This is a genomic window from Arsukibacterium sp., from assembly GCF_018402695.1.
GTDB lineage: Bacteria > Pseudomonadota > Gammaproteobacteria > Enterobacterales > Alteromonadaceae > Alishewanella.
This window is the reverse complement of record NZ_JAGYIM010000019.1, coordinates 576715-622990: the sequence shown is the minus strand read 5'-3', so window position 1 is coordinate 622990 and position 46276 is coordinate 576715. Positions and strand designations below refer to the sequence as shown.

40 protein-coding genes and 3 tRNA genes (1 of these 43 cut by a window edge) are annotated in these 46276 nt (G+C 51.6%); 38 read left to right on the top strand and 5 right to left on the bottom strand.

The annotated features are described in order from the left end of the window. Nucleotides 1–79 precede the first annotated feature (79 nt). The 21 genes from KG631_RS14420 (at nucleotide 80) to KG631_RS14325 (ending at nucleotide 22129) form a co-directional block, all read left to right on the top strand. Entirely contained in the window at nucleotides 80–580 is a 501-nt protein-coding gene (locus KG631_RS14420) for a nicotinamide-nucleotide amidohydrolase family protein (protein ID WP_214000372.1), read from the top strand. Between the two features lie 53 nt (nucleotides 581–633). Then, entirely contained in the window at nucleotides 634–1677 is a 1044-nt protein-coding gene (gene recA / locus KG631_RS14415) for a recombinase RecA (protein WP_214000371.1), read from the top strand. Nucleotides 1678–2005: 328 nt separating this feature from the next. After that, entirely contained in the window at nucleotides 2006–2950 is a 945-nt protein-coding gene (locus KG631_RS18970) for a hypothetical protein (RefSeq protein ID WP_301003826.1), read from the top strand. Then, a complete protein-coding gene (locus KG631_RS14410) occupies nucleotides 2865–4610 on the top strand; it encodes a hypothetical protein (protein ID WP_301003825.1) in 1746 nt (581 codons plus the stop codon). Before KG631_RS18970 ends, KG631_RS14410 begins: the two co-directional genes overlap by 86 nt. Beyond that, nucleotides 4611–5345, top strand: coding sequence for an SH3 domain-containing protein (locus tag KG631_RS14405; protein WP_214000370.1), 735 nt, complete (start codon nucleotides 4611–4613; stop codon nucleotides 5343–5345). Then, nucleotides 5315–5971: an outer membrane beta-barrel domain-containing protein gene (locus KG631_RS14400; RefSeq protein ID WP_214000369.1), complete on the top strand. Its 657-nt coding sequence runs from the start codon at nucleotides 5315–5317 to the stop codon at nucleotides 5969–5971. The genes KG631_RS14405 and KG631_RS14400 overlap by 31 nt, the downstream gene beginning before the upstream one ends. Nucleotides 5972–5987: 16 nt before the next feature. After that, entirely contained in the window at nucleotides 5988–6497 is a 510-nt protein-coding gene (locus KG631_RS14395; RefSeq protein ID WP_214000368.1) for a TlpA disulfide reductase family protein, read from the top strand. Then, nucleotides 6463–6711 carry a DUF4266 domain-containing protein gene (locus tag KG631_RS14390; protein ID WP_214000367.1) on the top strand — a complete coding sequence of 83 codons (249 nt, stop codon included), beginning with the start codon at nucleotides 6463–6465 and terminating at the stop codon, nucleotides 6709–6711. Before KG631_RS14395 ends, KG631_RS14390 begins: the two co-directional genes overlap by 35 nt. Continuing rightward, nucleotides 6698–7837, top strand: a complete 1140-nt coding sequence (locus KG631_RS14385) for a DUF3570 domain-containing protein (protein WP_214000366.1) — start codon at nucleotides 6698–6700, stop codon at nucleotides 7835–7837. The genes KG631_RS14390 and KG631_RS14385 overlap by 14 nt, the downstream gene beginning before the upstream one ends. 12 nt (nucleotides 7838–7849) lie before the next feature. Next, nucleotides 7850–8386, top strand: a complete 537-nt coding sequence (locus KG631_RS14380; protein WP_214000365.1) for an AraC family transcriptional regulator — start codon at nucleotides 7850–7852, stop codon at nucleotides 8384–8386. Next, nucleotides 8368–10239, top strand: a complete 1872-nt coding sequence (locus KG631_RS14375) for a hypothetical protein (protein WP_214000364.1) — start codon at nucleotides 8368–8370, stop codon at nucleotides 10237–10239. Before KG631_RS14380 ends, KG631_RS14375 begins: the two co-directional genes overlap by 19 nt. Next, on the top strand, nucleotides 10239–13115 hold the full coding sequence (locus tag KG631_RS14370; RefSeq protein ID WP_214000363.1) for a tetratricopeptide repeat protein: 2877 nt from the start codon (nucleotides 10239–10241) through the stop codon (nucleotides 13113–13115). Before KG631_RS14375 ends, KG631_RS14370 begins: the two co-directional genes overlap by 1 nt. Next, nucleotides 13102–13845, top strand: a complete 744-nt coding sequence (locus KG631_RS14365) for a tetratricopeptide repeat protein (protein ID WP_214000362.1) — start codon at nucleotides 13102–13104, stop codon at nucleotides 13843–13845. Before KG631_RS14370 ends, KG631_RS14365 begins: the two co-directional genes overlap by 14 nt. A 3-nt stretch (nucleotides 13846–13848) precedes the next feature. Further along, nucleotides 13849–14232, top strand: a complete 384-nt coding sequence (locus KG631_RS14360) for a hypothetical protein (RefSeq protein ID WP_214000361.1) — start codon at nucleotides 13849–13851, stop codon at nucleotides 14230–14232. A 12-nt stretch (nucleotides 14233–14244) separates the two neighbouring features. Then, nucleotides 14245–14904, top strand: a complete 660-nt coding sequence (locus KG631_RS14355) for a MotA/TolQ/ExbB proton channel family protein (protein ID WP_214000360.1) — start codon at nucleotides 14245–14247, stop codon at nucleotides 14902–14904. Further along, nucleotides 14888–15412 carry a biopolymer transporter ExbD gene (locus tag KG631_RS14350; RefSeq protein WP_214000359.1) on the top strand — a complete coding sequence of 175 codons (525 nt, stop codon included), beginning with the start codon at nucleotides 14888–14890 and terminating at the stop codon, nucleotides 15410–15412. Before KG631_RS14355 ends, KG631_RS14350 begins: the two co-directional genes overlap by 17 nt. Next, nucleotides 15409–15933, top strand: a complete 525-nt coding sequence (locus tag KG631_RS14345) for a biopolymer transporter ExbD (protein ID WP_214000358.1) — start codon at nucleotides 15409–15411, stop codon at nucleotides 15931–15933. The genes KG631_RS14350 and KG631_RS14345 overlap by 4 nt, the downstream gene beginning before the upstream one ends. Then, nucleotides 15930–16865: an AgmX/PglI C-terminal domain-containing protein gene (locus KG631_RS14340; protein WP_214000357.1), complete on the top strand. Its 936-nt coding sequence runs from the start codon at nucleotides 15930–15932 to the stop codon at nucleotides 16863–16865. The genes KG631_RS14345 and KG631_RS14340 overlap by 4 nt, the downstream gene beginning before the upstream one ends. 17 nt (nucleotides 16866–16882) lie before the next feature. Then, a complete protein-coding gene (locus tag KG631_RS14335; RefSeq protein ID WP_214000356.1) occupies nucleotides 16883–18091 on the top strand; it encodes a hypothetical protein in 1209 nt (402 codons plus the stop codon). 2 nt (nucleotides 18092–18093) lie between these two features. Continuing rightward, nucleotides 18094–20514, top strand: a complete 2421-nt coding sequence (locus tag KG631_RS14330; protein WP_214000355.1) for a LamG domain-containing protein — start codon at nucleotides 18094–18096, stop codon at nucleotides 20512–20514. Nucleotides 20515–20551: 37 nt separating this feature from the next. After that, a complete protein-coding gene (locus tag KG631_RS14325; RefSeq protein ID WP_214000354.1) occupies nucleotides 20552–22129 on the top strand; it encodes a general secretion pathway protein GspF in 1578 nt (525 codons plus the stop codon). 11 nt (nucleotides 22130–22140) lie between these two features. On the opposite strand, the gene KG631_RS14320 is transcribed toward KG631_RS14325, so the two are convergent. Further along, the gene (locus KG631_RS14320) at nucleotides 22141–22953 is read right to left on the bottom strand and encodes a transporter substrate-binding domain-containing protein (protein WP_214000353.1); all 813 of its coding nucleotides are present in this window, start codon (nucleotides 22951–22953) and stop codon (nucleotides 22141–22143) included. Nucleotides 22954–23091: 138 nt separating this feature from the next. Then, nucleotides 23092–24075: an FAD:protein FMN transferase gene (locus KG631_RS14315; protein WP_365869118.1), complete on the bottom strand. Its 984-nt coding sequence runs from the start codon at nucleotides 24073–24075 to the stop codon at nucleotides 23092–23094. Nucleotides 24076–24264: 189 nt separating this feature from the next. Here KG631_RS14315 and metA point away from each other — a divergent pair, with 189 nt between their 5' ends. The 3 genes from metA to metH are packed head-to-tail and all read left to right on the top strand — an operon-like array spanning nucleotide 24265 to nucleotide 28914. Beyond that, on the top strand, nucleotides 24265–25191 hold the full coding sequence (gene metA / locus KG631_RS14310; RefSeq protein ID WP_214000352.1) for a homoserine O-succinyltransferase: 927 nt from the start codon (nucleotides 24265–24267) through the stop codon (nucleotides 25189–25191). A 37-nt stretch (nucleotides 25192–25228) separates the two neighbouring features. Then, nucleotides 25229–26293, top strand: coding sequence for a homocysteine S-methyltransferase family protein (locus KG631_RS14305; RefSeq protein ID WP_214000351.1), 1065 nt, complete (start codon nucleotides 25229–25231; stop codon nucleotides 26291–26293). After that, nucleotides 26293–28914: a methionine synthase gene (gene metH, locus KG631_RS14300; RefSeq protein ID WP_214000350.1), complete on the top strand. Its 2622-nt coding sequence runs from the start codon at nucleotides 26293–26295 to the stop codon at nucleotides 28912–28914. Before KG631_RS14305 ends, metH begins: the two co-directional genes overlap by 1 nt. On the opposite strand, the gene KG631_RS14295 is transcribed toward metH, so the two are convergent. Further along, on the bottom strand, nucleotides 28911–32444 hold the full coding sequence (locus tag KG631_RS14295) for a hybrid sensor histidine kinase/response regulator (RefSeq protein WP_301003824.1): 3534 nt from the start codon (nucleotides 32442–32444) through the stop codon (nucleotides 28911–28913). The genes metH and KG631_RS14295 overlap by 4 nt on opposite strands. Nucleotides 32445–32722: 278 nt before the next feature. On the opposite strand from KG631_RS14295, the gene KG631_RS14290 reads away from it, so the two are divergent. Then, complete coding sequence (locus KG631_RS14290; protein WP_214000348.1) at nucleotides 32723–33484, top strand: transporter substrate-binding domain-containing protein; 762 nt, start codon at nucleotides 32723–32725, stop codon at nucleotides 33482–33484. Here KG631_RS14290 and KG631_RS14285 read toward each other — a convergent pair. Further along, nucleotides 33481–33987, bottom strand: a complete 507-nt coding sequence (locus tag KG631_RS14285; protein ID WP_214000347.1) for a TIGR00645 family protein — start codon at nucleotides 33985–33987, stop codon at nucleotides 33481–33483. The genes KG631_RS14290 and KG631_RS14285 overlap by 4 nt on opposite strands. Before the next feature lie 193 nt (nucleotides 33988–34180). Between KG631_RS14285 and KG631_RS14280 the strand changes: the two genes are divergently transcribed. The 13 genes from KG631_RS14280 to KG631_RS14220 all read left to right on the top strand — a co-directional run bounded on the left by KG631_RS14280 (nucleotide 34181) and on the right by KG631_RS14220 (nucleotide 46123). Continuing rightward, nucleotides 34181–34927 (top strand): hypothetical protein, encoded by a 747-nt coding sequence (locus tag KG631_RS14280; protein WP_301003823.1) that lies wholly within the window; start codon nucleotides 34181–34183, stop codon nucleotides 34925–34927. Between the two features lie 2 nt (nucleotides 34928–34929). Beyond that, entirely contained in the window at nucleotides 34930–35397 is a 468-nt protein-coding gene (locus KG631_RS14275; RefSeq protein WP_214000345.1) for a regulatory protein RecX, read from the top strand. Nucleotides 35398–35401: 4 nt separating this feature from the next. Then, on the top strand, nucleotides 35402–38029 hold the full coding sequence (gene alaS / locus KG631_RS14270) for an alanine--tRNA ligase (RefSeq protein ID WP_214000344.1): 2628 nt from the start codon (nucleotides 35402–35404) through the stop codon (nucleotides 38027–38029). Nucleotides 38030–38273: 244 nt separating this feature from the next. After that, the gene (csrA, locus tag KG631_RS14265; RefSeq protein WP_097111610.1) at nucleotides 38274–38474 is read left to right on the top strand and encodes a carbon storage regulator CsrA; all 201 of its coding nucleotides are present in this window, start codon (nucleotides 38274–38276) and stop codon (nucleotides 38472–38474) included. A 160-nt stretch (nucleotides 38475–38634) separates the two neighbouring features. Further along, nucleotides 38635–38724, top strand: a tRNA-Ser gene (locus tag KG631_RS14260). A 13-nt stretch (nucleotides 38725–38737) separates the two neighbouring features. Next, nucleotides 38738–38814, top strand: a tRNA-Arg gene (locus KG631_RS14255). A 41-nt stretch (nucleotides 38815–38855) separates the two neighbouring features. Beyond that, a tRNA-Arg gene (locus tag KG631_RS14250) sits at nucleotides 38856–38932 on the top strand. A 200-nt stretch (nucleotides 38933–39132) separates the two neighbouring features. Continuing rightward, the gene (locus KG631_RS14245) at nucleotides 39133–40464 is read left to right on the top strand and encodes a PqiA/YebS family transporter subunit (RefSeq protein WP_214000343.1); all 1332 of its coding nucleotides are present in this window, start codon (nucleotides 39133–39135) and stop codon (nucleotides 40462–40464) included. Beyond that, nucleotides 40461–42134 (top strand): intermembrane transport protein PqiB, encoded by a 1674-nt coding sequence (gene pqiB / locus KG631_RS14240; RefSeq protein WP_214000342.1) that lies wholly within the window; start codon nucleotides 40461–40463, stop codon nucleotides 42132–42134. Before KG631_RS14245 ends, pqiB begins: the two co-directional genes overlap by 4 nt. Next, a complete protein-coding gene (locus tag KG631_RS14235; RefSeq protein ID WP_214000341.1) occupies nucleotides 42131–42697 on the top strand; it encodes an ABC-type transport auxiliary lipoprotein family protein in 567 nt (188 codons plus the stop codon). The genes pqiB and KG631_RS14235 overlap by 4 nt, the downstream gene beginning before the upstream one ends. Nucleotides 42698–42932: 235 nt before the next feature. Then, nucleotides 42933–43175, top strand: coding sequence for an OadG family transporter subunit (locus KG631_RS14230; protein ID WP_214000340.1), 243 nt, complete (start codon nucleotides 42933–42935; stop codon nucleotides 43173–43175). 12 nt (nucleotides 43176–43187) lie between these two features. Further along, complete coding sequence (gene oadA / locus KG631_RS14225) at nucleotides 43188–44969, top strand: sodium-extruding oxaloacetate decarboxylase subunit alpha (RefSeq protein ID WP_214000339.1); 1782 nt, start codon at nucleotides 43188–43190, stop codon at nucleotides 44967–44969. A gap of 23 nt (nucleotides 44970–44992) precedes the next feature. Further along, nucleotides 44993–46123: a sodium ion-translocating decarboxylase subunit beta gene (locus KG631_RS14220; protein WP_214000338.1), complete on the top strand. Its 1131-nt coding sequence runs from the start codon at nucleotides 44993–44995 to the stop codon at nucleotides 46121–46123. Nucleotides 46124–46149: 26 nt separating this feature from the next. Here KG631_RS14220 and KG631_RS14215 read toward each other — a convergent pair whose 3' ends face one another. After that, nucleotides 46150–46276 carry the 3' portion of an anhydro-N-acetylmuramic acid kinase gene (locus tag KG631_RS14215; protein ID WP_214000337.1) on the bottom strand. It continues 962 nt past the right edge of the window, so the window shows 127 of its 1089 coding nt (coding positions 963–1089); its start codon lies beyond the right edge, outside the window; its stop codon occupies nucleotides 46150–46152.

Below are 46276 nucleotides of genomic sequence, written 5' to 3'. Positions count from 1 at the left end.
GGGGTGTGACTGCTTAGGGCTTGCTCCGGTTTCTGGTCTGACGGCATAATGACACTCTGAATTCCCTGTTGGATTGGCTATGGTACCTGCAACCGATACTCAGCAACTGGCTGCAGAGCTGGGTGCGTTATTATCACGGAAAAATTGGTTCGTCACCACTGCTGAATCCTGCACCGGTGGCGGCATTGCTTACTATTTAACCGCTATTGCCGGCAGCTCTGCTTATGTTGATCGTAGTTTTGTTACCTACAGCAACAAAGCCAAGCAGCAGCTACTGGGCGTGCGTAGCGCCACTTTATTACAATTTGGCGCGGTAAGCGATGAAACGGTTAAAGAAATGGCTGCCGGGGCAGCGTTAGCGGCAAATGCTCAGCTGGCGATAGCGGTTTCAGGTATCGCCGGGCCCGGCGGTGGCTCGGCAGCGAAGCCAGTGGGCACTGTCTGGTTTAGTTTCTGGCTGAATGGCCAGCTTAGCAGCCAGCAGCAGTTTTTTGCCGGCGACCGCGAGCAGGTGCGTCAGCAGGCAATTGATTATGCGCTGGAGCACAGCATCTTATTATTGACAGCCTTGCCAAACTAGACTACTGTACGAGCATACAGTGTTTATGCAAGCCGAATTTTCTGGAGTGAACAATGGACGACAATAAGCAAAAAGCCCTGGGCGCTGCCCTTACTCAAATTGAACGTCAGTTTGGTAAAGGCTCTATTATGCGCCTTGGTGACAGCACGGCATTGGATATTGCCTCAGTATCCACCGGCTCGCTGGGCCTGGATATTGCACTTGGTATAGGCGGCTTGCCGTACGGCCGGATTGTGGAAATTTACGGCCCTGAATCATCAGGTAAAACGACCTTAACCCTGCAGGTGATTGCCGAAGCACAAAAAGCCGGGAAAACCTGTGCCTTTATTGATGCAGAGCACGCGCTGGATCCGGTTTATGCCAAAAAGCTGGGCGTAAAAGTAGAAGACTTACTGGTGTCGCAACCCGATACCGGTGAGCAGGCGCTGGAAATTTGTGACATGCTGGTGCGTTCTGCTGCAGTAGATGTCGTGGTAGTCGACTCAGTAGCGGCATTGACGCCAAAAGCCGAAATTGAAGGTGACATGGGCGACAGCCATATGGGTTTACAAGCCCGTTTAATGTCACAGGCACTGCGTAAACTTACCGGTAATATTAAGCGCTCTAATACCTTATGTATTTTTATTAACCAGATCCGGATGAAAATCGGTGTGATGTTTGGTAACCCCGAAACCACCACCGGAGGTAATGCCCTTAAATTCTATGCCTCAGTGCGGCTGGATATCCGCCGGATTGGCTCGGTAAAAGAAGGTGATGAAATTACCGGTAACGAAACCCGGGTAAAAGTGGTGAAAAATAAAGTGGCACCGCCGTTTAAACAGGCCGAATTTATTATTCAGTATGGTGCGGGTATCAACAAAAATGGTGAGCTGATCGACCTTGGGGTTGCCCAGGGCCTGGTAGATAAATCGGGTGCCTGGTATGCCTATCAGGGTAATAAAATTGGCCAGGGTAAAGCCAATGCTATGAAGTTTCTGACTGAGAACCCGGCGATAGCCGATGAAATTGAAAAGGAACTGCGTAGCCGCTTGTTACTGAAACCCGGTGAAAAAGTGATTGAAGAAGCTATTCCGGCAGAATTCGAAGCTGATTTGTAATACTTTTATACTAGAAAAAAGCCGGCGTTTTTGCCGGCTTTTTTGCTTTTTTATAACCAGAAAAACCGCTGGATTTTGCTGGCCAGGATAGCGGAACCCTGATTTAAATCGTTGAGGCAGCAGGTAAACTTGAAATCGGCCAGCCAGTTGCTGTTTGTATAATCGCTAAGCGCCAAGCAGCATGATGATTAACCGGCAAATTTTGTCTTGCCCTGCCGGATGGCCAGCGTTAATCTGGTAGCTCTGTTTTTTACTAAAAAACCTATTTTGTTAACATTCACTTTATCAATAATGTTGTCATCGCCGTAGGTGGCCGGTACTGTTAATAATGATTAAACATACGTTACTGTTGCTGGCCTGCTTACACTGTTTAATTGGTTGTAATGCCGATATCAGTGTCCAAGATGAACCAAACGACCCGGTTGCACAGGAATATCCACTGGCATTCGTCGCCAGGCCGTTACTGAACGAAGACGGTGATCCCTACAAGCCTGAGCTGGCAGCACCTGAGCAGTTTAATCCGGGCGCGCAGCTTTTCCTCAAACAAAATGCGTTTGCTGAGTCGGCAGAACGTGAATTGCTGGCCGAAGTCTTTGCTGATGAGCCATACGACGTAAAAGATTTGGTGGTATCACCCGACGGCGATACCTTGTTGTTTGCGTTGCGGCCACCAGAATTGGCCGATGTGGCTGATGAATTACAACCCCGTTGGAGTATCTGGCGTTACAGTCGCAGCAGCGATACCGTTGCGCCCGTAATAGCAGATCCCTTGCTGGCTGAGCAGGGCCATGATATAAGCCCAGGCTTTTTAGCCGATGGGCGTATCGTGTTCAGCTCCAGCCGCCAGCATAAAGCCAGGCAAATCTTACTGGATGAATTTAAACCACAATACAGTGGCTTGCATGAAGATTTACAAGGTCCGGCGTTTAACCTGCACGTAATGAATGCCGATGGCACCGACATTGAGCAAATAAGCTTTAACCTGAGCCATGATCTTTATCCTGTGCTGCTGGCCGATGGCCATATCCTGTACAGTCGCTGGGATAACCAGAGCGATCGCAACATGTTTAACTGGTATCAAATGCGGCCGGACGGCTCGGCCAACCAGTTGCTGTACGGCTGGCATTCACATCAAACCGGACCAGATAACAGCCCTGTCGAGTTTGCTAAGCCCCTGGTATTGGCTGATGGCGGTTGCCGCATTATTGCGCAACCGCCAGCAAGATGGCTTAAATACCCTGCCGGTGCAAATAGCGCTGGCGCTGGCCAGTGACAATGAACAACCGTTGTATCAGGAAGTGTTGAATTTACCCGCTCAGACCCCTCTGCTGCCGTGGGCTTTTGATAATTCAGCCCGGCCAGAGCCCGCTGGTCTGGTGCAGAGCGCGTTTGCGTTGCAGGATGGCTCGGAACGTTTTCTGGTCAGCTGGTCACCGTGCCAGGTTTTGGTCGATGAGCAGGTAACCAGCTGTGAACTGGTTGCAGAGCCTGCTGACTACCCTGCGGCGGGTCCCCGTTTTGGTTTATGGTTGTTTGACTTGGTCAAGCAAACTCAGGTACCGGTTAAGCTGGGAACAGCACAACAGTTATTAACCGAACCTGTGGTAATGCAACCGTACACCCGACCGGTATTTTTGCCGGCTAATCCTGATGCGGACCCTGCACTGGCACAAAATGGTGAAGCCATTTTAGATATTCGCAGTGTTTACGACATTGGTGGCGAGGCGGTATTGCCGCTGGAGCAGTTAGCCGATCCGATGCAAACCAGCGCAGCGCAGCGGCCAGTGCGTTATTTAAGTCTGGTGCGCGGCGTGCCTATTCCACCGGAAGAGGTGCGCGATGTACCCAATTTTGCTTTTGGGGTAAACCGCCGCCAGTTAATGCGGGAGTTAGTAGGCATTACACCGGTCCAACCTGACGGTTCGGTGCGGGTTAAAGTGCCAGCCAACGTACCGCTGGCGCTGAGCTTACTGAATAGTGAAGGTCAGGCAGTATCGCCCCAGCATCAGCAGTGGATAACCCTGGCCGCCGGCGAAACCCTTAGTTGCAACGGCTGTCATGCCGCGAACAATACCCGTCCCCATGGCCGGCAAAGTGGCGAATGGCCAACAATTAACCCCGGGCCAGCTACTTCATCGGCCTCTTTTAACAATGCAAACCCGTTGCTGCCACCAAACGCAGGTGAAACCATGGCGCAAACCATGGCCCGCTTACTGGGCGAACAAACCTTGAGTGCGGCACTGGATTTTGAGGATTTGTGGACAGATCCGGCGTTAAGAGAGCCTGATCCAACAGAGTTACAACAGTTTACCGACCTGGCGACACCGTTACCCGTTGGCCTGGACTGTTTTGCCAGTTGGCAGGCGGCTTGTCGGTTACGGATTGACTATCCAAGCCACATTCAGCCGCTGTGGCAATTGGACCGCCGCCAGTTTGACCCTGTGACCAATGAGCTATTGCGTGACAACAGTTGTGTCAGTTGTCATAGCCGCACTGATGCAGCCGGCAATGCCATTGTGCCTGCAGCCCAGCTGGAACTGACGGAGCAGGCGTCAGACTTGCAGGCAGAACAGATGGCCAGCTATCGGGAATTGCTCAGTAATGACAATGAACAAGAATTAGTTGGCGGGGTGCTGGTCGACCGGTTAGTGCAGGCCGTGGACGGCGATGGCAATCCGGTATTTCTGACCGATGCTGATGGCGAGTTAATTCTGGATGAAAATGGTGACCCGATCCCGGTGATGGTGACGGTAACCATTGGTGCCAGCATGCGCGCCGGCAGCGCCCTGGCCAGCGAGCGGTTTTTTCAGCAGTTCAGTCAGGGTGGCAGCCATCAGGGCTATTTATCTGCGGCAGAATTACGGCTGATCAGTCATTGGCTGGATATGGGCGGCCAATACTACAACTCACCTTTTGCAGTGGAGCCTGACTAGATGCGTTGCTGCTGGCTGCTGTTATTGGCCCTGTTAGTTGCACCCGCTTTGGCGCAGCAGATCACAGACGACGAAAGGCGGGTTATCGTCCAAAAAGAGTATATCGATTTACGCACCGGGCCGGGGCGGGGCTATCCGGTAGTGCAGGTTGCGCTGAACAATGACCGTTTACAATTACTAAAACAACGTACCGGCTGGGTTAAGGTGCAGTACCGCCAGCAGCAATTATGGTTGGCAGCCTCAGAGCTGGATTATTTATATCCGGTTGGCGCTGAGCAAAGCGTCGCCGCACTCTGGCAGGCAGCGCAAAGCCAGCGTCACTGGCAACTGGGTCTGGCAGCGGGTGATTTTGCCGGTACCAGTTATTACCAGTTAAGTGGCAGCTATCTGTTTTCAGAAGTAGTGGCTCTGGAGCTGAGTGCGGGCCAGGGCAGTGGCCAGCAAGCCAGTAGTCAGCAATATTTGTTGCAACTGAGCATCAGCCCGTGGCCGCATTGGCAACTGTCTCCTTATATTGCTCTGGGCGGTGGCGTGCTGCTAACCCGGCCCAGAACCGTGCTGGTGCAAACCCCTGAGCGTCGCAGCCCGCTGGCAACAATGGAACTGGGCGTAAATTACCCACTGACTGAGCGGTTGCAAGCTAACCTGCGCTATCGCAGAACGCTGGTCAGTACCGATCGTGATATTAATGAAGAGACAAATACATGGTTAATTGGCTTACGCCTGGCATTTTAGCCAGTGCTTTACTATTGCTTAGCCCACTGGTACTCAGCCCGCTGGCGGTTGCTCAGCAAGGCAATGACAGTGATGCCCGGATAGCGCCAGAGATTGAACAGTCTGACGTGATCCCCGCCAGGCTCGATACTGAAAACTTTGTGGTGGCGTTACGCGGTGGCGCTTTGGCAATAGAAGATTTCGGCACCAGCGGCCTGGCTGCATTGCAGCTTAGTTATCATATTAACGAAGATTTTTATGTCAGTGCGGAGTACGCGCTGGGCAAAGCGGGCCTGACCTCTTATGAGCGGTTAAGTGGCGCCGCGCCGTTGTTAACCGACGATGAGCGGCAGTGGCATTACTATGGCGCGGAGCTTGGCTATGTGCTGTTACCGGGTCAGGTATATCTGGGTAGCGATTATGCACTGAACACCGGCTGGTCGCTATTTGCCGGCGCAGGCAATGTTGATTTTGCCGGTGACAAAGTTTTTGCGTTTAAATTCGGCAGCCAGTTCCGGTTATATCTGACCGATTGGTTGGCAGTCGATCTTGTCGTCGCTGACTATGTGTTTGAAACCACGATTTTAGCTGAAAGTAAAACGACCCATAACCTGAGTATGGCACTGGGTTTCGCTGTATATTTTTAAAAAATGGGAAAGTTGTATGAAAACACTGTTATGTAGTTTGTTGTTAACTGTGCTGCCATTAAGTGCCCAAAGTGCCAGCGTCATTAACAATGGTAGTGCTGGACAGCGTGCTTTAGCGCCTGATTTTACTCTTAAAGCATTAAGCGGCGTTAATCTGCGGCTGGCTGAGCAAAGAGGAGACATTATTGTGCTGAATTTCTGGGCCAGCTGGTGCGGCCCCTGTATTCAGGAAATGCCGGCGCTGGATAAACTGGCCAGTAAGTATCAACCGTTAGGGGTTCAGGTGTGGGGAGTGAATGTCGAAGCAGACAGCAGTGCTGCTCAGAAATATCTGAGTAAGACCCAGGTTGAATTTCCTATTTTGTTTGATACCGAAAACAGTGTGTCAGAAAGTTATCAGGTGCAGGCGATGCCGACTACAGTAATTATCAATCAGGATGGCGACGTGCACAGTGTGCATCGGGGATATAAACCGGGCTATGAGCAAAAATATGAAAACGATATTAAGACCCTGCTGCGCAACTAAGCTGCTGACAGCCATGCTGGTATTATTCGGTCTGGCCGGCTGCGCCAGTATTGAGCCATGGGTTAAGCCGTATCAGCGGGCGGAGCTTGCTGACCCGATTATGGCCTTTGGCCGCCATCCGGTGGCGTTGCAGCATAGTGCCCATGTGCGGGACTCGCGGGAAGCCGCAAAAGGTGCTGACGGCAGCGGTGGAGGCGGTTGTGGCTGCAACTAAGTGCCAGCTACTGCTGCTGGCGGCGTTGCTGTGCAGCACGTCGCTTGTAGCAGCGGTACTGCCAGATAACCGGATTGATCTGATGCAGCACAGTTATCAGGGTGGCGGGGTATCAATTGATGGCCCGGCGCTGATGCTACGCAGTAAAATTGGCGAGCAGGTATCGGTATCAGGTTTTTATTATGTCGATACGGTATCCGGCGCCTCAATTGACGTTATCGCCACCGCTTCGGCCTACAGTGAAACCCGGATAGAAAGCCGGGTTGGCCTGGATTACCTGACCGGTAACAGTATTTTGTCGCTGAATTACGCACAGAGTGACGAGGATGACTATAACGCCAGGTCAGTGTCCTTTGGTGTTGCCCATGATACGTTTGGCGGCATGACCACGTTAAGTTTGAACGCGGCAGTGGGTGATGACGAAATTGGCCGCAACGGTGATGAAAGTTTCAGTGAAGAATTACGGCGCTACAGTTATAGCCTGGGCATTACCCAGGTGCTGACCACGCGCTGGATCAGTGCGCTGAATGCCGAAGTGGATATGGAGCAAGGGTTTTTGAATAACCCTTATCGCAGTGTGCGTTACCGTGATCCGCTGGCAGAGCTGGGGTATGGTTATCAGTTTGAAATATACCCCAATACCCGCAACAGCTTTGCGCTGGGGCTGGTTAACAAGTTTTATTTACCCTACCGGGCGGCATTGACGGCCTCGCTGCGTCATTATCAGGACAGTTGGGATATTCAGGCGTTTGATGCGGAGCTGGAGTATGTGCATCCGCTGGGTGAGCGCTGGGTGCTGGATAGCCACGTGCGCTGGTACCAGCAGGGACAGGCATCGTTTTACGCCGACCTGTTTGAATTCGCTGACCAACAAAACTTTATGGCCAGAGACAAAGAGCTGAGCGATTTCAACAATCTGAGTATTGGAGTGGGGGCAAGCTACCGGTTTGCCAGCTGGTCGTGGTGGCCGGCCGCCAAACCAGAGTTAAATCTGGAGTGGGACCATATCCGGTTTAACTACAACAACTTTCGTAACGTCACTGTCGCCGGCACAGAGGCCGGTGCCGAGCCTTTGTACCGGTTAACTGCCAATGTTTACCGGGCCTTTTTCAGTGTTTATTTTTAGTGGGGTTGCAGCATGAAATGTCAGTTTGTTATATCCGTATTGCTTAGCGTGCTGTTGCTGGCAGTGCCGTCGCAATCAACTGCAGCCACAACAGAGCAGTCCGCCCAGCAGCAACTGGAGCAGTTAAAGCAGCAGGCTATTGCCCTGAACCGGGAGCTGTTTATTCTGGAAGAGGAATTATTGTTCCCGCCACAAACGCAACTGGCGGTATTTGTCTCGGTGGATGCCGGACGTTTTTTCCAGCTGGACAGCATTCAACTGAAGCTAAACGATCAAGCTATCGGCGCTCACCTGTACACCCAGAGTGAGCTGGCCGGCCTGGCACGCGGCGCTGTACAGCCATTGTACAAAGGTAACATCCGCGCGGGCGAGCATACGCTAACTGCTGTATTTGTTGGTAAAGGCCCGGAAGACAAAGATTACCGGCGGGCAATCAGCCACCGTTTTACCAAAGCGGACGATGCCATGCTGCTGGAGCTGAAAATTACCGACAGCAGCGCCAATTACCAACCTGATTTTAGTGTAGAAGTATGGTCAGGCAACGAATAAGGCCGCTACTGGCAAGCACACTCAGCGCGCTGTTACTGGCGTCAGGTGTGCTGCTTCCGGTCGCAGCAGCGCCGTTTGCACAAAGCGAAAAACAATATCGGCTGGCGGCCTGGCATTTTTATCAGGAAGATTACTATCAGGCGCTGTTGCAGTTATCCCTGGCACCGGAAGAACCGGCCAAAGCCAGCCTGTTTCAGGCCGGGTTGCTGTTACAACTGGATATGCCAGCGGCGACCGCCAGTTTGTTAAAACGTTTGTTAGATGATCAGACCCTCAGCGGCAAGCTGCCCCGGGAGCTTAGGAATATTGCGCTGTTGCAGTTCAGCCGGTATCAGTATGAACAACAGTACACTGAGCAGGCCCGGTACTATCTTCAGCAGCTGACCCCACCGCTGGCAGAACTTGCCGGCCAGGCAGAGCTGTTACAACAACTGCTTAACTGGCCCGATACAATGGCTGGCGACCCTCAGGTCTTCAGCCGGCTGGCGGGGCAGAATGAGCTGCCCTACGTGGTGATTAATCAAATTCTGGCGCTGCGCCAACAACAGCAACCTGCGCAGGCGCTGGCGTTACTGGGCCAACTGAGCGAGCAGTTGGGCGCCGAGCCGCAGCCGGGTTTCTGGCAGCGGCTGTTCAGCTGGCGGGCAGCAGAACCCTTGCTCAGCGATGCCACCGAGCGTGAGGCGCTGGCTGATTACTTACAGTTGCTAAAAGCCGGGCTGCTGGTTGACCAATTGCAATGGGCTGATGCGCAGCAGGTACTGAGCGAGTTTGCCAGTAGCAGTGTGTTGACACTGTCAGCAATGACCTTATACCGCGATGTGCTGACGGAAAACCGGCAAATACCGACGCTGTTGTCGTTACTGCAGCAGCTGATTGAACGCTTTCCCTATGCTCCGGCCAGCTGGCTGGCAGCGCATCAGTTAGGTAACCAGTTTGAACGGGCCCTGGCCCAGCAAGATGCGCTGGCCGCGTATCGCTGGGCCGATCAGTATTATCAGCAACAACTGGCGGCGAATAGCGACCATGCCAGCCCGGTGCAGCTTGAGCAATTAGCAGACCCTGCCGGGCTAAGTGGCTGGCAGCGTTATCAGTTGCGCCAGCAAGCGCCACTATTTCGGCTAAATAGCCAGCTTGCTGCGTTGCAACAGCTACAGCAACTGCAACAGCAGCGGTTAAGCCAGATCGAACGCTTGAGTGACGTGGTACAGATTAAGCTGGGGCAGCAGCAACAATTACTTAGCAGCACCTTGCCGGGGTTAATCGAGAAGCAGCAACAATTGCAACAGAAAGCAGCGCAACTGACCTCGGTTATTGTTGCGGCAACACAACAGCCAATGGCCGGGCAGTTGTGGCTGGATGACACAGAGCAACACTTTGCTCAGTTGCAGCGCATGCTTGGCAGGGCAGAAGAGCGGGTTGCGGCACTGACTGCCGCTGGTCGTGATGTTAGCCAGGCAGCAGCACGTCTGAGCCGGTTACGCGGCATTTTGCAATGGCATTATCAATATAACAGTGCCGAGCGGCGCTGGCAGCTGACTAAACAGCAGCAGCAACTGACGGCAGAGCTTACCCGGATTAACGACGCTTTGGCCCGGTTAACCCGGCTTGACGGCAAAACTGAGCGTTTACTGAGCCAACAGCAGCAACTGGCAACACTGTCAGACCAGGAAAGCCAGTTTGCAACTGCGTTAGCGGCCCGGCAACAACAGTTGTTGGCGCAGCTGAATACTGAGCTGCAGCAACTGCGCCAGGCTGAGCGTGCCCAATTACAGGAAATGCGCCGGGTAAATACGCAGGCGATTGCCCGGGTAATGGAGCAGCTATTACTGACCACTCAGGAGGGGCAGTAATGCGCAGTCACATTCCTTACGCAGTTATGTCATTGCTGACGCTCAGCCTGCTGAGCGCCTGTAGCTCTGCGCCGGATAAAACAGTGCGCCGGGCTACTCTGGCAGAATTGGCGCCGTTTGATCAGGCGGCATTACCTGAGCCAGAATTAGTGACGCCAGCCCACTTGCAACAGGTATATCAGGATTTGCTGGCACTTGCCCCGGCCTTAGCGGTGCGGCAAAAAGTACTGTATCGCTTGTCGCAACTTAACACCCGGCAACTGGAGTTGAGCGAGCTTGGGCCGGAGGCGGAACAACAGGCCTTAGCGCAGTTGATTGCACAATACCGGGCTTTGTTACAGCAGTTTCCGGACGATCCTAACAACGAGCTGATTTATTACCAACTGGCCCGGGCACTCGATTTGACTGGCGACAGCCAGGCAGCGCAACGCCAGATGCAGCAGTTGCTACAACGCTATCCAGAAAGCGATTTTGCGGCCGAACTCTGGTTCAGAGTGGGTGATATTTATTATAGCCAGGCCAGTTATCCTGAGGCGCTGAGCGCTTTTGAACAGGTGTTAAGCCTGGCAGGACCAGAGCTCAGTCAGCATGCGTTATATATGACGGGCTGGAGTCACTTTCAGCTGCAGCAATATGCATTCGCTGATGATGCCTTTTTACAGGCACTGGATTTAACCTATCATCAGCGGCTGAATGAAGATGAGCAACAAAGCCTGCGGCAGGAGTTGCAGCGGATCTTAAGCATTTCACTGAGCTACCAGCAGCAGGCAGCAAGTTTATTGGCGCTGCTGAAACGGGCTGATTATCGTGACGGCCCGCCAGAGCAGCGGCCGCTGCCGTATCAGGCGGCATTATTTCAGGCTCTGGCAGATTTTTTATTTGAAAAAGAGCTAAATCAGGCGGCGCTGGACAGTTACCGGCTGTTTATTGCCGATCAGCCGCTGGCCATAGAGGCCGCCCGTATGCAATTGCAGTTGGTGCAATATCATCTGGATTATGCCGAAGCTGACAACGCCGAGCTGGCCCAGCAGGCTTTTATCCGGCGGTTTGGCCCGGCTTCGGCCTTCTGGCAACAAGCCAGGCCAACAGAGCAGGCTGAACTGGCGCCGCAATTAGCCCAATATCTCGATTATTTTGGCCGCAAGGGGCATCAGCAGGCGCAGCAAGCCAGCGAGCAAGACCAGCCAGCGCAGTTTGCCAACCTGGTGCAATACTGGCAGCAACTGCTGCTGGTGCAACCGTTATTAGCGCCAGAGCAGAACGACGACAGCTTGCTGTTGGCAGATGATGTACGTTATCTGCTGGCAGAGGCACTGGCAGGCAGTGGCGATCAAAAGGCCGCACTGGAGGCGTATCAGCAACTGGGTTATCCCACTACAAAACTGAACGCCCGCAGCTTTACTGCGGAGCAAGCCGCCTACCGGGCGCTGCTGCTAAGTGAAGAGTTAGCCACTGCAACCGGTGCCAGTGCGGCAGCAGCGGCTATCTGGTGGCAGCAACAACAGCAGTTTGTCCGCTGGCACAGTCGCCACCCGGCAGCACAACAGGTGGCATTAAATCAGCTGACCGAGCTTTATCAGCAACAGACTTATTCAGAAATTGTAAGCTATGCCAACCGGGTAACCGACTGGCCGCATCCTGAGGATAGTAAGCCTCAGCTGGTGAACGAAGCTTTATTCATTGTCAGCCAGACTGAACTGGCTGTTGGCGAGTATGCGCAGGCTGAGCAAAGCATCCAGCATCTGCTGCGTATTTATCAGGCCGATGACAGCACTGTTGCGACAGAAAGACGGCAGCTGCTTAGTCAGCAACTGGCTTCTGCGGTGTATCAGCAGGCGCAGCAAACGGGCTTAACTGTTAGTGCGCAGCTGGCTCATTTACAACGTTTACTTGAGCTGCCGGAATCGGAATACCATCAAAGTGCGGCTTATCAGCAAATTAGTCTGCTGCTTGAACAGCAGGACCTGCCCGAAGCAATCAGCCTGATGCAAGCCTACCAGCAGCGCTATCCGGATAGCGCTGAACAGCCGGCAATTACCACGGCGATGTTAAATAGCTACGAGCAGTTAGAGGACTGGCAACGTGCAGCCGATTTAATCAGCCAGCAAGTGGCACAGTTACCCACAGGCGCTGAGCAGCAAGCATTATTGTATAAAGCAGCAGGATATTACTGGCAAGCCGGCAATAGTGAAGCAGCCCGGCTGGCTTATCGCAGCTATGCCAATCAATATACTGAGCCCCATTTGCCGGCACAGGAAGCCCGGGCCCGGTTGGTCCAACTGTATCAGGCGCAGAACGATGTCAGCCGGCGTAACTTCTGGTATCAACGCATTGTCACTACTGAACAGCAACTTACTGAGCAACAAATTGCAGACCAGCAAAATAGTGGCAGTGAACGTAGCCGCTATCTGGCCGCTGAAGCCGCATTACAACTGGGGCTGCATAACAGCGATCTGTTCAATGGCGTTTCACTGCGCCAGCCCCTGCGCGATAATTTAAAGAAAAAGCAAACTCATATGACTGCCGCTATTACGCTGTTGCAAACCAGTATGAGCTGGCAGGTTGCTGATTTTTATAGTCAGGCGCAATATCAGGTTGCCAGTTTATATCAGCAGATGGCCAGTGCGCTGCTGAATTCGGAGCGGCCCAAAGGCCTGGATCCATTGGCACTGGAGCAATATGAGTTGCTGCTGGAAGAGCAGGCGTACCCGTTTGAAGAGCTGGCAATACAGATATATCAGCAAAATGCTGCGCTGGTTACGCAGCCATTATATGACAAATGGGTTGCAGCAAGTTTTAACAAATTAGCGGAGTTATTTCCGGCCCGCTACAGCAAACCTGAAGTTTACCTGGAGCTCGCTGATGAAGCTTACTAACGGTCCCAGCCAGAGTTTACGCGGCTTGCCAGCCAGCAAAGCAGGGCGGGTTACGATGGCATTACTGCTGGTATTGTCGTTAAGCCATTGTGCCCAGTTTTCCGGCCAGAACAGTGGACAAGGGGCAGACCAGCCATCGGTCAGCGAGCAACAACCGCCAGAAAAAAGTCAGGCGCCAGCCGAACGTCAGGCTGAGCAATCTGCAGACGACGGACAGGCTGCTGGTACGGACAGTACCCCGGCGCCAGTGTTGCCTAAACCGCTGTTGCAGCCAGCACAGCAGACCCAGTTTCAGCAGGCGACAGAGCTGATGCGTAATCAGGATTACCAGCAGGCGCTAACGCTGCTGCAGCCGTTAGCGCAGCACCTGCCCCAAGCCGCAGGTATTCATTACAATCTGGCGATGTGTTACTGGCAGTTACAGCAGCCAGAGCAGGCCCGCCAGCTGTTGACGGCGCTGGTTGAGCAACAGCCGGATTACCTTGAAGCAAGCAATTTACTGGGTGTTATGGCCCGCCAGGCCGGTAACTTTAATCAGGCCCGGCGCTACTGGCTGGACGCGCTTGAACGTAACAACGATTTTGCCAGTGCCCATAAAAATCTGGGTTTTCTATACGAGTTATACCTGGCGCAGCCCGAGCAGGCCCGGTATCACTATCAGCAATATCAGCAGCTGACAGCCGATCCGATGGCCGAAGCCTGGTTAAGTTTACTTGAGCAGCAGGAGTAACAGATGGATCAGTTCGCTATTAAAGGGTTGAGCCTGAGCCTGTTGTTGCTGGCCGGGGTTTGTCTGACGCAGCAGGCTCAGGCCCAGCAAGCTCAGGCCCAGCAAGCTGAGCCGGCAGAGCCCAAAAATGCGGCGGCTGCGCGCCAACCCGCTGCCACGGTGCAGGTTGATATCAGTACCACGATCAGTGGTAATCAGGAGCAACCACGAACCTTATATGTTTTGCCTTGGCAGGACAGTATTGCCCAAATTCGTATTCCGGCGCCGGAAATTAATCCGGCGCCGGAGCCATTAAAGCCGCTGGACCGCCAGCAATTTTTACGTTTTATTGAGGCACAGTCGCTAAACCAGCAACCTGCCGCTACAGCATCATCAGAAAATAATTAAGAGGTTTACAGTATGGATTTCGTCAACAGCATAGTGCGGTTTTTGCAGGAAGGTGGCTACTTTATATTTCCTATCGCTTTTATTCTGATCCTGGGTATTGCCATTACCATAGAGCGCTGGTGGTTTTTGCGCTCGGTTTACGCCAGCAATCAGCGTGCTTATCGTCAGCTACAGCCAGCAATAGCCGCGGCTGATACCAAAGCGATTTTGCAACAGGCTGACAGTAATCAGACGCCGCTCAGTTTAATGCTGGCCAGTGGGGTCAATCGTTTAGCCTCGTCGCACCGGCGTGAAGATATGGAATACGCGATGGAAGAGGTGGTACTGGAATACAGCCTGCGTCTGCAAAAACGAACGCCATTTTTAGCAACACTGGCGAATGTGGCTACCTTGCTGGGCTTACTCGGCACCATCGTTGGTTTAATCGCAGCCTTCTCTGCCGTAGCCAATGCTGACCCGTCAGAAAAGGCCAGTCTGTTGTCATCCAGTATTTCCGTGGCGATGAACACCACAGCTTTTGGTTTAATGACCGCAATACCGCTGGTGTTTGTGCATGCGCTGTTACAAAGCAAGACGGCCAGTATTGTCGATACCATGGAAATGGCCGGCATTAAGTTAATGAACAGTATCGGACAACGTTTGGCGGGTGGCCGGGATGATCAGAAAGCATAAAATCAGTCAGAACGAGGCTGAGCTCGACATCACCTCCTTTATGAATCTGATGATTGTATTGGTACCGGTTTTGTTACTCAGTCTGGTGTTTACCCAGATAAGGGTGCTGAATATTCAGCTGCCGGCTAAAACCGAGCAGTTAATGCAGCAGGAGCAGGATAACCCGCAAATTCTCGAGTTAGAGCTACGGGCTGACCGGCTGCGCCTGAATTACCCGGCTGGCCAGTTACTGCGTGAGTTCAGCCATAACGAACAGGGCCAACCTGACTTTGCCGCGCTATCCGCATTTTTGCAGGATTTAAAATTGACCTGGCAACAGCAAAACACTGAGAAACGGGATATCAGTATTCTGGCACCGGAAAGCCTGGATTATCAGACGCTGGTTAGCGCGATGGATACCGTGCGGTCTTTTAAAACAGTGGTGGCTGCATCGGTAGTGGACGCCGAATTGTTTCCGTTAATTTCACTGGGCCAGTTACCAGCAGACGACAGTGAGGGCCCTGAATGAAGCAGTCATTCCGAGCGAAACGCATGTTGAAGCAGAATCAGCGGCTGGCCCAAAGCTCTAAGTTAAATCTGGTGGCGCTGATGGATATTTTTACCATTCTGGTTTTTTTCCTGATGGTGAATCAATCTGATGTGGTGGTGTTACCCAGTAATAAAGACATGAGTCTGCCGCAATCCGTTTCAGAACAATTACCGCGGGAGCAGGTGCTGCTTACTGTGACGGCCAACGGCGTGTTGGTGCAGGGCAAACCGGTCTGGCGGGGCGATTGGCAGCAAGCGCCGGAACTCTGGCAGGACGCGCTGGCTGCGGCAGTACAGCAGGAATTGCAGTATCTGGCCAGTCGGGCAGCGCCTCTGCCAACAGAGCAGCAGGCTGTGGGCCGGCCGCTGACTATTCTGGCTGATGCTGCGACCTCTTATGCGGTATTGCGGCGGTTAATGGCAATCTGTGCAGCTACGGAATACCGGGATGTATCGCTGGCAGTAGAGCAGCGCAGCAGTGCTCTGGAGGCGACGCCATGACCACGCTTAGCTGGCATGCCGGCGCAGGTTGGCAAAATGAAGATCAGTTTTTCAGCAAGGTCGTTATTGGCGGTTTGTTGCTGTTATTGTTGTTGTCGGTTGCGGTACCGCTTTACCAGGTACCAGAGCGCAGCCGGGCGCAACTTGAACAATTACCGCCGCAACTGGCGCGGGTAAGGTTGGAAGAGCGGGAAATTACCCCGCCAGAACCAATAGAACTGCCTGAGCCAGAGCCAATACCGGAGCCTGAACCCGAGCCAGAGCCAGAGCAACAGGTGGTGGAGGCCAGCCCGGTAACCACCGAGCAGGCCCGTGCCCAGGCGCAGGAGGCCGGGTTGCTGGCCATGCAGGATGAGCTTGCGGCGCTACGCCAGACCTTTACTGTTAATCAACAAGCCCCGCAATTGCAACGGGACGGCCAGCAAAGCGCCGCTGCGCCTGAGCCGGACGTCATTGCTAACCCTGAGCTGGCAAAAACGGCGGCGAAAGCGGCTGCTGCCGTCAGCGCTGACGTTGCCAGAGCCGATTTAAACCGGGCTGAAAGTACCACTCTGGCAGATGCCAGCCTGCGTGGGCTGGCGTCTTCGGCACCTGTTTCAGCTAACGCCGGTGGCGGCTCAGACAATGACCCGGCTAGCCAGGGCGGGCGCTCAGAAGCCAGTATCCGGCAAACACTGGAAGCCAATAAAAGCAGTTTATATACCCTGTACAACCGGGCTTTACGTGCCAACCCGTTGCTAAAAGGCAAGGTTGTGTTTGAGCTGATCATTAACCCGGATGGCAGTTTGCAGCAGGTTAATATTGTGGAAAGTGAATTAAATGACGAGCGGCTGGAGCGGCAGTTACAACTGCGCTTACAGGCCGTGAATTTCGGGGCGGCAGATGTGTTGCCAACCCGTTCGAAGTGGACCATCGCGTTTTTACCCGGCTAGCCGGGCAGGAGAGAAATATGCATAGCTATATAAAGCCGCTGATACCAGGCCTGCTGGTTGCTGCCTTTGCCGTACTGTATAGCGGCGCCCTGTCTGCCGGGCCAGTGGAACAGGCTACACGGCTGCATGATCGCCTGGCTGGAGTGCCAGCCGATGCGGCGACCTTGCAACAGATGGCCGACCTGATAGCGCAGGGGGATGAGCAGGGGGCAGCAGAGCTCGCTATGCAACATCCGGATTTTTACCGCACGACATTAAAATTATTTGCGGCACCGGCAACTAACCGTGATTTGGATATTTTTGAGCCGCTAAATGATTACAGCGCGACCATTATTGGCCTAGTAAGGGACGATGCCGATTTTCGGCAGATTTTGCAAACCGATGTGCTGTATGTCGGCGCTGATAGTTTAGGCTTGCCACCCTACGCCGCGAACAACAATGCGCACTATTTAGCATTAGATCAGCAAGGTATTGATTTGCAGCAGCATCTGGAGCCCCGGGCCCAAAGTAGCCTGCTCGGGATCCCGGCAGAGGCCAGTGCCGGTGTGATGACCAGCCGGGCCGGCGCCAAAGCATTTTTTTACCTTGGAACCAACCGGGCAATGTTGCGTTTCACCCTGATGAGCCAGTTGTGCACCGATTTAGAACCGTTAAAAGATACCAGTACCACGGCAGATCGGATCCGCCAGGATGTCAGCCGCAGCCCCGGTGGGGATAGCCGGATTTTTCATAACCGCTGTATCGGTTGTCATGCCGGTATGGACCCGTTAGCCCAGGCTTTTGCCTATTACGATTATCAGTTCACTGACGAGAATGGTGACAACGGCCAGCTGTTTTATCAGGAAACGGGCAGTACCAACAGCCAGACCGGCAGCCGGGTGCAGCCAAAATACCATATCAATGCCGGTAATTTTCCGTTCGGCTATAAAACAGAAGATGATCACTGGCAAAACTATTGGCGTGAAGGCCGCAATCAGGCACTGGGCTGGGACAACAGCTTACCGGGCGAGGGCCACGGCGCCAAAAGCCTGGGCCAGGAATTAGCACACTCGGTCGCATTTGCCCAGTGTCAGGTGAAAAAGGCATTTGAAACAACCTGTTTACGCCCGGCGGAGTCGCTGGCCGATGTCAATCTTATTCAGCAAACCACCGAACGGTTCAGCCAGAGTGGTTACAACTTAAAACAGGTGTTCGCCGACACCGCCACTTATTGTATGGGAGAGTAACCATGAGATCTTTGCTACTGCTAGTGCTTAGTATCTTGCTGATAGGTTGCGGTGGTGCTGAGGTGGAGCAGAACCCGCCACCACCGACCCAGGATAATTCGACTAATTATAATGGTCCTGCACCACAAACTGATGATATACAACAATTTAAGTTAAACCTGTGGGACAATCTGGTCGCTGATAACCGGTGCGGCAGTTGTCACCAGCAAGGGAATACTGCGCCGTATTTTGTCAGACGCGATGATATTAATCTGGCATATGCTGCAGTATTACCGCTGGTTAATTTAGCTGATCCGGCGCAATCGGTCATGGTGCAGAAAGTCGCGGGTGGCCATAACTGCTGGCTCAGTAGTAATACGGCCTGTGCCGACACGATAACCCAGTGGTTACGCAACTGGGGCAATACCACTGATGCTGAGCAGGCCGCAGTTGCCCTGGTCGCGCCGGTGATCCGCGACCCCGGTGCCAGTAAAGCGTTGCCGGAAAGTCCGGCCTTATTTGCCGCAGAAGTTTATCCACTGCTGCAGCAACATTGTGCTAATTGTCATGCTCCGGATGCTGCCGTGGCCCAGTCCCCGTTTTTCGCTGCCAGCGATGTCGATGTAGCGTATCAGGCCAGTCGTAATTTAATGAATCTGGACCGGCCGGAGTTATCCCGGCTGGTTGCCCGTCTCGGGGGCGAGTTTCACAACTGCTGGTCAGATTGCAGTAACGATGCGGCCGTAATGCTGGCAGCCGTAATAGCAATAAGTGATGCGGTCGCGGCAACTGAGCTGGACCCGCAGTTAGTGCCGTCCAAAGCGTTACGCTTGGAAGATGGTGTGGTCGCATCCAGTGGCGGCCGTTTTGAGAGTAACCAGATTGCTTTTTACCAGTTTAAAGAGGGCCAGGGTACGCAGGCATTTGATACCTCGGGGGTTGAGCCTGCAGCTAACTTAACCCTGCAGGGCGATTTTGCCTGGTTAACCGGTTGGGGCCTGCAGATTAACAGTGGCCGGGCGCAGGCCAGCACCCAGAGCAGCGCCAAGCTTGCCTCGCTGATTGGTGCCACCGGGGAGATGACCATTGAAGCCTGGGTCATTCCGGCAAATGTGGTACAGGAAGGGCCGGCAGCGATAGTCAGTTATGCCGGTAGTGCCATCAGCCGTAACTTTACCCTGGGCCAGAGCCAGTATAATTACGACTTTTTACTGCGCAGCGCCAACAGTGATTTTGGTGGGATGCCAGCGCTGAGTACGGCCGATGCCGACGAATTACTGCAAGCCAGTTTACAGCATGTGGTGCTGACCCAGGACCCGGTAAATGGCCAGCGTATTTATGTGAATGGTGAAGACAGTGGCGTGCAAAGTGACCCTGCAGCGATTAGCAGCTGGGATGACAGTTTCGCACTGATGCTGGGCAACGAAGCAGATGGTAGCCGGCAATGGCAGGGGAGTATCCGGTTACTGGCTATCCACAACCGGGCGCTGACCCCGGCACAAATTGCCCAGAATTTCAGTATCGGGGTTGGCCAGAAGTTTTATCTGCCCTTTGCCATTGGTCATTTAATTGACTTACCAGAGAGTTACATCGTATTTGAAGTGGCCCAGTTCGACAATTATTCGTACCTGTTTAGTCAGCCTTACCTGATTAATCTGGATGGCGCTGCATTGCCGGCTAACCTTGAGATCAGTGATGTGGCGTTGGCAATTAATGGCCGGGAAGTGACTTCAGGTCAGGCCTGGATCCGCCAGGATTTCAACTTTGCCAGTGGTACCAATCTCAGTGAAGCCGTACCTATGTCCGAACTGGGTACCATTATTGCTGCGGAGGCAGGTGCCGCCAGCGATGAATTCTTTTTGTCTTTTGGCCAGATAGGGCAGTACAGCAATGTGCGAAGCCAGCCGGCTTTTCCGGTGCAGCAGGTTAGCCAGGCTAACAGCAATAGCAGTGACATTGGTATCCGGCCTTTTGCGGCTATCCACGCCAGTATGAGCGAATTAACCGGAGTATCTCAGGCCACGCCAGCAATCGCCGCTACGTATCAGACGATCACCCGGCAGCTGCCGGCCTTGAGTGATATAGAAACCTTTATTTCAGCGCAACAAATGGCCATTACCCAGCTGGGGATTGCCTATTGTAATGCGGCAATTAATGACCCGATGTTGCGCAGCCAATGGTTTCCGACCGTTAATTTTGATACCGGCCCGGCAGAGGCATTAAGCCCGGCTAACCGGGATGGGTTGATTAGTCCGTTGCTGCAGCGCTTTGCGCCGTTACAACCGCAAACCGCGCTACCCGAAGCGGATGCCAGGGCAGAGCTGAACAATCTGATAGACCGGCTTAGCCAGTGCGATGGTGCCTGCGATAGCCAACGTACTCAAACCATTGCCAAAGCAGCCTGCACTGCCGTATTGGCCAGCGCCCAGATGCTGGTGTACTAATGCTGGCGTACTCTTGCGAGTATAAAGGAGCCAACTTATGAAACTGAAAAAAGCACTACATCCGGATGCGCCCTTATTACACGCCTGCCATAGCCGGCCGGTAAGCCGGCGCGACTTTATTGCCTGTGGTCTGAGTGTCGGCGCTGGTATTCTGACAACCGGCTCGGTATTCAGCTTGTTTGCCAATCCGACCAAAGCCTTCGCTGATTTATCGCCAGATCTGGAGTTATTAAAGAGCCAGTGCGGCATCAATGTCGAAGGCGCCGGGAAAATTCCGTTTATCTGCTTTGATTTAGCCGGTGGTGCCAATATTGCCGGTTCAAACATTCTGGTTGGTGGTGCCGGTGGCCAGCTCGATTTTCTGTCAACCCAGGGTTATAGCAAACTGGGGCTGCCAGCCGATATGGTGCCAACCGCGGTAAATGCGGCGGACCCGGCGGCAGGCTTTGTTAACGATCAGCTGGGGCTGGCGTTTCACAGCGACTCGCAGATGCTGGCCGGTATTCTTGAACGCACCAGCATGGCAACCCAGGCTATGGTTAATGGTGCTGTTATACCGTCACGCTCAGAAAACGATACCGGTAATAACCCGCATAACCCGATGTTTGCCATTGCCAAGGCCGGCGCCAATGGTTCGCTTATGCCATTAATTGGCTCACGAAACTCTGACTCCGGTGCTAATTCAATGGCGCCAGCCGAGTTTTATAACCCGGAATGGCGGCCGACTAAAATTGACCGGCCCAGTGATGTGACCGGTTTAGTCGATGTGGGTGATTTGTTCGGACTGCTTGACCAAAATGATGCTGTGGCAGTAATGGAGTCGATTCAACGCTTAAGTGACGGTAAGCTGGCCAGCGTAAACACGGGTGTCACCCGCGATGCTGTGATTAAAGATCTGGTGCGCTGTGGTTACGTGAAAAGCGCCGATTTAGCCGATCGCTTTGGTAACCCGGCTACGCTGGACCCGGCCGCTGATACCGATATTGTTGGTGAGGGCGGTATTTTCAGCAGTGCCGAATTTAATGGCGATGCTGAGTTCCGTAAAACCGCTTCGGTCATGAAACTGGTGGTAAACGGTTTTGCCGGTGCTGGCACCGTGACAATTGGTGGTTACGATTATCATACCGGCGAGCGGGGTACCGGCGAGCTGCGTGACTTACGCGCTGGCCGCTGCATTGGTGCCTGTCTGGAATATGCTGCCAGACGTAACCAGCCGCTGATGATTTATTTATATTCGGATGGCTCGGTAGCCAGCAATGGCCGGATTGACGACAGTGAAAATGGCCGCGGAAAAGGGGAGTGGACTGGCGATAACTCGTCAACGGCCGCATCAGCTATTCTGGTCTATAACCCGAATGGCCGGCCGTCGCTGCTCGGTGGCAGTGCAACGGAACAGGCCCGCCACCAGCAAATTGGTTTTATGCGCCCGGATGCCTCAGTAGAAACCGGCTCATCAATGGCGGCCAATAACGTTAACCTGCTGGTGCAAACCGTTATGCTGAATTATCTGGCATTACACGGTGAACAGGGCCGGCTGGCCGAGGTAGCACCGTTCCATGGCCTGGGCAACGCTGCCAGTCAGGACAGGTTAACCGCCTTTGCGCCTATTGTCTAACGCGCAATGGTTTACAAATGCGGTTGGGGTGGCGGTATCTCAAGTTCATTATCAACATGCTGATAATGGGCAACAATGGCTGCCAACTCGCCGCTTACGTGAAGTTTTTGCCAGGCACTATCAAGTTGCTTTAGCTGTGCAGCCGACAGAGTTTTTTTATTAAACCCAAAATACACCGGGCCTTTATGGATCGGTAGCAGCGGCTGGTAGCGCATTGAGGTGTTGCTATCGTCGGTTTGCCAGTAGCGCAGTACCGATAAATCTTCCAGCACGGCATTAACCCTGCCGGCATTCAGCAGCGCCATTTTATCCAGGTTATTGTTGATATACACCAGTTGCCTGCGCAGCCCGGGCAACGCCTGTAACCTGGCAAATTCCTCGCCATAGTAAGCACCATCCAGCATGGCAATAGCGGTAAGATCAATCTCATTGGCCAGTTGCTCGACAGAGGTTAACGCTGGAATGGCGGCAGGATCGGCCACCAGATAAATTTGTTCCAGATGGTGCGGCCCAATAAAGGCAAAGCGTTGTTGGCGCTCCGGACTAAACGTCAGATGACTGACAATATCCAGCTCGCCTTTATCAATTTGGCGCATAGCCCGCAGCCAGGGGCTTTCAACCAGAGTAATGTCGCAGCTTACTTCTCTGGCCAGGCGCTTTGCCAGTTCAACACTAAGGCCACTCCAGCCCTTTTCAGTCTGAATAATATGGGGTGGAAAATGCGTTTCCACGCCCAGTCGCAGGGTGCAAGCCATTGCCTGTGGCAGCAGGATGGCTGACAGCACACCGAGTATAACAATGGTGCTTAACACAGTTCTGAGCATCGGGTTCCCATTTTAATTATTATCCCAATAAGGCTGCTGGTGCATTAGTTGTTCAAATTTTCAGCAGTAGCGCCAGTATAGAGCGCTTTTTGCCGTCAGGATACTGCTAATTCAGGCAGCGCTATGTTGTGCTAAAGCTTATTGCGCTAAACCGGATGAAAAATAAAGCTGATGTTCGCTGCTGATAAAAATCGCTTCAAACTCAGCTTGTTGCTCAATAAAGGCCATACCCCGCTCCAGCCCCATCACAAATAACGTAGTCGACAGCGCATCAGTGCGGGTCGCGTCCGGTCCCAGTACCGTAACGCTCATCAAGCCCGACGGGCTCTGGCCGCTTTTGGGGTCCAGAATGTGATGATAGCGAACGCCATCTTCAATGAAAAAACGTTCATAATCACCTGAGGTGCTGATAGCACTATTGGTTAATGGCAACTGCGCGACGATATCGTCGCTTTTGCGTGGGTGTTTAATGGCAACCTGCCAGGGCCGGCCGCGTTTATCGCCGAGTAAGCGGGTATCCCCGCCGGCGGTTACCAGCGCATGTTTAATGCCTTGATCAGCCAGCAAGCCAATGGCTTGCTCCACTGCGTAGCCTTTGGCAATGCCGCCTAAATCAATTTTTACCCCGGGCCGGGCAAATTTAACCTGATTATCTGCCAGCAACTGAATATGCCGGTAATTGATAAGTGAGCGCTGGGTATTCAGTTGCTCCGCACTGGGTTTAATATTTTGCCGGTAATCATAATTAAAACCTACCGATGCAAAGCTTATATCAAAAGCACCGTCACTCAGCTTCGCCAACTGCTCAGCTTGCTGTAACAGCTGGTAAAGTTCTGCGCTGATAGTAACCGGGCCATTTGCCGCTTCAAGGTTTAGCAGGCTCAGCTCACTGCTGTCGATATAGGGGCTCATCAGTTGGTTAATCCGCTCAAATTCGTTCTGCACGGCAAGCAGCAAGTCTTTACCCAGATTGTTATCTTCAGTCCAAAGCTCAACATAGGCCTGAGTGCCCATGGTCTGAAACGGCAGGCGCTGCCACTGGGCCTTAACCGGCGAGATCAGGGCTAGGGACAGCAGCAAACTAATCAGGCCAGTACGTAAGGCAGAAATATTGAAAATCACGATGGTACCATTTCATGTGTAGGTGAGAACATTGTTGCAGAGGCGGCTGCTTTACTCAATCTGGTTTACGCTACGTTTGTTGATTGAGCTTGGTATTATCGCCTTATTTGGCCATCTAAACGTATGGAAGTTGACTTTGATGCCGGTTTTGCGCACCATAGCCGTTATGTCAGTTAACCGGGTGTGGCTATGCCTATTAAAGTGATCGATCAGTTGCCGGCGGTAGAAGCTTTGTCGGCAGAAAATGTGTTTGTAATGACCGAGAGCCGGGCGCAGTCGCAGGATATCCGGCCGCTGAAAATTGCCATTTTAAACCTGATGCCGAATAAAATTGCTACTGAGGTGCAGTTGCTGCGCTTACTGGCTAACAGCCCGCTACAGGTAGATGTTGATTTGCTGCGAATTGATGATCATGTCAGTAAAAACACGCCGCCGAGCCATTTAAACTGCTTTTACCGTTATTTCTCTGAGGTACAGCAGCAAAAGTACGATGGCTTAATTATTACCGGCGCGCCGCTGGGACTGGTCGATTATGAGGATGTGACGTACTGGAATCAGTTTGGTGACATTTTGCGCTGGGCCGACAATAACGTGACCTCGACCTTATTTTTATGCTGGGCGGCCCATGCCGCCTTGTATCAGTACTATGGCTTGCAGCGGGAAATTCGCGGTGAAAAACTCTCTGGTGTGTACTGGCAGCAGGTGACTCAGCCGCTGTGCCCGTTGGTGCGTGGTTTTGATGATGAATTTTTAGTCCCCCATTCGCGTTATGCCCAGGTACCGAAACAAAAATACCAGCAACATGACGACTTACATATACTGGCCGAAGCTGATGTCACCGGCGCTTATTTATTGCAAAACAGCAGCGGCAGCCGGGTGTTTGTCACTGGCCACCCGGAATATGACTTAACCACGCTGGATGAAGAGTATCAGCGTGATGTTGCTGCCGGCGCTGCAGCTAAGCTGCCGGAAAACTACTACCGGAATAACGATCCCTTACAGGGGCCGCAAAAATTGTGGCAAAGCCATGCGTTTTTGCTGTTCAGCAACTGGCTGAATTATTATGTGTATCAGGCCACGCCATTTGAACTGAATCAGATTGGCCAGACCGTATAAGCAGCCGCCCCAAAATAAAGAGTAATAAGAGTATTTTATGACAGCAAGACTGACGCCTGAGCATTTTCGACAATTACTGGCAGAGCGCATTTTTATTCTGGATGGCGCCATGGGCACCATGATCCAGCAGCATCAGCTGGAAGAGGCCGATTATCGTGGCAACGAATTTGCGGACTGGCCGTGTGATGTCAAAGGTAATAACGATTTACTGGTGCTGAGCCAACCACAGTTAATTGCCAATATTCATCGCCAGTACCTGCTGGCTGGTGCCGATATTGTTGAAACCAATAGCTTTAACGCCACCACTATCGCCATGGCGGATTACCAGATGGAGGGTTTGTCGGCCCGGATTAACTTTGAGGCGGCGGCAGTAGCGCGTAAAGTCTGTGATGAAGTCACCGCGCTGGAGCCGCATAAACCGCGCTTTGTGGCCGGGGTACTGGGACCAACTAACCGCACCGCCTCGATATCGCCCGATGTGAATGACCCGGGTTTTCGCAATGTCAGCTTTGATGAGCTGGTGAACGCTTACACCGAGTCTACTCACGCCTTAATTGCGGGCGGCGCCGATATTATTATGCTGGAAACCATTTTCGATACGCTAAATGCCAAGGCAGCGGCCTTTGCCGTGCTGCAGGTGTTTGACGAAGTGGGCTTTAAACTGCCGGTAATGATTTCCGGCACCATCACCGATGCGTCCGGCCGTACCTTATCCGGCCAGACCACCGAAGCCTTTTACCATAGCCTGGCCCATATAGAGCCGGTATGTTTTGGCCTGAACTGCGCCCTGGGTCCGGATTTACTGCGGCCCTATGTCGAAACCCTGTCCGGCGTGTCAGAGGCCTATGTGTCGGTACACCCGAATGCCGGCCTGCCCAATGAATTTGGCGAATATGATTTAGGCGCCGAAGAGATGGCAGCAGAAATTGCCGATTGGGCAGCGCAGGGCTTTCTCAATATTGTTGGCGGCTGCTGCGGCACCACGCCAGAGCATATTAAAGCCATTGCCGATGCGGTAAAAGCTGCGCCGCCGCGCCAGCCCAAAGCAGCCAGCCATAGTTTTCATTTAGCTGGCCTTGAAGCCTTTTCTGTGGAGTGGTAATGCAACAACAGGCCCGATTTATCAATGTAGGCGAGCGGACTAACGTCACCGGCTCAGCCAGGTTTAAAAAACTGATTTTAAACGGCGACTATGAAGCCGCGCTTGATGTCGCGCGCCAGCAGGTCGAGAATGGCGCGCAAATTATCGATATCAACATGGATGAGGCCATGCTCGATAGCAAGGCCGCCATGGTGCGTTATTTAAGTTTGCTGGCATCAGAGCCGGACATTTCGCGGGTGCCGATCATGGTCGACTCCTCGAAATGGGAAGTGATTGAAGCGGCGCTGAAATGTATTCAGGGTAAGGCGGTGGTGAACTCTATTTCGCTAAAAGAAGGCGAAGCGCCGTTTTTACACCAGGCACAGTTACTACGCCGTTATGGTGCCGCCGTAGTGGTAATGGCCTTTGACGAGCAGGGCCAAGCTGATACCAAAACCCGCAAGGTCGAAATTTGCCAGCGTGCTTATAAAATCCTTACTGAACAAATTGGCTTTCCGCCGCAAGACATTATTTTTGACCCGAACATTTTTGCGGTCGCCACCGGCATTGAAGAGCACAACAACTATGCGGTCGACTTTATTGAAGCCACCCGCGAGATCAAACGCTTGTGCCCGCATGCCAAAATCTCCGGCGGTGTATCAAATGTGTCGTTCTCGTTTCGCGGTAATGATGCGGTGCGCGAGGCTATCCACTCGGTATTTTTGTACCATGCAATAGCTGCTGGTATGGATATGGGCATTGTTAATGCCGGCCAGCTAACGGTATATGACGATATTCCGCCGCTGTTAAAAGAACGGGTCGAAGACGTTATTCTGAACCGGCGGGACGATGCGACCGAGCGTTTACTGGAAATTGCCGCCCAGTTTAAAGGCGATGGCAGTGTAGCGGAAAAAATCGATGATGCCTGGCGCAGCCTGCCAGTGAATAAGCGCTTAGAACATGCCTTAGTAAAGGGCATTACCGACTTTATTGATATCGACACCGAAGAAGCACGCCAACAAGCGGAGAAACCACTACACGTGATTGAAGGGCCGCTGATGGATGGCATGAATGTAGTAGGGGATTTATTCGGCGAAGGAAAAATGTTTTTGCCGCAGGTGGTGAAGTCTGCCCGGGTAATGAAAAAAGCTGTCGCTTATTTACAGCCCTATATTGAGCTAGAAAAAGAGGGGGGCCGGGCCCAGGGTAAGGTGTTGCTAGCCACGGTAAAAGGTGATGTGCACGATATTGGCAAAAACATCGTTGGCGTCGTGCTGCAGTGTAATAACTTTGAAGTAATTGATTTGGGCGTGATGGTGCCGTGCGCTGAGTTGTTGCGTGTAGCGAAAGAGCGCGATGTCGATGTCATCGGCTTATCTGGCCTTATCACCCCGTCGCTGGATGAAATGGTCCATGTCGCCAAAGAGATGACCCGCTTAGGCTTTACCCAGCCGCTGTTAATTGGTGGTGCCACTACCTCTAAGGCACACACCGCAGTAAAAATTGAGCCCAACTACGCCAATGGTGTGGTGTATGTCCCCAATGCCTCGCGCAGTGTCTCGGTGGTGCAATCCCTTATTACCCCGGACAGTAAAGCCGGTTATTTGGCCCGGGTTAAAGGCGAGTATGAAGTCGCGCGTGAACAACATGCCCGTAGCCGGCCAGGGGAAAAGTTACTGAGTTTAAATGAGGCGAAAGCTAACAAGTTTAAACTTGATTTAACCAAGGTTGCGCCAGCGCCGAAACAACCCGGCGTGCACTTATGGCAGGATGTCGACCTGAATATTCTGCGTGAGTATATTGACTGGACACCGTTCTTTTTAACCTGGCAGTTATCCGGCAAATACCCGGCCATTTTAAACCATGCCGAAGTGGGCATGGAAGCACGTAAGCTGTTTAAGGACGCCAATGCCATGCTCGATAGCATGATTAACGACGGCCATGTTAAAGGTAAAGCGGTGTTTGGGTTATTTCCGGCCAATAGCGACGGTGACGATATCGTGGTGTACACCGATGAGACACGGCAGGTCGAACAAGCCCGTTTATATAACCTGCGCCAGCAACTGCAACTGCGCAACAATGCGCCCAATTGCAGCCTGGCTGACTTTATTGCCCCGAGAAGCAGCGGTGTCAAAGATTATATCGGCGGCTTTGCTGTCAGCACCGGCTTTGGTGCCGATGAGTTCGCTGCTAAATTTGCTGCCGAGCATGATGACTACAACAGCATTATGGTTAAAGCGCTGGCCGACCGTTTAGCTGAAGCCTTAGCCGAATACCTGCATTTAAAAGTACGGCGCGAATACTGGGGCTATGCCGCCGATGAGGCGCTTACTAACGAGCAGCTTATTCGCGAGTTGTACCAGGGCATAAGGCCAGCCCCGGGTTATCCGGCCTGCCCGGAGCACACCGAAAAAGGCACCCTGTGGCAGCTGCTGGATGTCGACGCACAAACCGGTATCACCCTTACCGAAAGTTACGCCATGTGGCCGGGCGCCGCGGTAAGTGGCTGGTACTTTGGCCACCCCGACAGCAAATACTTTGCGGTCAGTAAAATAGGGGAAGATCAACTAACAGACTATGCCAGCAAAAAAGGCTGGAGCCGCGCTGAGGCTGAAAGCTGGCTGGCTCCCAATATTCGTTAATGGCCTAATACCTGTTGCAGTTTGGCGGCCAGCCCCGCCAGCTCAACGGGTTTGGTCAGGATGTCGGTAAAGCCGCTGTGTCGGATCCGGCTTAGCAGCTCAGCAGAGTGATGGGCGGTCAGGGCGACAACCGGTATCCCGTTCAACCTGGGCTGCTGACGCACTGCCTGCAGGGTGGCAAAGCCGTCCATCTCAGGCATTTCAATATCCAGCAAAATAAGTGCTGGCTGATGTTGTTGCAGCCAGTCCAGCGCTAGCTGGCCACTGCTAACCACATGTGCCTGATAATCCAGTTTTTCCAGCATCAGTTTCAGCAGGTTCTGATTAAAATAATTATCATCAATCACCAGGATCTGAGCATGTTCGGTGGCAGGTTCTGCGGGCGCTTCGCTAACTGGCTCAGGCGCTTCCGATGGCTGTGCTGGCCGGGCTGACTGGCTACTGTTGGCGACTGGCAGGGTCACGCTAAAACTAAAGGTACTGCCCTCGCCAGGCTGGCTGGTTAGCTTAAGTTCAGAGTCCATTAGTTGTAACAGTCGCTGACAAATCGTCAGGCCCAGGCCGGTACCGCCATATTTGCGACTAACCGAATTATCTGCTTGCTGAAATGGCTGAAATAACTGGGCTTGTGCGGCCGCACTGATGCCAATACCGGTATCGGTTATCGCGAAATGTAATTGTCCGTCATTGGGCGCTGTGATTTGTAAGCGGATGCTGCCTTGGTCTGTAAACTTAATCGCATTGCTTAGCAGGTTCATTAATACCTGACTTAAACGCAGTGGATCGCCACAGCGCCAGTCAGCAATGTCGCTCGGCAGCAGCCGTTGATAACTCAGGCCCTTCGCGGTAATCTGGTTGCTGAATAAGTCCTCGACCTGGCTTAGCGTCTCGCGCAGTGAAAAATCTGTTTGTTCCAGTTGCAGTTTGCCAGCCTCAATTTTTGAGAAGTCCAGAATATCATTGATAATACTCAGCAGAATTTTCCCGGCAGCGCGGATTTTCTGCAGATAGTGCTGTTTCTGGGTTATTGCAGGTGTGGCTTCAGCCAGTTCAGCGAAGCCGAGCACGGCATTAAGGGGGGTGCGTAATTCATGGCTCATATTCGCCAGAAATTGCGCTTTGGCCATATTAGCGTCTTCTGCTGTTTGCCGGGCCTGTTGGAGTTGTTGCATTGCTTGTTCGAGATGTTCGGTACGTATATTGACTTGCTCAGTCAGGCGCTGTTGTTCAACAATGGCACTGTGCATCCGCCAGCGGTGTAACAGAAAAAGCAATGCCATCGCCAGCACCAGATAACTTAACAGCATGCTCCAATGCCAGTACCAGGGGCTGGCTATCTGAAAATGCAGACTATCTGCAACGCTTACCTGGCCCGTGACACTTTTCGCTCTGAGCTGAAATTGATAGCGGCCACTTTTTAAATTGGTGTAGTCCCGATAATGTTCGTGCCGCCAGCTGGACCAGTCATCGTCGTGGCCCAGCAGGCGTACTTGCAACTGGTCGGGCTGCAGTGGATTGTAATTAGGGCTACTGAACTGAAAGCGCAGGTTTCGTTGCTCGCTGTTAAGTTGAATTAATTCGGGTAATTCACCACCAGCATAAATTGGCTGCTGGTCGTTCAGCATTTTACGCAGTAATGGGGGTTTCGGCTGATGTTGCTGGTACTGATCATCGGCGAAACGGAAGATGCCCTCAGCACCACCAAACCAGACCAGGGGGAGCTCAACCAGGATAGTGTCGAGCGGAATGTCCGCCAACGGCTGCAAGGCACTGCCTTGCCAGTGATACTGGCCGTTAGCATCGGGTTTGGCTACGCCCGCTGAGCGTTTACCATTAACGTTATCCCACAACAGCATCCAGACCCGGCCTTGCGGGTCGATGGTTGGGTTACGCACCCAGGGTTGCTCGCCACTGAACAGGGCGTTAAAAGCACTGGCCTGATCAAATTGCTGTAAAGCAGCGTTATAGCTGAGGATACCGCTCACCGAGGCGATAATCAGTTTTTCATTAAACAGATGGACGGTGTTTCTGTTAAGGCTGGGCAGTCCCTGCTCTTTGGTAAACCGTTTTATCGCCAGCGGCACCGATGCGCCACCCTGCCAGGAAGCCGGGAGTTGCAGCCGGTAGACCCCATGGGCCAGGGTACCAAGCCAGAGCTGGCCATCAGCCAGTTCGACAATACTGTTTAAGTTACCTTCAACCCCCGGCACCCGGCCTTCGTCCTGCCACTGGCCATCAATATAGCGCATCGTTGCCAGGCCATCCTGCAAGCCAACATAAACCCGGCTCGGATCGAGGCTTGATACCTGCAAAATCTTGCTGGCCAGGTTTGAGGGGCGAACAAGTTCGACCTTTTCATCTGCCAGCTGGTACACCCCTTCATTATTGGCAATCAATAAATGCTGGTCGAACTCGGCAAAGCCCCAGGTTTGTTTTTGCAGGGGGGCTACCCGGATAAAATGACCAGTACCGTCTTCCCGGGAGACTAACCTGAATAACCCCAGGCTGGTACCAGCGTAGAGTTGCTGTTGATAGCGGGTCAGTGCAAGTACGTTGCCGGCCAGACCACTGGCACCATGATGGGCGGTGATAGCCGAATTCAAAGCGATCCGGGACAGGCCATGATCCAGCCCCAGCCAGAGACCGCCTTGATGATCCTGATATAAGGCGCGGACATTCTGGTCGAGCAAGCCGGAATTGCGGTTGTAGTGACCTACCAGTTTGCCCTGCTTGTTCAGAATAAACACGCCGTTTTGTACGGTACCCAGCGCGATATCGCCATTATTCAGGGTCAGGCCGCTATAAAGCACAGCCTCGTTGATTTGCTGATCATATGCCGTAAGAAAACGCGTCACGCCGTTGGGGCTAATCAGGTACAAACCCGTTTCCCGGCTGCCTGCCAGTAAGGTGCTGTCGTCGAACGGCTCAAGTACAAACAGACTTTCATTGGCAAAATGCTCGCCGCCGGGGACTAATTGAAAATTATCCTGCTGCAGTACCAGTAAGCCTGTACCTTCCTCCCGGATGTAAAGCTGCTGATTAACCCAAAATGCTTTTAAAAAGCTACTGTTACTGCGCCAGACATCTATTTTTTCATCGCGCAGCCGAAATACATAATCACGGCTGGTAAAATAAACGCTGTCGTCACTGACAAAGGTTTGTCTGACATCGCGAAAGTCCCGAAAACTTTCAGGGACCAGATGCAGCAGCGATTGAAAGCGGGATTGGCCATCGCTGTGGTCAATATAGCCAATATCCCCTTTGGCACCGACATATACCCGGCCATCAGCGGCTAAAGCCAGGGAGCGGGCAACTGATTTATTACTGGTTTGCAGCGTTCGCCAGCTTTGCCCATCGTATTCCAGTACACCAACATTATTGCCGACATACAGCACACCACGTTGGTCCTGCAGCAATGCCCAGTTTTGAGTGCCGGCATGATAATCTTTTGGTTTCAGGTTATGCAGCAAGGGCATGCCATGTTCAAAAGTTGCTGCCAAGGCAGGCAGTTGCAACGCAATAACAGTCATAATAAGCAGCGTAATGCGCAGCAACCCATGTCTGTGGCAGCGAGACAGATTAACGTCGGACACAATGAACTCCATTTCTTTGCCGTCGCCGGCAGACTGACGAACAGACTATCTTACCCGCTGCAGCCAGCGACGCCAAGTATTCAGATTGCCCTGCTCAAGGTAATAGCCTTAAGCGGGTGAAACTTGGGACTTTAGCCTGAAAATGTTAATAAATTTTCTGTCAGTTTGTCGAAAAACCGTTATGCTGAATAAAATAAGGGGTGAGGATGAGACCTATGTGGCAAAGTTGGCTAGCCAGTTTGTTGTTGCTGATAACCAGTGCTGTGGTAACGGCAGCACCATTGACCGTGTTGGTAGGCCAGCACAAGCCACCTTATATAAATACCGCTAATATTTCGGGCTATGAAGTGGAACTGCTGGCAGAAGTGGTTAACCGGATGGGTTATGAGCCGGTCTTCATATTTGTGCCAAATGCCCGGATTAAGCCTTTGCTGCTGCAAGGTGAGGGCGACATTGCCAGCTTACAGCCAGTCAGCAGTGATGAAACAGGCCTGTTTTATTCCAACCCTTATATCCGTTATCAGAATATTGCCGTTAGCCGAGCTGATGACGAACTGGTTATTAGCCATAGCAGTGATTTGGGCCGGTATTCAGTGTTGGCGTTTCAAAATGCCCGAACCGTGCTGGGGCCGGACTATACCGATATGGCCAGAATTTCTACCGATTACCGGGAAACCGTTGACCAGCAGGCACAGCTGAAAATGTTGCTGTCGCGCCGGGTGCAGGTGGTGGTTATGGACCGCAATATTTTTAACCACTACCGGTTACAGCAAGACAGTGTTGAAGATCTGGTGACTCACCCGCTATTCAATAGCACGCTTTATCGGGCGGCATTTCGTGATGCAGCTATGCAACGCGCCTTTGACCGGGCGCTACTTAGTGTCATGCTGGACAGCTGGTATCAACGCTTACAACGCAAATATTTCGGTGAGGAAAACCAGACATTGCGGCATAACTTGTTATGTCACGAACCTTAGAGTGATTTAACTTTATCGTCACGCAACAGCTTATCCAGGTAGCCCATAGCGAATGCAGATAGCACAAAGGTAATGTGAATAAGCAGGTACCATTTTATTTTGTCGTTGGCGATAACTTCGGTATTCATAAACACTTTCAGCAGATGGATAGAAGAGATTGCCACGATAGAGGCCGCAACTTTGTTTTTAAGAGAGCCTGAATCCAGCTTACCCAACCAGCTTAATTTATCTTCATTTCCTTCCAGATCGAGTCGTGAGACAAAGTTCTCGTAGCCGGAAAACATCACCATCACCAGCAGACCACCCACCAGCGCAATATCGATTAACGACAACACCACCAAAATCAGCTCAACTTCTTTCATGCTGAATATAATAGGAATGATATGAATGATTTCCTGAAAAAACTTAATTGCCAACGCGATTAACGCCAGACTGAGCCCAAGATAAATAGGCGCCATAATCCAACGGGCAGAATAAATAAGATTTTCAACAAACTTTTCCATATGACAGCCTCACTTTTATGATGTTGCTATTATGCGGTCCCACTGCCGCAAAGCAAGCCTGAAACCCGCCATTCGGACTTTTTTTGCGCTGACAACTGAAGTTTTACCTGCGCTCTCTTAATTTAATTGATTTTGCAGTATGATAGCGGGCTTTAACGGCAGCAACAGCTGCAGGTGCAGGCAAGAGGTAACTGTGGAAAAGCCGTTTCAACTGAAACTGATTATCAGGCGGGTCAGGCCGACGGCCTCACTGCAGTGGCTGACAGTTGCCTGGCAACTGTTTAAACAGGCGCCACTGGTGTTTATCGCGATGTTTTTGCTAACTGCAGGTATTAGTTTCCTGTTGCAGCTTAATCAACTGACGGCCGTTGTCTGGATTTTTCTGAACCCGTTTTTAACCGCTGGCTTTTATAAAGCGGTAGTGGGTGCGCAGCAACAGCAGAAAATTGCCATTGACTGGTTGTTTCAGCCATTAGCGGAGCCACCCTGTCGCAGGATACTGCTAACGATTGGTGCCCTGAAATTTTTATTGCTAACGCCACTGGTCAGTTTTCATCAACAGTTATTTCAGACCATGTCTGTGGCAGTAGCAGCCGAAAGCGGTGTTGAAACGACTGTTATATTACAAATATTGTTAATGGTAGCACTGTTTGCGCTGGTGTTTATGTTGTTTGCTTATGCAGTCGCCATTGCTTACTTTTTAAAAGAGCAGCGTTTTCTGGTGGTACTGCAAACCAGTTTTATTGCCAGCTGGCGCAATGTCACCGCACTAATGCTGTTCGGGTTACTGAGTACAGTACTGGTACTGCTAACGCTGCCCACTTTTTTTATCGGCTTAGTGGTGGTGTTACCACTACTTAATATTGCGTTCTTTTTGTCATTTAACGATGTGTTCGCCCTGCAGGTTAAACCGTCTGATGACGGTGTGTTAGAGGTGTAGTAATGGCGGAACTCGCTGAGCTGAAAAAAAGCGCATTAAACTGGCTTAGCCGGCGCGATTACAGCGAGGCGCAGTTAAGCCAGAAACTGCGGCAGAAAGGCGCGTCACCTGAGCAGTTGGCAGCGGTGATTAACTGGTGTAAAGCTCAGCAGTATCTTGATGACAGCCGTTTTTTAAGTATGCTGGTACGCAGCAGAACACGTCAGGGGTATGGCTACAACTACTTGCTACAGGAGTGCCGGGCGCAAAAAATCAGTGCCGGGCAGCTCAATGACTGTGTGAATGCGTTGGCAATCGATTGGTGGGCGCTGGCCAATGCCGCATATCAGAAGAAATATGGTGACAGCCCGATAACAGATTTTAAAGATAAAACGAAACGGATGGCCTTTTTGCAACGACGTGGTTTCAGCAGCGAGCAAATTAAGGCGGTCTTTACTGAATTAACGAACCAACCCAACCGGACAGGATAGTTTCATGACGATGACTTCGGCCAAGATCAGGCAGGCTTTTTTTGATTATTTCGCCAGTAAACAACATCAGGTAGTCGCCAGCAGTTCGCTGATTCCCGGTAACGATGCCACCTTATTGTTTACTAACGCCGGGATGGTGCAGTTTAAGGACGTGTTTCTGGGGCAGGATAAGCGCAGTTATAGCCGGGCGGTCTCTGCTCAGCGCTGTGTCCGGGCGGGCGGTAAACATAACGATTTAGAAAATGTTGGCTACACAGCACGCCATCACACCTTTTTTGAAATGCTGGGTAATTTTAGTTTTGGCGATTATTTTAAACGCGAAGCGATTGGCTATGCCTGGCAGTTTTTAACCGAAGTGGTAAAGCTGCCAAAAGAAAAACTACTGGTAACGGTCTATGCCACAGATGATGAAGCTTACGATATCTGGCTGAATGAAATTGGGGTGCCCGCTGAGCGCATTGTCCGGATTGGTGACAACAAAGGCGCACCTTATGCGTCTGATAATTTCTGGGCGATGGGCGATACCGGACCCTGCGGGCCCTGCACCGAAATTTTTTATGATCATGGTGAACATATCTGGGGTGGCCCGCCGGGCTCTGCAGAAGAAGACGGTGATCGCTTTATTGAAATTTGGAACATCGTTTTTATGCAGTTTAACCGCCAGGCAAGCGGTGAAATGCAGCCTTTGGCTAAGCCGAGTATCGATACCGGCATGGGCCTGGAGCGGATTGCTGCTATTTTACAGGGCGTGCACAGCAACTATGAAATAGATACCTTTGCTGCCCTGATTAAAGCGGCTGCTGAGATCACCGGTGCTACTGACTTATCAGACAAATCCCTGCGGGTGGTCAGTGATCATATTCGCAGTTGCGCATTTTTAATTGTCGATGGTGTGTTACCGGCGAATGAAGGCCGTGGTTATGTGTTGCGCCGGATTATTCGCCGGGCGGTACGTCACGGTAATAAACTGGGCGCAAAAGGGGCGTTTTTCTATAAGTTGGTCAGTGCTTTAGTAACTCAGATGGGCGAAGCCTATCCTGAGCTGGCAGAAAAACAAGCGGTGATTGAAAAAGCCCTGCGGCTGGAAGAAGAGCAGTTTGGCAAAACCCTGGAACGCGGCCTGGCTATTCTGGATGACGAACTGGCGGGTTTAACCGGCAGTGTTATTCCGGGTGATGTAGTCTTTAAGCTGTACGACACCTATGGCTTCCCGGTCGATTTAACCAACGATGTGGCGCGCGAGCGCAACCTGACGATTGACCAGGCCGGTTTTGAGGCAGCCATGGCGGCCCAACGCAAACGGGCGCAGCAGGCCTCAAATTTTGGTGCAGATTACAATGCAACGCTAAGCTCACACCAGCAAACCGCTTTTACCGGCTACGACCATGAATTTGGTGATGCGACGGTGGTCGAAATTTTCAGCGACGGCAAAGCGGTGGAAACTTTGGCTGCAGGTGCCAGTGGCCTGGTGGTATTGGATAAAACACCGTTTTATGCGGAGTCCGGTGGCCAGATGGGCGACAGCGGCAAGTTGTTGCTGGCAACAGGTGGCGAGTTTGAAGTGGCAGACACCATTAAATTAGGCAAAGCCTTTGCTCATCAGGGCGAGGCAACAGCTGATTTCAGGGTGGGCGATAAAGTAGCGGCCAGAATTGATAGTGAGCGGCGCGCAGCAATAAAGCAGAACCATTCAGCTACCCACTTGTTGCATGCAGCGCTGCGCCAGGTGTTAGGTTCGCATGTAACCCAGAAAGGCTCATTAGTTGGCCCTGAGCGTTTAAGGTTTGACTTCAGCCATTTTGAGGCTGTGAAGGCAGATGAGTTGCGGCAAATTGAATTACTGGTTAACCAGCAAATTCAGCTGAACAATGCACTGCAAACTCGTTTAATGCCGATTGAACAAGCAAAAGCAGCCGGCGCAATGGCATTATTCGGTGAAAAATACGACGAAGAGGTCCGGGTGCTGTCGATGGGGGATTTCTCGATTGAGCTGTGTGGTGGTACTCATGTTAACCGCACCGGTGATATTGGTATGTTTAAAATTGTCGCCGAAGCCGGCATCGCCTCAGGTATCCGCCGGATAGAAGCAGTCAGTGGCAATGGCGCCCTGCAGTATATGCAGCAGCTTGAGCAACAGGCCGCACAGGCCGCGGCTATGTTAAAAGGTGATCTGTTCAGCCTGGCAGAAAAAGTACAGCAAGCACTGGATAAAAGCCGTGCGCTGGAGAAAGACGTTGAACAGTTAAAAGCCAAGTTAGCCAGTCAGGCCGGTTCGTCGCTGGAAAGCCAGGTGCAGCAGGTTGTCGGGGTTAATGTGTTAATCAGTGCTGTTGAACAGGCTGATCCGAAAAGTTTAAGAACGATGCTGGATGAGCTGAAGAATAAACTTAGCCCGGCGGTTATTCTGCTGGCGACGGTGAATGATGCTAAAGTTAGTTTAATTGCCGGCGTCAGTAGTGAGCTGACCGGCAAGGTTCATGCCGGACAATTGGTCGCCTGGGCTGCACAGCAGCTTGGTGGTAAAGGCGGCGGCCGGCCTGATATGGCTCAGGCTGGCGGTACCGATGGCAGTGCTCTGCCTGCGGTACTTAATAATGCGCTGCAGCATATCAGCGACAAGCTGAATAGCTGATCGTAATGAACGGTATCGGCGTAAAGCTAACGCAGACGTCGGTTCGCCGTTTTTAAGGCGGGTTATGTCGCGAAACTGCCCGGTTCAGTGACAAAGTTGCTACACTGTCCAGGTAATAGTTCGGCGCGTTTTATAAATATCAGATGTTGGCTTTTCAAGCAGGGGCCAGCTGAGTTACTATACGGCGTTTTATCGAAAACAACGGTGAAATGTCACTGTAATTGCAAGGAAAAGGAGCAAGCGAATGCTAATTCTTACCCGTCGGGTTGGTGAGACTCTGATGATCGGTGACGAAGTCACTGTGACCGTATTAGGGGTAAAAGGAAATCAGGTTCGGATTGGTGTTAACGCACCAAAAGAAGTGTCTGTTCATCGCGAAGAAATTTATATGCGGATCCAGGCTGAGAAAGATACCTCTGGTGGCGGTTTCAACGAAGCCGACTAAAAATAACCGGCAGGATGCTGGTTACCCAATTACCTGTTTTAACCAATAGCCGGTAAATATTGAACGAATTGTTTAAAAGGTCGGCAAACAGACTTTACTGTCCTAAAAATTGTTTGACTTATTTTCCTGAGACATTAATATACACGCCGCAACACAGAGCGGAGAAATGGCCGAGTGGCTGAAGGCGCACCCCTGCTAAGGGTGTATAGGGGAAACTCTATCGAGGGTTCGAATCCCTCTTTCTCCGCCATTTTTTATAGAGCGGACGCATAGCTCAGCTGGATAGAGTACTCGGCTACGAACCGAGCGGTCGGAGGTTCGAATCCTCCTGCGTCCACCATCTATAAAATTCTGGATAAGTCATACGAAGCAGTACCCCATGGACGCATAGCTCAGCTGGATAGAGTACTCGGCTACGAACCGAGCGGTCGGAGGTTCGAATCCTCCTGCGTCCACCATCTACGAAGAACCCGCTACGGTTAACACCATAGCGGGTTTTTGCTTTCATTCAAATTTTTTCTTTGCTGTTCAGCACCGGCTTATCTTCAAACTGATATATACTGCTGATTATATAAGGTAACTTTGTATAAAAGATGACTTTTTAGAAAAGGTAACTTAGTAAAACCTTTTGCCTTTGAACCGCAGCTTAGGGTATCCCGTGAATACAACTGCCAACACTTCAGCCACGCAAACTAACGGCTCTGCACCGAATAGCAACACCGCTGCTGACGAGCTGGTATTGTGTCCGCACTGTGATTTGTTGCAGTATTTGCCGCCGTTGGCGCCCGGCGAGGAGGCGCATTGTCTGCGCTGTCAGCATCAGTTAGATGCAAGGCAGCATAACCCGGTAATGCGACCTGCCTTATATGCGGCCTCGGCGTTGTTGATGTTAGTACTGGCCAATTTGTTTCCCTTTGTCAGTATGGCAATTGCCGGTAATCGCAGTGAAATCCATTTTTTTGATACCTCGGCGGTGCTATTCACTGAGTATCAGCAGGTGCTGGCCATTCTGATCTGGTTATTTATTCAGGCAGTGCCGGCCTTTTGTATGTTGGCCATTATTTACCTGAAAATTGGTATGCGATACCAGTTACCGGCCCGGATTTGGGTGGCCAGGGTGCTTTACATGCTTAAACCCTGGAGTATGGTGGATATTTTTCTGATGGGCTTATTGATCAGTTTTGTCAAACTGGTCGCTACCGCGGAAATATCGCTGGGCATGAGTTTCTGGGCGTTCTGTTTGTTCTGTTTACTGCATTTGCGAACCTTTCAGGTGCTGGATCGTCATGCGTTGTGGGCTAGCATCGCGCCCAGTCCGCAACCGGCAACAAACTTCAGCGCAGGTAAGAGCGGCTTGGATCAGCAATTAAAATTATGCCATTGTTGTACAGCTGTGCTGCCGTTGCAGCAACGACAGTGCAGCCGTTGCCATACCAAAGTAAACAGCCGGATACCCGCTAGTTTGCAGAAAACGCTGGCCTTGCTGGTTACTGCCTGTGTGCTTTATATACCGGCCAATGTGTTGCCCATTATGCGTACGGTGTCTTTTGGTGAGGTGACAGACTCAACAATTATCAGTGGCTTTATTTTAATGTGGCAGGATGGCGAGTATCCGGTTGCAATCATTATTTTCCTGGCCAGCGTGGTTATTCCGATTGTCAAAATTGTAGTAATGTTCTGGTTGTGTTATCTGGCAAGCACGCCCAGACAAGTTGCTGGTAAATACAGCGGCAATGTTTACCGGTTGGTTGACTGGGTGGGGCGCTGGTCAATGGTGGATGTGTTGGTGGTTGCTTTTATGGCTGCGCTGGTGCGGTTTGGCCTGCTGGCCAGCGTTTACCCGGGTATTGCTGCTGTGCTGTTTGCTGCAGTTGTGATTACCACTATGCTGGCCGCAGTTAGTTTCGATCCGCGATTGCTGTGGGATAACCAGAAATCTGAAGCAGCCAAACCATATCAATATCGCACAGCAGAGGGAATATCAACGTGACAGAATCGGCACAGGTTAAAGCGAATGTCAGGGTGATTAAACAATGGTCACCCATTTGGGTTGTACCGATAGCGGCAGTATTAATTGGTCTGTGGATGCTTTTCAGTCACTTTCAGAATCAGGGGGTTATGCTGCTGTTGGTTGCAGAGGATGCTGAGGGCATTGTTGCTGGCAAAACCCAGATAAAGAATCGCAGCGTCGATGTCGGTCAGGTGGTGTCGGTTGAACTAAGTGATGACTTAACCGAAGTGTTAATTCAGGCCCGGATGAAACCCAATATGACGCCACTTTTAAACGCCGGTTCACAATTCTGGGTGGTAAAGCCACAGATTGGACGCGGCGGCGTTACCGGGCTCGATACCCTGTTGTCTGGCGTATATATTGAACTACAGCCAGGTGATAACGGTGAAACCCAACTTAGCCATCCTTTATTAAATTCTCCGCCTGTTGCCCCGGCCGATGCGCCGGGGGTCAGAGTTAACCTGAACTCGGCCGATACCACCGGCCTGGCGGTGGGCGATCCGGTGCTATACCGGGGCTACGAAGTGGGGACGGTTGAATTAAGTGATTTTAACGTTTCAGAGCGGCGAACACATTTTCAGCTGTTTATCCGCGAACCCTATGACGAACTGGTTACTGATAATGTCCGCTTCTGGCTAAGCAGTGGGCTGGCTTTTGATTTATCGGCCGAGGGTTTAAGTGTCGATATTGGCTCGGCGACTACGTTGTTAACTGGTGGCGTCAGTTTTGATTTAATGGACGGCTGGCCGGCAGGTGAGCAAGCCGCCGATGGTACCGAATTTCAGTTATTCCCTGATAAACAAAGTATTCAGGAAGGGTTATACAGTCAGTACATCGAGTATCTGGTATTTTTTGATGAGTCTGTACGTGGCCTGAAAGCGGGGGCGCCGGTTGAATATCGCGGTGTGCGGGTAGGAACTGTTGCCACGGTACCGTTTTTCTTTGCCATCGAAAAGCCCTTTGAAGTCTCCTTGCAACAGGGGGTCCCGGTCTTAATCAGAATTGAGTCGGCGCGGCTGTATGAGAAGTTAAACCTGACCCAGTTAGATACGGAGTTACAACAAGCTATTGAAGAGGGTCTGCATGCAGTGTTAAAAACCGGAAATCTGATTACCGGCGCATTATATATAGACCTCGATATTAATAGCAGCTGGCGCGAAGACAGCGCCTTGCAACAGCTGTTTGATGAGCAGCGCCAATTAAGTACTTCGGTAGGCTACCCGGCAATGCCGTCGGCACGCAGTGGTTTTAGCAATATGGAACAAAAACTGTTGATGGCATTGGATAAAATCAATAATTTACCGGTTGAATCAATGCTGGCTCAGGGGGAGGAAACGCTTGCTGCAACCAACGAAGTAATGCGAAACGCCCAACAATTGATGTCAAGTATGCAAACGTTAATCGACCAGCCGCAATTACAACAGCTCCCGGCAGATATTCAGCTCAGTTTGCAGCAATTACGTAGTACCTTACAGGGCTTTAGCCCGGAAGCAGAAGCCTATAGCAGTGTCGGCGCCAACCTACAGGCATTGGAGCAGGTATTAAGAGAATTACAGCCGGTTATAAAAACGCTGAACCAGCAAAGTAATTCATTAATATTTAATGCCAGTGATAAACCTGAACCTGAACCACGGAAAGCCAGATTATGAAGTTGTTATTGTCATTTGCCCTGTTTATAGGCTTAACTGCATGCAGCAGCCCAATGCCGGTGAGCTATTACCAGCTGACCATGCCGCTGCCGGAACAGCAAAATCAGGTTGACCAGGTCGTGAGCGGCAAGCGCATCCAACTTCAGCCGGTTAAGGTCGCCAACTATTTAAATGGTGCGGGCCTGGTGATGGAACGCTCTGACGTTGAATTGGTTATTGCCAGTCGCCACCTGTGGGCAGATGCGCTGGATCAGCAACTGTACCGCCTGCTAACCGAACAGATACAGGCCAGCTCGTCAGCATTTCAACTGGCGCCAATGCATACAGCGGCCGATCTTAAACTACAGCTGACTATCGATCGTTTTCATGCTCAGGCAAATGGTGTGGCCATTATCAGTGGTCATTATACCTTGAGCTCAGGGAGTGAGCAGTCCAGCCATGCCTTCAACTATCAACAACCACTGACTGCCGATGGTTATCCGGCGCTGGTTAGTGCGCTGAGCTTAGGCTGGCAGCAATTAATAACCGCACTGATTGCGGATATTAACCAGCAGGACTTGTAATTAATAACGCTTCACGTTATCTTTCTGGACGGCTAGACGTTAAAAAGTCTTCTGTGATTCGCCAGCGAAATGGCTGCCATCACTCAGTTTTATTATTCAGCCAGCGCACGACCCTCCATAATGCCTGAATAAACACGGCAGCGGCGCGATGGGTAAACTATGCTGTTTGCATTGGTTTTATTGTCATGAAACACTGAATGTCTGAAAACACAGGCAACTAAGGGAGAACACACCAATGGTGTCTGATTTATTGCTCGAGTCGGCGACATTAATGCTGATCGGCATGGTAAGTGTGTTTACGTTTTTATTATTACTGGTGTTATTAATGACGGTGATGAGTAGCTTGTTACGGCGCTATGCGCCATTGAAAGCTACCGATACCGCTAATAAAGCAGACACGGTAGCAAATGGTGTCTCGCCTGCCGTAGTAGCGGCAATCAGTGCGGCAGTGCACCAGTATCGCCAACAACATAAATAAGAGGAAGCTGGCATGACGAAGCCTTTGTTATTAACTGAGTTAGTGTTGCGTGACGCGCATCAGTCATTACTGGCAACCCGCCTGCGTCTGGAAGATATGCTGCCTATTGCCGGTAAGCTTGATCAGGTTGGCTACTGGTCGATGGAATCCTGGGGCGGGGCGACCTTTGACTCCTGTATTCGTTATCTCGGTGAAGATCCGTGGCACCGCATTCGCGAGTTAAAAAAGGCTATGCCAAACACTAAACAACAAATGTTGCTGCGTGGTCAGAATCTACTTGGATACCGCCATTATGCCGACGATGTAGTAAAAGCCTTTGTCGAGCGCGCCCATGTTAATGGTGTTGATGTCTTCCGCATTTTTGATGCAATGAATGATATTCGCAACCTGCAGACTGCAGTGCAGGCGGCAATTAGTGTTGGAGCCCATGCTCAGGGTACCATTTCGTATACCGTCAGCCCGGTGCACACCATTGATATGTGGGTTGATATGGCCCGGCAACTGGAAGATATGGGTTGTGACTCCATTTTTATCAAAGATATGGCAGGTTTGCTCAAGCCTTATGTGGCGGAAGAATTGGTTACCCGGATTAAAGAAGCGACCAATATTCCGCTGGCAATGCAATGCCACGCCACCACCGGCCTGAGTACCGCGACTTATCAGAAATCGATTGATGCCGGCATTGACATGCTCGATACCGCCATTTCGTCAATGAGCATGACCTATGGTCATAGTGCGACTGAAACCATGGTGGCGATAACTGAAGGCACAGAACGTGATACGGGTTTAAATCTGGAACTATTAGCTGAAATAGCCGCATACTTCCGGGATGTTCGGAAAAAATATGCCCGGTTTGAAGGCTCACTTAAAGGTGTTGATGCCCGTATTTTACTGGCCCAGGTGCCTGGTGGCATGTTAACCAATATGGAAAGTCAGCTTAAAGAGCAGGGTGCCCTTGATAAGCTGGATGAGGTGTTAAAAGAAATACCACGGGTGCGGGAGGATTTAGGCTTTTTACCGCTGGTTACTCCAACATCGCAAATCGTTGGCACCCAGGCAGTGCTGAATATATTGACCGGTGAGCGCTATAAAAGCATTACCAAGGAAACTGCCGGTGTCTTAAAAGGTGAATACGGCGCTACGCCTGCCCCGGTAAATAGCGAACTACAGCAAAAAGTGCTGAATGGCGCCGAACCGATAACCTGCCGGCCAGCTGACTTACTGGAACCTGAACTGGAAAAGTTGAACAGTGAATTGCTGGATATTGCTAAGTCAGAATCAATTGATTTAGCAAAAGACACCATCGACGATGTACTGACGTATGCATTATTTCCACAGGTCGGGCTAAAATTTCTGAAAAACCGCAATAATCCTGCTGCGTTTGAGCCGGCTCCTGATGACAATGAAGATGAAAGCTCAACGGCAAAAACAAAAACCAGAACACCAACCAGCGGCCCTGTTGCTTATAGTGTGCGGGTAGATGGAAAAGCCTATGAAGTTGAAGTAGCGCCCAGCGGTGAGCTTAACAGTATAAAGCCGGTTGTATCAGAAAATATCCCGGGCAGTGCCTCGGTAACCGGTGGGGCAACGTTAAACGCACCACTGGCCGGTAATATCTGGAAAATTACCACCAAGGTAGGTGCAACAGTAAAACGGGGCGACGTGGTCATAATTATGGAAGCCATGAAAATGGAAACTGAGGTACGGGCCGTTGCTGATGGTACTATCGCCAACATTCATATTGCGGCGGGTGATGCGGTCAGTACCGGTGACGTACTGATTAGTTTTGAGTAGTACGACCGGCTTAAGGAATATACATGGACGCGCTTAATACCCTGATTGCTTCGACCGGCATAGTGCATTTTACTGTGGGTCAGGTAGTAATGATGCTGGTGGGCTTTCTGCTGTTGTATCTGGCTATTGCCCGCGGCTTTGAACCGCTGTTACTGCTGCCAATTGGTTTTGGCGCTATTCTGACCAATATCCCACTGGCGGGAATGGGCGAGCCGGGTGGCTTGCTGTATATGATTTATGAAGTGGGAATTGGTACCGGCATCTTCCCGTTGCTTATTTTTATGGGCGTGGGGGCAATGACTGATTTCAGTGCGCTAATTGCCAATCCCAGAATGCTGTTACTGGGAGCAGCGGCACAATTTGGAATTTTTGCTACCTTATTTGGCGCCATTGCCCTGAACTGGGTACCGGGTTTAAGTTTTAGCCTGAAAGAAGCGTCGGCAATCGCGATTATTGGCGGCGCTGATGGTCCGACGGCGATCTTCCTGGCATCAAAGCTGGCCCCCGATTTGCTCGGTGCCATAGCAGTAGCTGCATACTCCTATATGGCGCTGGTTCCTATTATTCAACCGCCAATTATGAAAGCGCTGACCAGCAAGGCTGAGCGTGAAATTCAAATGACGCAGCTGCGATCGGTTGGCAAACGGGAAAAAGTGTTGTTCCCATTAATGTTGGTATTGCTTACCATTTTGTTGCTACCGACGGCAGCACCACTCATTGGTATGTTTTGTCTGGGTAACCTGATGCGAGAAGCAGGGGTGGTTGAGCGCTTAAGTAAAACAGCCCAAAACGAACTGATCAATATTGTCACCATTTTCCTTGGTCTGGCTGTGGGGTCCAGGCTCAGTGCGGATAAATTTTTAACCACCCAAACCCTGGGTATTCTGGTATTAGGGGCAATAGCGTTTGCTATAGGCACAGCGACCGGCGTGTTAATGGCGAAGCTGATGTCGAAAGTGTCGAAACAACCTATTAACCCGTTAATTGGTGCGGCAGGGGTGTCGGCAGTGCCAATGGCAGCCCGGGTAGTCAATAAAGTGGGGTTACAGGCAAATCCGCATAACTTCCTGTTAATGCATGCGATGGGCCCCAATGTGGCCGGCGTTATTGGCTCGGCCGTAGCGGCCGGTATTTTACTGGCGCTGGTTGGTTAGTATCGTTAGCCAACGCTGCCGAGTGGTTAAGGCAAGTAAGGCACACCTAACACACAAGCTTTACTGGCACCGGTAACCTCTGGCAGGTTACCGGTAACCTGATGCTGATACGCCCAGGCCAGCCAGGCAAAAGCCATGGCTTCCACCCAATCT

What these genes read in the sequence shown, in the direction of transcription:
- KG631_RS14420 (WP_214000372.1), top strand. Translation starts at nt 80, where the DNA reads ATGGTACCTGCAACCGATACTCAGCAACTGGCTGCAGAGCTGGGTGCG.
- recA (WP_214000371.1), top strand. Translation starts at nt 634, where the DNA reads ATGGACGACAATAAGCAAAAAGCCCTGGGCGCTGCCCTTACTCAAATT.
- KG631_RS18970 (WP_301003826.1), top strand. Translation starts at nt 2,006, where the DNA reads ATGATTAAACATACGTTACTGTTGCTGGCCTGCTTACACTGTTTAATT.
- KG631_RS14410 (WP_301003825.1), top strand. Translation starts at nt 2,865, where the DNA reads ATGGCGGTTGCCGCATTATTGCGCAACCGCCAGCAAGATGGCTTAAAT.
- KG631_RS14405 (WP_214000370.1), top strand. Translation starts at nt 4,611, where the DNA reads ATGCGTTGCTGCTGGCTGCTGTTATTGGCCCTGTTAGTTGCACCCGCT.
- KG631_RS14400 (WP_214000369.1), top strand. Translation starts at nt 5,315, where the DNA reads ATGGTTAATTGGCTTACGCCTGGCATTTTAGCCAGTGCTTTACTATTG.
- KG631_RS14395 (WP_214000368.1), top strand. Translation starts at nt 5,988, where the DNA reads ATGAAAACACTGTTATGTAGTTTGTTGTTAACTGTGCTGCCATTAAGT.
- KG631_RS14390 (WP_214000367.1), top strand. Translation starts at nt 6,463, where the DNA reads ATGAAAACGATATTAAGACCCTGCTGCGCAACTAAGCTGCTGACAGCC.
- KG631_RS14380 (WP_214000365.1), top strand. Translation starts at nt 7,850, where the DNA reads ATGAAATGTCAGTTTGTTATATCCGTATTGCTTAGCGTGCTGTTGCTG.
- KG631_RS14375 (WP_214000364.1), top strand. Translation starts at nt 8,368, where the DNA reads ATGGTCAGGCAACGAATAAGGCCGCTACTGGCAAGCACACTCAGCGCG.
- KG631_RS14370 (WP_214000363.1), top strand. Translation starts at nt 10,239, where the DNA reads ATGCGCAGTCACATTCCTTACGCAGTTATGTCATTGCTGACGCTCAGC.
- KG631_RS14365 (WP_214000362.1), top strand. Translation starts at nt 13,102, where the DNA reads ATGAAGCTTACTAACGGTCCCAGCCAGAGTTTACGCGGCTTGCCAGCC.
- KG631_RS14360 (WP_214000361.1), top strand. Translation starts at nt 13,849, where the DNA reads ATGGATCAGTTCGCTATTAAAGGGTTGAGCCTGAGCCTGTTGTTGCTG.
- KG631_RS14355 (WP_214000360.1), top strand. Translation starts at nt 14,245, where the DNA reads ATGGATTTCGTCAACAGCATAGTGCGGTTTTTGCAGGAAGGTGGCTAC.
- KG631_RS14350 (WP_214000359.1), top strand. Translation starts at nt 14,888, where the DNA reads ATGATCAGAAAGCATAAAATCAGTCAGAACGAGGCTGAGCTCGACATC.
- KG631_RS14345 (WP_214000358.1), top strand. Translation starts at nt 15,409, where the DNA reads ATGAAGCAGTCATTCCGAGCGAAACGCATGTTGAAGCAGAATCAGCGG.
- KG631_RS14340 (WP_214000357.1), top strand. Translation starts at nt 15,930, where the DNA reads ATGACCACGCTTAGCTGGCATGCCGGCGCAGGTTGGCAAAATGAAGAT.
- KG631_RS14335 (WP_214000356.1), top strand. Translation starts at nt 16,883, where the DNA reads ATGCATAGCTATATAAAGCCGCTGATACCAGGCCTGCTGGTTGCTGCC.
- KG631_RS14330 (WP_214000355.1), top strand. Translation starts at nt 18,094, where the DNA reads ATGAGATCTTTGCTACTGCTAGTGCTTAGTATCTTGCTGATAGGTTGC.
- KG631_RS14325 (WP_214000354.1), top strand. Translation starts at nt 20,552, where the DNA reads ATGAAACTGAAAAAAGCACTACATCCGGATGCGCCCTTATTACACGCC.
- KG631_RS14320 (WP_214000353.1), bottom strand. Translation starts at nt 22,953, where the DNA reads ATGCTCAGAACTGTGTTAAGCACCATTGTTATACTCGGTGTGCTGTCA.
- metA (WP_214000352.1), top strand. Translation starts at nt 24,265, where the DNA reads ATGCCTATTAAAGTGATCGATCAGTTGCCGGCGGTAGAAGCTTTGTCG.
- KG631_RS14305 (WP_214000351.1), top strand. Translation starts at nt 25,229, where the DNA reads ATGACAGCAAGACTGACGCCTGAGCATTTTCGACAATTACTGGCAGAG.
- metH (WP_214000350.1), top strand. Translation starts at nt 26,293, where the DNA reads ATGCAACAACAGGCCCGATTTATCAATGTAGGCGAGCGGACTAACGTC.
- KG631_RS14295 (WP_301003824.1), bottom strand. Translation starts at nt 32,444, where the DNA reads ATGACTGTTATTGCGTTGCAACTGCCTGCCTTGGCAGCAACTTTTGAA.
- KG631_RS14290 (WP_214000348.1), top strand. Translation starts at nt 32,723, where the DNA reads ATGTGGCAAAGTTGGCTAGCCAGTTTGTTGTTGCTGATAACCAGTGCT.
- KG631_RS14285 (WP_214000347.1), bottom strand. Translation starts at nt 33,987, where the DNA reads ATGGAAAAGTTTGTTGAAAATCTTATTTATTCTGCCCGTTGGATTATG.
- KG631_RS14275 (WP_214000345.1), top strand. Translation starts at nt 34,930, where the DNA reads ATGGCGGAACTCGCTGAGCTGAAAAAAAGCGCATTAAACTGGCTTAGC.
- alaS (WP_214000344.1), top strand. Translation starts at nt 35,402, where the DNA reads ATGACGATGACTTCGGCCAAGATCAGGCAGGCTTTTTTTGATTATTTC.
- csrA (WP_097111610.1), top strand. Translation starts at nt 38,274, where the DNA reads ATGCTAATTCTTACCCGTCGGGTTGGTGAGACTCTGATGATCGGTGAC.
- KG631_RS14235 (WP_214000341.1), top strand. Translation starts at nt 42,131, where the DNA reads ATGAAGTTGTTATTGTCATTTGCCCTGTTTATAGGCTTAACTGCATGC.
- KG631_RS14230 (WP_214000340.1), top strand. Translation starts at nt 42,933, where the DNA reads ATGGTGTCTGATTTATTGCTCGAGTCGGCGACATTAATGCTGATCGGC.
- oadA (WP_214000339.1), top strand. Translation starts at nt 43,188, where the DNA reads ATGACGAAGCCTTTGTTATTAACTGAGTTAGTGTTGCGTGACGCGCAT.
- KG631_RS14220 (WP_214000338.1), top strand. Translation starts at nt 44,993, where the DNA reads ATGGACGCGCTTAATACCCTGATTGCTTCGACCGGCATAGTGCATTTT.